A 57,671-nucleotide genomic window follows, 5' to 3' on the forward strand; every position below is an offset into this window, starting at 1 on the left:
GCCGTATGCTGGATATCGCCGGAACAGGTGACTACAAAAAGATGGAAACCGTAGCCAAAGATTTTGTACGCGAGTTGAATAAACGTAAAGAACTTTCATCGGTATTTACATTTTACAGTGCCAGTTTCCCGCAATACATGCTGCATATCGATAACGACCTTGCCCAGCAAAAAGGGGTGAGCATTGATAATGCGATGAATACATTATCCACTTATGTAGGAAGTGATTACGAAACAAGTTTTATTAAATATGATCGTCCGTATAAGGTAATTGTTCAGGCTTTACCGCAATACAGAGCGCTGCCCGAAGATATTTTAAAGCTTTACGTGAAAAATGATAAAGAAGAGATGGTTCCTTTCTCTGCTTTTATGACCATGCAAAAAGTTTATGGCCCATCTGAAATTACACGGCACAACATGCACAATGCGGCTGAAGTTAGCGGTCAGGCAGCACCTGGTTACAGTTCAGGGCAAGCAATTGATGCGATTAAGGAGGTGGCTCAAAAAACATTGCCACGTGGTTATGGCATTGATTGGGCGGGTATCTCTAAAGATGAGGTGTCGCGTGGTAATGAAGCCGTTTACATCTTCCTGATTTGTTTAGGCTTTGTTTACCTGATTTTAGCCGCTCAGTATGAGAGTTTCATCCTGCCGCTGTCGGTAATCTTATCCCTGCCTACAGGTATTTTCGGCGCATTTTTATTTGTAAAACTATTTGGTTTGGAAAATAATATTTACGCCCAGGTAGCGATGGTTATGCTCATCGGATTACTCGGTAAAAATGCGGTATTGATTGTAGAGTTTGCCGCCCAGCGCCAAAGTCAGGGTGTAAGCATTTTAAAAGCCGCTATGGAAGGTGCTGCAATAAGATTCAGACCGATTTTAATGACTTCATTTGCTTTTGTTGCCGGTTTAATTCCGTTAATGATTGCCACTGGTCCTGGTAAAATCGGGAACAGAACGATTGGTACTGCTGCGGCCGGCGGTATGCTTTTAGGTACCGTGTTCGGCGTACTGATTATACCTGGTTTATACTATATTTTTGGTTCAATTGCCGCCCGAAGAAAGCTCATTAAAATTGAAGAAGAACATCCCTTAACTGAAGAAATCGAAGATAATGTTTAGAAAAAATATTTATATATACATTGGTTCAGCGTTGATGTGCATGGCATATTCAGCCTGTAAAGTACCTGAATTTGCCCAACGTGATGAAAATAAAAACGTACCGGTGCGCTTTAACAATTCGCAGGACAGCACAAATACGGCAAACATAAAATGGCGTAGTTTTTTTACGGATCCAAATCTGGTAAGCCTGATTGATACCGCCTTGAAAAACAATCAGGAATTGAATATTACCTTACAAGAGATAGAGATTGCAAAAAACGAAATCAGAGCCAGGAAAGGCGAGCTATTGCCAAGTGTTGGTTACAGGGTTGGTGCGGGATTAGAAAAGGTTGGCCGTTATACGAGTTCAGGCGCGGGCGATGCTTCAACTGATATTACACCAGGTAAAGAGGTACCTGAGGTATTGCCCGATTATGCATTTGGTTTGCAAGCCAACTGGGAAGCAGATATCTGGCACAAACTACGGAATTCGAAAAAGGCAGCTGTGAGCCGTTATCTTTCAACTGTTGAAGGCAGGAATTTCGTAATTACCAATCTGGTTGCCGAAGTTGCGAATGCTTACTACGAATTACTTGCCTACGATAATCAGCTGGCCATTGTAAAGCAGAATATCGCTTTGCAAAGTAACGCACTGGAATTAATGAAAATTCAAAAACAGGCTACGCGTGTAACAGAACTTGCCGTCAGAAAATTTGAGGCGGAAGTATTGAGTTCTAAAAGCCTGGAATTTGATATCCAACAGAACATCACGGAAACTGAAAACAAAATTAACTTTTTGCTGGGTCGTTATCCGCAAACGATTCAAAGAGATAAAGAAAATTTTACAGATTTGGTTCCGCCAACCGTTCAGGCAGGTTTACCCGCTCAATTGCTGGCAAATCGCCCGGACATTAAACAGGCAGAATTTGATTTGGCAGCTGCGAAATTAGATGTTAAAGTAGCCAAGGCACAGTTTTACCCTTCATTAGGTATCTCTGCGACTATCGGTTATCAGGCATTTAATCCATCGTACCTGTTAAGAACACCTGAGTCTTTAGCGTATTCTTTAGCCGGAGATTTGGCTGGTCCGCTGATTAACCGTAACGCTATTAAAGCAGAATATTTAACCGCCAATGCCAAACAATTGCAAGCCGTATTTAATTATGAGAAAACGATTTTGAATGGTTATATCGAAGTTGCCAACCAATTGGCAAACATCAGTAATTTGCAAAAAAGCTATGATTTAAAATCAAAGCAGGTTTTGGCCCTTACACAGTCTATCGATATTTCAAACGATTTGTTTAAGTCTGCAAGAGCTGATTATTTTGAAGTGTTAATGACGCAAAGAGATGCATTACAGTCGAAACTAGAATTAATTGAAACCAAAAAACAACAGCTGAATGCGGTGGTCAACATTTACCATGCATTGGGTGGTGGCTGGAATTGATTTAGATAATGGGGTAGTAAGTATCAAGTAGTAAGTATCAAGTAGTAAGTATCAAGTAGTAAGTATCAAGTATCAAGTATTGAGTATGAGGGATGGCTAAAAAGGCTGTCCCTTTTTTGTGTTAAATAATTAAAATTTATTACCCTGGTGGTGCCCGAAGATACGAATCACGATTAAGCTAATCCTCTTCAATCTCTAATTTCCGGGGCAAAAAAAATGAGCATACAACCGAAGTCGTACGCCCATTTATCTAAATTAACGCTCTCGGGGACTAAGGTATCATTAGTCCGTTTAATCTGCAAGTTTTTTTGTAGAAAACTTTTTCGTTATAAAAAAAAATCCAGTTTTTAACTTATCAAATGGTTATTTCATTTTATATGCAAACAATTAAAGTAAAATAGATGTAACATAAAAGAAGAATTTAAATGAGCGCATAACAAAGAAATTCAGTGGTAATGCTGCTTATGAAGCATTCGTTTATTTACAATACTGTTGCCGTTAAAATAAATTAGCATAGTAACTTTAGTCCATCAAAATAAAAAAATATGAATACAGAAAAAGCCATTCTTGCAGGCGGTTGTTTTTGGGGGGTTGAAGAACTTTTCCGTCATCAGCCAGGTGTAATTTCGACGGTTGTTGGTTATACCGGTGGAGATGTACCAAATGCAACTTACAGAAATCACGGAACGCACGCTGAAGGAATTGAAATAACGTTTGATCCATCAATATTATCGTACAGAAAATTACTTGAATATTTTTTCCAGATCCACAACCCGACAACCCGAAACAGACAGGGTAATGATGTTGGCGCTTCTTATCGTTCGGCGATTTTTTATTTAAATGATGCGCAGAGAGATACCGCAAAGGCATTAATTTCAGAAATGGAAGCTTCCGGCAAATGGCCGGGTCAGATTGTAACCGAGGTTATTCCTGCCGGCGATTTCTGGAATGCGGAGGAAGAACATCAGGATTATCTGCAGAAAAATCCTTACGGATATACCTGTCATTATGAGCGTCCGGAATGGACATTGAAGTAAAAGGGCTCAGAAATCAGTTTTACGCCGCTTATTTGGATGACCAACTAAGTTTTGGTAAGCTTTAAACTTTTCACAATTACAACTGTCAAAACAGTACACACAGCATAAAGCTTGATTTATTGTTTCACTAAACAGTTTGGTTATGAAAAGGATAATAAATGTATTACTCTTATTAATTATGGTCGTTAATTTGAGCGCCTGCGTCGTAAGAACCAGGGCGCCAAGAGCCTATTGGATTCCAGGGCATTACAATGTTGGCCCACATGGTATTCGTCATTGGGTGCCGGGACATTACCGCTAAAATAATTTTCCGGATAGCGTAAAAAAAGCAATGTTGACGATGAATTTTTTAGTTAAAAATTAGATTTGCTTTTATCCGATTAATCAGATAAATTTGATATAGAAAAGCGTAATAGGGGGTAGCATCGTCTATCGTATTAACCGACTTTTTTCTTAACCTTTTTTATAATGTGTTAGGGAGAATCAAAAGCGAAACTAATACAATTCTTATTCGTTAATCTTATTTAAAATTGTGGATTACCGGAATTTAATTAACATCAAAGGCTTTTGGCTAATGATTTTTTTTATAACCTTAACCCACGCCATTTAGCCCATTGCAAAAAAGCAAGGGGCTTTTTTTCTTTTAATGGACACCTAAGATTGATTTTCGTCAAAAATTTTTATTAACATTCGTATTTAGGGTATTTTTTTTAAAAATGTTTGTGTTTATTTTTAGGTAATCTAATGCCTCAACCATGAATACTATAATCGAAAATCAAAAAATTAAGTCTTTTTTTAAGAAAATGGATTTGGAATGGCCTGATAAAATCGAAAGGATTAGTTTCAAAACAGAAGATTTAATATTTGTCCACTTGCAGGATAACATCTCCCCGGTTGAATTTGCGGAAAGTTTGATGCCTAAAGTTAAAGTCTTTGTCGATTTTTCTACACCGATAAAAATTTGCTTTTTAAATACCGAGGGTGAAGGAAATAGTAGCCTGGTTTTTAACTAGGTTGCCAGATACCCTCTAGTTAGTATTTATTTGCACTGACTATCTAACGGTTAGCTTAAAATCGCTTTAAAACCATAATTTTAATTTGCTATTGATTGCAGAGTTTATACTTTTGCCGATGGAAAGCTGGCAGAGTGGTCGAATGCGGCAGTCTTGAAAACTGTTGACTGTAATAGGTCCGGGGGTTCGAATCCCTCGCTTTCCGCAGTTTTTTAAAAAAGAATAAGAAGCCATTTTAGCTAAGCTTACTAATTTTAGAGAAAAATATACGAACTGTCTTTATTCCTAACCAAATAACTGTCGTTGGTAATAACCTGCTTATGTGAATTCATGGTTTTTGTCTCTAAGACCTAACTTAGTAAGCTTAGTACTGTTAGGATACGATAAGTGTTCGTAAGAATAAAAATCATTAAAGCATTAATAAAATTAAACGATTTCCATTCACATATATATCTTAATAACCTTAAATCTAAATGGTTTTTAATAATTTAAGCTTAATAAATTGCTTTTGATTAAGGCGTTAGAAGATATTCCAACGCTTACCGAAACATACTGATGAATCAGTACGATCAGGCTTTCTTTTTTGCTTTTTTCTGGTCGGTATTTTCACCAAGCAGCAAGGTAGCCATCAATTCAAATTTCTCCGGATGAAGATTATATTCCGACTCTATCGTTTGCCATTTCTGTAATTCAACCTTTGCATTTTCTACTTCTGCTGTCAGAAATTCAATTTTATTTTGCAATAATTTGCTGATGTTTTGATTTGCCATATTGCAAAATTAACCGCTTCCCGCCGCATTAATTACGCGCTTCTTCAAAAAAAATGTAAGTGCTTCGTTTCCAGTCTGAAAAAATAAACCCGGATTATGTAACGGATATTTTAACAGATTTAACCAAAACAAAATTGAATAATACTTGTCTTTTTTTAGAACGAAAACTAAAATACATGATAAACACATTCGATTTTTCAAGTTATTTCCAGCCATCAGAATGTTTTAAAGAAAACTCAAATTCGCAGGTTATTCAGGAACACATACCAGATTTAAAAGAAAAAAGGGAGCATTTGTTAAAAGGCCTTTTAGAAGATTTAAATAAAGAGACTGAATTATATGAATAATTTGTTTAGCTTAATTGTTGAGCATTTTGTTTGCCCTGAATAAATTATCTGTCGATTGCAGGATTTTAGCTTTCAATTTAGGATTATAGTTCCGGTGTGTGTTTAAAAAATCCGTAACAACTTTTTTGGCCGCCGTTGTTTGGTAACTTCCAAAAATTGCGGAGAGCCAGGATTGAGGGAAAAAAATATCGCCCGTTTTCTGGATCTCTTCCAAAAGCTCAAGACTTTCAGGTAAATATTTTACAGCTGTTTTTTGTCTTAAAGGATGGTTTAAATAAGAAAGCGCCACGGTAACCCAGGCTTCTTTCTGACGGTTTTTTCGTTCTCGTAAACTGTAAAAAAAGCTATCCCTCTCGGCCTGAACAGCAGAAAGTGCCGGCATTAAAAAGATTAAACGATTCTTCCTGTCGATGTTTGTAATTCGCTTCAATTGCTGGTTTAACACGTTGCCAGCCGTATCAGATTTTACAGCAATAGACAAAGCAAGCCCCGTATAATCTTCATCAATGAGTGTTACACCGTTTGGTGCCTTTTGAGTTTGCCAGATGGTATAGATGTTTTTTGAAGCCTCAGCACTTAAATAAATATTCTGATAGGTATTAAATAAAACTTTCTTGTTATTCGCCGTCGTTTGTAATTCCATTGATTGCCACAGCGTTTTTTCGAGCGCTGCACTCCTGTCCAAACGATTTTTGGCGCTTATAAATGTCCAGTACAAATTGCTGATGTACCCGGTAATTAAGCGCAGATTCATTTCATTTTTCTCAATTGTTAAGCCTTTGGTGAGTAATTCTAAAAGTTCTTCGGGATTTAAAGATTTTCCGGCAAGTGTATTTTCATAGGCATTAATGTATGCTGATGCCCGTTCTAAAGGATTATCTAACTTATAAATGTTTTCCATAGCCGTTTTCTCTATGGGGAACAATCCATATCCGGCGCCATCTGCATTAAATAGAATGAAAGATGGTTTTGCTAAATCTTTAGCTTCAGCTAAAACGATTGCAGCATTTTTTATGTTGACCTGGATGGTCTTGCTGTGGTCTGCATAAAATAGCTTAATGGTGAACGCCTGCGGCCAAACGCCTGGCTTTCCGCTTTCTGGTTTTTGCGATATGGTGAAGTTGCTGATTTTATTTCCGCTATAGCGAAGCCGGTAATTAAACACCGGGCGACCGGGCTGATTAACCCAAACTTGATTCCATTTGTATAAATCTATTTTGCTGTATTTATTCAAAATTACGATCAGCTCATTCCAGTCTGCATTACTGTAGCCATACTTTTTTAAATATTCACGAATGCCTTTCTGAAAATTTTCCTTGCCCATTAATTGCTCCAGTTGGCGCATCATAATCGGGGCTTTATGATATATTATATTGCCATACATGGAGCCGGCATCCTGTAAATTATCCAATTGCTGGCGGATGGGATTTGCACCTGCGGTTCTGTCAACACCGTAGGCCGCAGGGTAATGGTCTTGCAGGAACTTCAGGTCGAAGGTATTTTTTCCCATCAATTGCTCGGTTACTTTATCGGCCATAAAATTTGCAAATACCTCTTTCATCCATACATCATTAAACCACCTCATGGTCACCAAATCGCCGAACCACATGTGTGCCGTTTCGTGGGAGATTAAATTTGAGCGGGAAATAAACTGGTCGCGGGTTGCACCTTCATCTAAAAACAAAGCAGACGACTTGTACTGAACTTCACCCGGGTGTTCCATCCCGCCGAATTGAAAATCGGGGATGGCAACAAAGCCTACCTTTTGAAAAGGGAAGGGAATACCGGTCCATTTTTCTAAGAATTCAATGGCATCGCGATGTGCAATAAAAACTGAATCGACACTTAATTTAATCTTTTTGGCATCGGTTTCCCTGTGAAGAAATTCCATGGGGCGGTTTGCCAGTGTCTGTTTTAACGTGCTGAATTTTCCTGCAGCGAAAGAAATAAGATAGGTTGGTAATTTATCTGAATTGGCAAAATTATAGGTCGTTGCCGATGCATTCGAAACGGAATCTTTTTTTACGCCGTTGGCCAGAACTTTCCAGTCGTTGGGAACGGTTAAGCTAAGCGCAAATTGCGCTTTAAGATCAGGTTGGTCAAAACATGGAAAAACCGTTCTTGCGTGGTCCGGTACAAAAAGTGCGTAAAGGTAATCGGCATTCCGGTTGAGCGATTCATTGCCGGCAATAAATTGTATGTCAATTTTATTTAATCCTTTTAAAAGGTATTTTTTATCGATGATTAAATGTTCCTTCTGAAGGTTTGAAGCAATATTTTTCCCGTTTACGGATATACTCTTAAGGTGCTTTGCATCCTGCTTAAAATCGATTTGAAGTATTGCAGGTATGGTTTTTAAACTGAAGTTAATTTCCTCAGCGGCTGCGATCGCTGCATTTTTATCAGCAGGAATATTAAAATACAGTTTGTATTGTATATTATCGATTATCGCTTTGCGTGATTTTGCCAATGTAAGCGAAACACCGGTTTCTAGTGCTGGATTTATAGCCGTCTGCGCCATTAGTTTTGCACTAAGAAACAGCAATAAAAAGACGATTTTAACAGGTAATTTCATTGTGAATTATAATCTTTTAAGGTGTTAACATTTGCATTATTGTTCCGTATCCCATCCAAATCATGGTGATGACAACGGCACTGCCGGCTATAGTTAGCCATAAGGGTTGCCTGTATTTCGAAATGATTTTAGTTTGGTAAGCTGCTATCAGCATTACGCCTAATGCAATGGGTAAAATTAAGCCATTTATGGCACCAACGGCTAATAAAACCTTAACCGGTTTACCAATGAGCACAAAAATAAAACACGAAACGAGTATAAAAATGATGATTATCACCCTGTTGTGTTTTAAAATAAAAGGATGAAAACTTTTAATAAAGGAAATAGAGGTATAGGCCGAGCCAACAACCGATGAAATCCCGGCAGCCCAGATAACCACGCCGAATACTTTATAACCAAATTCACCACTGGCTAACTTAAATACCGAAGCAGCCGGATTAGCGGGGTCTAAATGCGCACCGGTGCTCACTACGCCTAATGCGGCAATAAATAAAAGCAGTCGCATTACGGATGCCAGACCTATTGCGCTTAATGCACCCTTATTTACGGCCGGAAGATTATCAATGCCGGTTTGCCTGGCATCGAGCAGCCGGTGTGCGCCAGAAAAAGTAATGTAACCGCCTACCGTACCGCCAACAATGGTTAATACAGCCGTGAAACTAAACTGCGTGGGATTTACCGAACGAATGGCTGCTTCGGCCAGTGGCGGATTGCTAATCCATGCGATAAATAATGCAAGGCATATTTTGAGGATACCCATTGTTTTTGCAAAAGCATCCATTGCCTTGCCTGCTTCTTTGTAAATAAAAATTCCGATAGCGATAATTGCACTTATTACGGCGCCTTGTGCTACACTTATCCCAAAGAGAACGTTTAGCCCTAAACCTGCACCTGCAATATTGCCGATGTTAAAAGCCAGGCCACCTAAGAAAACTAAAAATGAAAGAAAGTAACCCAAACCCGGAAATACCTTGTTTGCAATATCCTGGGCAGGCTTATCGGCTACGGCAATTATTCGCCAGATGTTTAATTGTGCAATGGCATCAAGCACTATAGAAAGTAAAATTACAAAGGCAAAGCTGGCACCAAGCTGCTCGGTAAAAACCGCTGTTTGTGTTAAAAAACCTGGTCCGATGGCTGAAGAAGCCATTAAGAAAGCCGCTCCAATTAATACACTCCAATTATATTTTTTCTTCATATAACTGGTGCTTTAATTGAGATACCTTCGGCTTTTAAATTTTCAGCAATTGTTTTTGCGAAATTTACGGCATGTAAACCATCGCCATGCAGGCAAAGTGTTTCTGCTTTTAAAACTACTTTTTGATTATTCGCAGCGATAACGTACTGGTTTTTTACCATCGATAAAACTTGTTCGATAGCTGATGCTTCATCGGCAATCAACGCATTTTCTTCGCTTCTTGGTATGAGCTGACCATTGGATTGATAAGTTCTGTCTGCAAAAACTTCTGAAGCTGTTTTTATTCCCTTAAATTCTGCCGCATTTATCATTTCACTTCCGGCTAATGCATAAAGTATTAACGCCGGGTCGAAATCGTACATTGCCTGAACAATAGCTTTTGCTAATGCTGCATCGGCTGCCGCCATATTATATAAAGCACCATGAGGCTTTACGTGATGGAGTTTTCCACCAGCGGCCTTTACAAAACCGGATAAAGCCCCGATTTGATAAAGTGTAATTTGATACGCTTCTGCGGGCGTTATTTTTATCATCCGTCGCCCGAACCCCTGCAAATCCGGCAAACCCGGGTGCGCTCCGATTGCAACCCCCTTTTTTAGCGCCATACTTACAGTTCGTTGCATGACTTCGGGGTCTCCGGCGTGAAAACCACAGGCAATATTTGCCGACGAGATATAATCCATTAAAATTTCATCATTTGGCATGTCATAATTGCCAAATGCTTCACCCATATCGCAGTTCAGGTCGATGCTTTGCATGAAAAAATATTTTTTGTGTTAAAATCTGCTTGCAACAGCAAGTTTCAAATCAGATAGTTGCTTTTCACGCTCAATATACAGGATTTCTGCCGTATCTCTGCTTATTTCAGTGAATCGGATGCTATCGTTCGGCTTTAGTTGTGCACATAAGGGCAAATCCACAGCTGCTACCTGTCCGATTCTGGGATAGCCGCCCGTGGTTTGGCAATCGGCCATTAATAAAATCACATCACCATTGCCGGTAACCTGAATTGTTCCGGGGCATACTGCAGTGCTTAATAATTCTTCGTTTTTTCTCCGGCTGATTTTATTTCCATATAGCTGGTAGCCCATGCGATTGCTGTTTAAGCCAACTGAAAACTCTTTAGACAGGAAATTAATTATCGATTCACTGTCAAACCAGTTAAACTCACCGGCTGGGAAAATCCGGATTGTTTTTCTATCTGCCGGTAGTAGCCGCGAGCGATTGACGTACCATGATGGCCAGGAAATTTGATTTCCTTTTAAGCTATGCAAAATATGTTGTGAGCGCATAGTTAAATCTTTCCGGCTGCTTAAAAAATCGCCGGATTGAAGATTTCTTCCCTTATAGCCGCCGAAATGACCTGTTAAATAGGTACTCTTACTTCCTAAAATTTCCGGTACATCAAAGCCTCCTGCAATTGCAAGATAAGTTATTGCACCTTCCGGATTGTTTGTCAGCTTTATGGTTGAACCCGATGGAACAAATATTGGCCGCTCCGGAGGGAGTTTTTTACCCTCAGAGATTAAAAATGCACCATCGCCGGCATAGGCAATTAAACTATCAGCTTCAGCTTTGAATTCAGCAGCGGCATAAGTAAATTCTAACGTTGCACTATTGTCATCATTACCGATTGCAATATTTGCTATTCGTGCCGATAAATCGTCCAATACACCGGAGCGTGGAACGGCCTGGGCCTGGTAGTTTTTCCTTCCATTGTCCTGAATGGTTGTTAAAATGCCGGGTTTGGTTATGCTGATTTTCATGGCTTTCCCGCTAACTTATAAAATTCATCCAGACTTATCGATTCGAATTTTACCTCATCGCCGGCTTTTAGCAGTGAAGGTTGTAATCGGCCAGCATCAAATAATTTCGAAGGTGTTTGCCCGATAATTTGCCATCCGCCCGGTGTTTCCAGCGGGTAAATACCGGTCTGTTTACCTGCTATGCCCACAGCTCCGGCTGGTACTACTAATCTTGGTGTCGATTTTCTGGGCGTGGCCAGTTGTTCATCCATTCCGCCCAAATAGGCAAAGCCGGGTACGAAACCGATCATGTAAACTTTATAAACCGCGGTACTGTGTAAAGCAATTATTTCCTGTACACCGAGCTTGGTGAAATTGGATACATTATCTATATCCGGTCCAAAATCTCCGCCATAATACACAGGCAGGATAATTCTGTTTATTGCGGAACTAAAAGCATTTTCTGCAGCGTTTTTTAAGTTGTTTAAATAATTGCTGACTTTTTCAAAACTGCTTGCACCGCGTAGTTCACTGTAAAGAACTGTTAGCAAATCATAATAAACAGTTAAAGTAGAATAGGCCGGCACTGTTGTAATAAATCCCTGAAAAGGCTGATTGTTTAACAATTTGTTAAAGTTGCTGATTTTAGTGGCAATTGACTCGCTAATTTCATTTCCAAAACTGAGCGTTACAGCTTGTTCACTTAAAGCATGGATTTTAAATTCTGGATTTGGAATTGAATTTGACAATGCAGTTAAGTTAGGGTTTCCGGGTTTGAATATATAAAATAGAATTCTTTTTGAAGGGTTAATTATCAACTATTATCTTTAGTCAGTTTTAAAATACGGTAAGCCTCATTAATTTTAAATTTTATTATCAGCTAACTAAAAATTTTATAAATAAACTAAATTATAAATAATTTAAAAACGTTTCTCATGTTTAAAGATCCATTCTCATTTTATGGCCGAATCCGGCGGACAGAATTTGGTTTAACTTATGTTTTCTATTTGATTTGCTATTTCTTCGTAATAATTTTTAGTGAAAAAGGCGTCGAATGGATTGGCGTAATACTGCTCTTACCATTTTATTTAATGGTTTCTCAAGGTGCAAAACGCTGTCATGATTTAGGTAAATCCGGTTGGTGGCAACTGATTCCGTTTTATGGATTAGTTATGTTATTCGGTTCTGGGGATTATGGTCAGAACGAATATGGCGATAATCCTAAAGGGGAGGGTAATGTTTATGAAAATCCGTTTGGTTACGATGTAAAAACCGGTAAAATGATAGAACCTGAATTGCAGGTTTTACCGGTGGAATCGAAAGATATGGAAAATAGCAGTAATCCGCCGGTATCGTAGTGCCAACTACTTATAGCATATTCTGATTACTATACCATTTTGCTGTCGAAAATTATTCCGCTAATGAACAGGAAGTTAACTAAACCTATGTAAAATTCTTATCTGTTTATTTGCTTGCTAAAAATATTAGTATATTTTTGCCGTTGTAATAATAGCGCAGGGATAATTTAATGTTTCCACGCAGTTAATTGAAGATAATTTATGACGGTTACGGTACTAGCAATTACAGAAACTGATTTTGTTCCGGATATTTCACTTGCAAAGATAATGAATGAGCGCCTGAAACAGGCGGCGGCTGAATTACAGGACATTCATTTACAGGCCATGTTATCTGTAGGGCAACCTAAAGATGACCTGGTGATTTACATCAGCTATAATCCAAAATACACCATCAGGTTTCGTGTGGTTAACGATGTGCCCGAAGAGGTTGAAAATTTTGTTGCCTATACCTGTGGCAATCTTGGTTACATTAAATGGAAAACCAATGTTGTAAACGTTTTTAAGGGTAATGAATAGTGATGATACAAATATCAACATTGTTGGAGAGCCGGCACTAAATTTACCGCCACTCTGGCTTCCGGAGAAATATTATAAAGAAAGTGTGTGGCATAGAAACTGGAAAAAAGCTTTTCCGGAAAGTTACAGGGAGCAAAGTTTTTGTTGTCAAACAACAGGTGAATTACATCGTGCGGATGTATTTACACCTTGTGGAACTGCAATAGAGTTTCAGAATTCGCCGATTACGCTTACAGAAATGAAAAGCAGGGAAGCTTTTTATCCGAAAATGATTTGGGTGCTGAATGGTAAGAAATTTAAAGGTTTCCGAATTTTAAAAAACCTGCCTCATCCTGATGACCCAAGACTAAAAGATTATGAATTCCGTAACAGCGACCATTTATCCATGGTGCGGAAAGCCGATGTTTTAAATGGTACAATTATACCACGGGTTCTGAATTTTTATCATCCGGAAATAAAAGGCGTAAGCATCACATCAAATTTTTATCATTTCTGCTGGAAACAACCCCACACCGTTTGGTTTTCTGCGGCAGCCCCAATTGTAGTGGATTTGGGTGGTCATTTTTTGTATAGAATGAAAGTGCGAAAGCAGCTGTCAGGAGATTATCCTTACCTGGAAATGATTAGCCGTAAAACCTTTATTGAAGGTTATTTATGTTTTGGCTGATTATAATGCCAGCTCCATTTCTGCATAGATTTAAAGTATTCAAAACATTTCGGTAATATTTAGTCTTTATTCTTTAAATTTTCAATTTTATGGATAGGTTTAAAGATAAAGTCGCTTTAATAACAGGCAGCAGTCAGGGAATAGGGGCGGCATGTGCGCTGCGTTTGGCAAAAGAAGGTGCAAATATTATTCTTAACGGACACAAATTTGATGAGCGGGGAGAGAAACTTATCTCCGAAATTGAGGCAATGGGCAGAAAGGCAAAATTTATAACGGCCGATATCAGTGATGTTAATGCGGTTATTAAACTCATAAAAGAAGCTGCTCTTACCTTTGGAAGCCTTGATATTTTAGTTAATAATGCCGGATTGGAAATTAAGTCTGATTTTTTAAAAGTAACTGAAAAGGACTACGATACGGTTATGGACACGAACTTAAAAGGTGTTTTTTTTGGTATTCAGGAATTTGCGAAATATTGCAAAAGAAAAAAGCGTAACGGAGTAGTCGTGAACATGAGTTCGGTACATGAAGAGATAATATTTCCACATTTTGCGGCTTATTGTATTAGCAAGGGCGGGTTAAAAATGCTGACCAGAAACTTAGCTACCGAACTGGCACCACTAAATATTCGAATAAACAATGTAGCTCCGGGCGCCATAGCTACACCGATAAACCAGGCGCTTTTAGCTGACAAGAAACAATTGCAAAAAGTCGTCAGAAATATTCCAATGGGGCGGATGGGGAAGGTTGAAGATGTTGCAGGTGTAGTTGCTTTTTTAGCTTCTGATGATGCGGCATATGTTACCGGCTCTACCTATTTTGTTGATGGTGGCTTAACCTACCATTATGAAGAACAGTAATGCGCTAATTTAATAAGCAGTTTGTTTTGATTTTGGCAAACGATCCATATCATAAAAAGAACAAAGGTTAAACATGCCTTCCAACCTTAAAAATACTTATCAATGCTTAACCCGTAAGTTAAATTCAGGTTTTCACGCTGTGTAATGTTAAGCTTGTTATAATTTAATGCCGTGGTTAAGCTAATCCATTTTCTGATTTTTAACCCGACTGTAGTTGCTGAGCGAATAATATAATCGCCTTTTCGGGAATAGGAATTTTGTAAAAAGTGTGTGCCGTCGATAGTAATAATGTCTTTAATCAAGACATGGTACTGTAACCTTAACGAATTTCTCAACGTATTGTAGTTGTTTAATTCAACCAAACTGCTGTTATCAAACAAAACACCATTACTTACATTAACGTAGGCATCTGGTTTATCGATAAAGTTATAAGCAATACCACCACCGGCAAGCAACTGGTTTCTGATTTGAAGCGAGTAGCTGGTATTGTAATTTACCAGTCCCCAGTAATAAAAATGAGGAAAGGTTTTATACAGGTTAAAATTCATGGTGGTGGAAAAATCGTTATTACTCAATGAGTTGTTTTGCTTACCATAAAGCCATGAGGTGTTGCTGTTAAATACCATGCTTTTCTTTTTAACGCCAAAATTTAAGCTATTGTTTAAAAGATAGGCCCGTTCATTGTTTGTCAGGTTAACAGAACCGGATGAAAGTAAAGCAATATGGTAATTTGTGGTATCGTTAAACTGAGCAAAAACATTTAGATAATAAATCATTGTCAAACTCAGGCATATAAATAGCTTCATATTTCATTTAACAGCTATTGTACAGATGATGTTTGAAATTGAATGGCGTTATTTTGAATGTTTCCAAACCGTCATTTGTTTAAAGATAAAATTGAAATGGTTTTTAAAGGGATATTTTTGTGCAGTATAATAATTCTCATCATGGCCGAAAGCATATTAAAAAACATACCTTATTCTGTTCTGGATCTTGCAACTGTTCTGGATGGTTACACAGCTTCAGATACGTTTAAAGCCAGTTTGAAAATTGCGCAACAATCAGACGCTTTGGGTTACACGCGTTATTGGTTTGCCGAACACCATAATATGGCGGGGGTTGCCAGTTCTGCACCACCTGTGCTTATCGGTTATATAGCAGGCGCTACTAAAACAATCAGAGTGGGCTCCGGGGGGATTATGCTGCCAAATCATGCACCTTTAATTGTTGCGGAACAGTTTGGCACATTAGCTTCACTGTATCCGAATCGGATTGATTTGGGCTTGGGCAGGGCACCAGGAACCGATCAGGTTACCGCAATGGCGATTAGGGGTGAAAATTTTAATGCAGTACATAATTTTCCGAGAGATATAGACAGACTTCAGCAACTATTTTCGGCTGATAACCATACATCTAACGTTCGGGCTATCCCGGGCGAAGGATTAGAAATTCCAATATGGATTTTAGGTTCGAGTACCGATAGCGCAAGGCTTGCCGCCGAAAAAGGCTTACCTTATGCTTTCGCCAGTCATTTTGCCCCTGCTTATTTTGAACAGGCCATTTTAATATACCGCAACAACTTTAAACCTTCCCGATTTTTGAGTGAGCCATATGTTATGGCTTGCGTAAATGTAGTTGCAGCAGATACCGATGAACAAGCTGAAATATTGGCAAGCTCAGTTAAAAAAATGTTTTTAGGTGTGATAACCGGACGAAGAGAAAAATTAAAACCACCTGTAGAAAATATCAATGCACACTGGAATCAAATGGAGCAAGAAGCTGTAGCGCAAATGTTATATTATTCCTTTATTGGCAGCGCAGAAACGATAAAAACAAATTTAGCTGATTTTGTTTCAAAATATGGGGTTAATGAGGTTATGAGCACCTCACATATTTACGACCAAACCGCTAAACTTTATTCCAACAGGCTTTTTGCTGAGATTTTTAAATAAATATTATTTTAATTGGGCAGTAAAATTGTTTAATTGACTTAACTGATTTTGTGCAAAAGCCTTTAAAGCGGTATCAGTTGACTGCGCTAATTTCCCGTAAAGCGAAATCAATTGGTTAATGTCGTTCCCCAGATAATTCAGGTAAGCTTTGTTAAAATCAGATCCTTTGAGTTTTGAAAGGCTTAAAATTGATTGCATAACTTCAGGTTTCACTGAAGATTTCCCACTTATTCCAGTGTTACCTGCTTCGCCTGTGCCAGGTTCATTTCTGCTGGTATCCCTCATGTTTTCCGGCGCTGAATCTATACGTCCATCCGGGCGCATACCGCCCTGAGGTTTGGTCATCGGCATGGCGATGTCTTTTTGCTTAGCAAAAGTCCTAAGTTTTGCGTTACTTTTAATAAAATAATCGCTAAGATTTTTGGCTAAGCCTTTCGTTTTTGCATTTGCATTTTTTACAGCTAAGCCTGATAACTCCAGTTGTTTAGTATTGATGACATAAGCTGACGATATCAACACAGCCGTAGAATCGGTATTTTGCTTCAAGTTTGATTTTTCAAACATAAAATTTGAAGGACTTTTCGCATCAACTTTAACTGTAAAACTTAGTATCCCAACACCTAAAACGTATAAAATTTGATTTTTCATTTTGTTTATTTTACCTGTTAGATAAACCCGCTTTACAATGTAAAAGTTTTGGAATGTTGAATCCGGATACCTTTTATACTAAATTAGATAAGATAAAAACATATCGTTAATGAAATTATGAGTAACTGATCTATATATGAACTGAATGCAAATTTGTATTTATACAAATTTTTTGTCTGTACTTTTGAATGAAATTCAATCAAATTATTGTATATTATGTACTATAATCATTACATTGACTTATCTTAATATATTTGAAAAGTGATTTAAAAGAAAAATATTTTTTTATTAAGCGAGATTATCCTTTTTTAACATAAATTATAATTTTTTAGTCAATTTTAGACTATTTCCTGGCCCTTTTGTTGTTTCCGATGTGCTTTTCTTTTTTCAATCACAATTTTGCTAATGTTAATTAGTTAGCTAAGAAACAATTAGCAGTAAATTTCGTTTACATATGGAAAGTCATATTTTCAAAAAAAACTTAATTTGTATTATGTATAATACAAATTAAGTTGGCAATAATTATTATTATTACGACATATTATGGACAAATATTTTTATGCTTAGAAAAGGTACCATCACATCATTAGAGGAAGACGGTTCGGGAATAATTACAGATGAAAATGAACAGGAAATCTGTTTTAAATTAGAAAAAAGCATGTTAGAAAACTTAACGGGGACCCCTGTAAGTTTTGAAATAGAATTAACTGATGAGGGTTTAATTGCCGTAGATGTGCAATTAAATATCAAATGTATTCTTTGATATTACGACTTTACTTATAACATTTTAGAATATTAAACATATGATCAAAATCCGGATTATTGACATTTACAAAGTCAGGCATATTTAATTTATTTAATTGCAGAAAAGCAAGTAAATCTTTAATGGTTTGGTTCATATGTTCAATGTTGCCTGTATGTTTTAAGGTGTTTATTTTTAATAACCTGAGTGATATTTCCACCATTTGTAATTCATGCTTCTTTGAGATGATTAAACCTTTTTCCAGCTCTTTTAAAGCATTTTCATAATTTTTAGTATGGTTAAGGAAATTTCCTTTAACCAAAATATAAGATGCTTTAATAAAAGGGGTACAATAGGTATTATCTTCGCCGATTAATTTATCCATATATCGAATAAGCCTTTGCGCTTTTTTGTGCTGATTAAGTTTAATGTTTGTTTGTGCAGCAATAACTAGTAAGAAAGAAGAGAATATCGATGAGCGTAAATAAAATATTTTAGGATATTTTTTTAAAATGGCAAAGAGAAAACGATTGCATGCTTCGTAGTTTTTACTTGAAAACAATACGATAAGTACCATGCGGTAAATGATAACCTCCACACTTGTAAGGCTTTCATTTTTTTGCGGGGCGGATTCGGCAATTTGCTGGCAAAGTTTTAAAATATTATCATTAAGTATTTTGCTGTTATTATTCTTATCGTTAAGTACATTAGAAAGAAATAAAATTAAATCATAAGGATTTAAGAGGAACAGATCTTGTAATCTTTTGTGGTTTCTCTTTAAAAGATTCATGTTTTCTGTTAAACCACTTTTATCAAGCGACATTACACAAATACTGCATTCCATCACATTTAATATGATTTGTATATCTTCATTAAATACCTTTTCAGAAATTTTCTTTATCGTCTCTTTATAGTTTTTACTGATCATTCGCCCCATAATCATAATGTCTATAAAGTGCATATTGATGGTTTGTGCGTTAAAAAGAGCATCTTTTTTCTCAAGTTCTAATAAAGCGGCATCACATATAAAATCAAATGCATCGTTCTTTTCTTCATTATTGAAAGGCAGTTTGAAAATTTCTTTTAATGCTTGTATTTCATTTCTGTTAATACAGAAACGGATGCTCCACTTCAGCATTAAAGTTCTCAAATCAGCCCAGTCGGCATAAACTGTTAAAATCTCTCTGAAGAAAGCCGTGTCGGGTTTAAAATTAAATTTTTCAGTAAGCTGAAAGAAAAGGAAATAAGTATAAATATCATCGCTAAGAAAACGAACAATTTCGGTTGGCGTTGATGTAGTTAACCTTTTTTCCTCTATCAGAATTCCAGAGTATACAAGTTCCCGGTAGGCTTCAGGATAGTTTATGATGTAGTCTAAAATTTTTTCTTTAGATACCCTGTAATGTAGATTTCCTTTGGAAATGGTATTGCTTATTTTTTTTAGGATAAAGATTTTTTCTGTACTGTTCTTAGACAGGAAAATTTTACTTTCTAAAAAATAAATAGTTAACTCCAGGCAAAGAATATAATCATTCAGCCTGATTTTATTGTTTTCTTGTTTAAGCCTATAGTAAACCTGTAGCCAAAAAGGGGTTTGAAATTGTTTAATCAAACCATCATGTAGATCATCATCTTTAATAACACTATTTTCAATCTGGGAAAGTGTATAAAAAATTTCTTCTTTATTTAGTGGCGGAACATTCGTATTATGGTCATAATCGAAAAATAAACCTTTATACCAGGCGTTTGTTAAAAATGCTGAACCTGAAATCGATGGCTGGATATTTACCCAATTATTCACTCTTAAGCCCAATACAATTTTAACAAAATCATTTTCTTCAATACTGTAGAGAAAATCTGTCAAAATTTTTAAATTATAACTTCCGGATAAAAACTGGTCAATCCCATCAACAATCAGTACGAAACGGCCTTTACATTCCCTCGGATTTTTCTTAAAATAATTTATCAGTTCGCTAACACCATAAAACTTAAATTCTTTATGAAACCAGTCTTTTAAGGATAAATCATTCTGAATGATATCATAAATTGTCCCCGAATTAATTAATAAAACGATGTCTTTTTTATAAAGTGCGTTTTCGCTGTAGAAAAAATGCTCTACAAAATGGGCGAGTAGAATAGACTTTCCTTGTCCGGGTTGTGCGCTTATCGTTGTGAATTGATAATTATTTTTTAGAAAATAATCAAAATCTGAATACAAAAAACTTCTGTTTGCCGTCGCCTCAAATGGGATACCTGAACTGTTCTTACTTGCAATTAAAGAGGCATCTGTTATCACCTGGCATCTGATTTTAAGATCCGACCAGATGTCATTTACATGTTCGGTCTGGCTTGTTTTATCCTTACAGAAAGATTCCCAGTCTGGATAGCCGATGTATTGCGACAGGCTGTTGAGTGTAAATAAGGAAAATTTATGGTGTGTTTGAGCAAATCCAAAAAATCGTTTAACTGTGGTTTCGCTGATATAATTTTTGGTTTCCTTAAATATAGATTCAGAAATCGTCTTACAATTTGCCGGATCGATGTTTCGCAAGCCGGATTTTATAAGAACGAATTTCCTTAGCTGAGAGATTAATTCGTTTGTGTTCATATTGGAGGATGATATGCTAATGTCATCAAAATTTCGCAATAGCAGAAATCATTTCGGTAACAATATTTCTATGAACAAAATGAACGGGCTGAATCACAAAATAATGAACGGCAATGGATAAATCCTATTAGATATGGGCGACGTAGATTTGAAAATGAACTGACAAATTCCTCCAATGGGATACCAATTCCAATTTTAAAAATTAACCCTGATAACGCCAGACATGATGAAAAACTCTACCCCTCAATCCTTTTTAAGGAAAATTTTTCTTATCCCACTAATCACAATTGTCTCATTATTAACGCTTCTAAAATCAGAATCGTATAGCCAAACAAAAATTTATGCTAACGCTTTAGGCGTCACGTCTAATGTAGATAATGCTTCTAACGCTTTAACACCAAGCGAAACAACGTTTGCAACGGTGAGATCGTCAGGCGGTACTGCACTTAGCTTAGGTGCTTATACAGGTGAGCTGGAACTCAAATTTCCGGCTACCCTTCCGGCTGGAACAACATCATTTATCAGGATTGATGCCGATCCAACCTTGTTAAATCAATTACTTGGCGGAAATTTGGGTGGATTGCTTTCCGGGGTAGTTGGGGGAGTTGCTTTAGGTAACCATTCAATAGAGGCCGGAGCAAGAAATTCCAGTGGAACAACCGTTTTAAGTGGTTCGAGTACGGGTGCCTTCACCACACCAAATTTAAGACTTGTAACAGATGCCAACGGCTATTTCTACATGGCATTAAGGCCAAGCCAAGATTATGACAGGGTTTACATCCGTGATGTAACGAGCGCTTTATTATTAGGAACCTTAAATAATACCAAAGTTTACCACGCTTTTTATACCAATGGAATTGATGTTTGTGCACCCGCTTTTGCTACCGATTTTGAAGGCAATGGCTTAACCGTTGATGTTTTGGGTTTAGGTAAAGCAGGTGTAACTAATCCGAATTTCGCAATCGATGCAAGCACAACGAATTATTCCGAACTAAGTTTGGGGGCTTTAGGTGTAGCAGGGTCCATCAGTCAGAATTTTTACTTCAATACACCATCAAATGCAGGAGATGATTTTAATTTAAGGTTTAGCGTCTCTTCAGCGTTATTAACCGCGGGTGTTTTAAATAGCCTTACAGTTACAGCTTACAATGGTAATAACCAGGTATACACCCAATCTGCAGCAAATGTGCTCAGCTTAGATTTGCTAACCTTATTGGGTGGCGGACAACCGGTAACCGCTGCATTTTCTCCCGGCGTTCCTTTTGATAGGGTTAAGGTTACGCTTTCATCCCTGTTAAATGCCAATTTAACACAAACGGTTTTAATTTATGGATTAACAAAATCGGCAGGACGGCCAACGTTTACGCTACCTGCTACAAATAACGTGACCACTTGTTATAATACTACTGCAGGCTTAACGGCCACCACATCAAATACAAACGAATTGCGCTGGTATGATGTAATTCAGGGTGGAACTGTATTGGCCACAACAGCATATAACGGAACATTTACAACGCCTGCGTTAACTGCGAATAAGGTATATTATGTAGCGGCCAGAAGAATTGGATGTACGGAAGAATCTGTTAGAGTACCGGTTTCAATTACAGTAAATCCTGCCATTGTATTTAATTCAACCACATTAATTAACGCTTCAAACGGATTTGCTTATGCAAAACAAATTGATGCAGCTACAGGTGGCACACCGGCTTTTACCTATGCGTTAACGAATGGAAGCAGCCTGCCGGCCGGTTTAAGTTTATCGTCGTCGGGGTTAATTTCAGGAACCCCTACAGTAACGGGTAGTTTTACTTTTTCTATTACAGCTACGGATAGCAAGGGCTGTTCTTCAACTGCGGGTTATACGTTGGTTGTTACACCTGGATTAGCTTTAGCACCAGGCACCTTACCAAACGGCACAACCGGGGTTCTATATCCAACTCAGGTTATTCCACCGGCAACCGGTGGTACAGGTCCTTATGTATATTCAGCTGTAAATCTGCCTCCGGGATTAACCTTCAATGCAAATACAAGAGAAATAACCGGAACACCAATGCAGACCGGAATTTACGCGATTCCGGTTACGGTTACAGATGCAACAGGAAATAGTGTGACGGCCAGTTATACCATTAAAATTACTGACCCTTTAACCTTACCTTCAGCTACTTTGGCTAATGGTACCACCGGCCAGGCTTACCCGACTCAGGTAATTCCTTCGGCTGCAGGCGGCAGTACACCCTATGTGTATGTAGCAACAAATCTTCCTCCGGGCTTAAGTTTTAATCCGTCGACGAGGGAAATTACCGGCACACCAACTACAGCAGGAACGTATACAATTCCGGTTACCGCTACAGATGCTGACGGAAGGACCGTAAGCACTAATTATACTATTATTGTAACCGATCCGCTATTGCTTCCATCTGCAACACTTGCCGGTGGAACAGCCGGTACAGTTTACCCAACCCAGGTTATTCCATCAGCAACTGGTGGTGTTGGGCCTTATACATATGTTGCAACAAGTATTCCTGCAGGCTTAACATTTAATGCCACAACCCGGGAGATTACCGGAACACCAACGCAGGCAGGTAATTATACAATTTCTGTTACGGTTACGGATAGCCAGGGCAGAACGGCTTCTAATACTTACGCTTTAAGTGTTACAGGTGTACTATCTTTGCCAAGCGCAAGTTTGCCTAATGGAACTGTGGGCGTTGCTTATCCTACACAAACCTTGCCCGGCGTTTCAGGTGGTACCCCACCTTATACTTATTTAGCCACTAATTTACCTCCCGGACTTAGTTTTAATACAGCAACAAGAGAAATAACAGGCACTCCAACATCAGGAGGAACCTTTGTGGTTTCCGTTACCGGAACAGATGCTGATAACAATAAAGTTAGCACCGATTATACAATAGTAGTAAATGTTAATCAACCGGTGGTTGCAAATGCATCTGTTTGCGCAGGAAGTTCAGCGACTTTAAGTGTAAGTAATTTACAAGCCGGAGTTACCTATAACTGGTATGGTCCTACAGGTAATACAGCACTTGCGACAAACAATTCAGGCGTTTTTACCACACCTGCTATAAATTCATCAACTACTTTTTATGTTGAAGCCGTTTCGGGTACTGCAGTTAGTGCAAAAACAGCTGTAAATATTTCCGTAAATCCTGCTGCAAATCCGGCAGTGGTAACCACCAATAATCAGGTTGTTAATTCAGGTCAAAGCACGACCTTAACAGCTACTGCCGACGCAGGCAATACGATAAAATGGTATGCTGCAGCTACTGGAGGTACAGAATTGGCTACAGGTTCAAACTTCACAACGCCGGCATTATCAACAACAACGACCTATTATGTAGAAACTACAAATGCAAATGGCTGTACAAGTAACGGCAGGGTTGCTGTAACGGTTACGGTTATAAACGGAGGTGGTGGTACAGCTTGTAATGCGGCAAACGCGCAAAATACAGGTATAACAGGTATATGTTTGTTATGTAACGTTAACGGACCTGGAAATTCTACCGATGCAAATCCAAATAATTATACACGAATCAGCCTGGCAGTAGGGGCAACAGCTACAGGTTTTCAACAACTTATATTTAATTCTGCAGGAACAGCAACAGACAGTGTTCGTTTAGACCTTGGTTTACCTACAGGATTATTGGACCTATCGGTTTTAAACAATATTACCGTTAATCTGATGAATGGTGCCGCTATAGTTGGCAGTTATCAATTAAGTTCTTCAGTATTAAAACTTGCTGTTTTAGGTGGCAGCCGGTTTACAGCGACGTTTCCGGCAGGTGCCGTTTACGACAGGGTAGAACTTCGTTTCGGAGGTTTAGTATCAGCAGTAAGCAGTTTAGATATTTATGGCGCAACTATAGTTTATCCTAACCCTACACTTACAAGTGGTTCACAAACAATTTGTTCAGGGAACACGGCAACACTTTCTGCAACTGCAAATGGTGGAACGAATTTAAAGTGGTTTGATGCTGCTACAGGAGGTAACCTGCTTGCAAGCGGTGCAACATTTACAACACCGGCATTAACCGCAACAACAACTTACTACATAGAAGTTGCTAACGGAACCTGCGCGAACACAAACAGGGTACCGGTTACCGTAACCGTTACACCAGTTGTAACACTACCTGTTTTAGCACCTGTTGCCAATGTCTGTTCAGGTTCAACTGCGACCTTATCTGTAAGTAATCCTGATCCGGCACTCACTTACAACTGGTATACCGCATCTACCGGTGGTACTGCAGTATTTACAGGAAGTACTTTTGTAACACCAGCTTTAACTGCTAATACAACTTATTATTTAGAAGCTGCAAATGGAAATTGTGTAAGCAGCAGTAGAGTTGCAGCATCAATAACGGTAAATCCAAGACCATTGATTCCGACTGTAGCCCCTTCTTCTTTAACTGTTAATTCAGGACAAACTGTTACCTTAACTGCGAGTTCATCAGAAACCGGCGTTACATTTAAATGGTACGATTCGGCCGCATCAACAACACCTATATATACAGGTGCAACGTTTGTAACGCCTCCTATAACGACAACGACCAGTTATTATGTTGAATCCGTTTCCGCTTCAGGATGTGCATCAGCAAACAGGGTACAAATTACCATAACCGTAAATGGTACCGGTACACCGGTTACAGTGCCTTGTGAAGCTGCAGCGACACAAATAAATGGCGTAACCGGGGTTGCTTTACTTGCCGGTGTGTTTAATCCGGGTTTGGCTATAGATAATGATGCACAAACAGCGTCTTCATTGGTTATGCCGGTTGGCGCCTTAAACGCATCCGTATACCAACGATTATATTTTGGAAGTTTATCAAATGTTGGTGATACCCTAAAGGTTTTAATTTCATTTCCTCAAAGTCTGGCTTCTGTCGGCGTTTTAAATAATATTGCTGTTACATCTTATAACGGCGCAAATTCGAATAACGATGCGGTCTTTTTGAATAACAATTTACTTAACATAACACTTTTAAACGGCAATACTCAGGCCCTGATAACTTTAATTCCGACTGTTCCTTTTGATGGGGCGCAATTAACATTAAATTCCGGGGTATTAGGTGCCTTAACCTCCGTTAATTTAAACTACATGCAACGTGCGTTGCTTGCACCTCAGGTTGTATCCTCAAATGTTTCGGGTTGTGCCGGCTTAACAGCGGTTTTACAAGTTCAGAATCCTGTTACAGGCGTTACATACAGATGGTTTGATGCATCGCAAAATGCACTAACCGACGGACCGACTTTCACAACACCGGCATTAACAACTGATACAAAATTCTATGTTGCAGTGGTTTCGGCATCAGGATGTGTAAGCGCGAAAACGGTTGTTAACGTAACCGTTCAACCTGTACCTGGTTTGCCGGAATTATTATCGCCAACAGTAAGTGCATGTGCCGGAAGTGCCATTGTTTTACAGGTGAAAAATCCGGTAAATGGTATAACCTATAAATGGTACGATGCAAATGGAATTAGTGCCGGTCCGGATGGAACGACTTTAACAGTAACACCGATAGCGAGCACGACTTACACCGTAGAAGCCGTAAACAGTTGTGGAACAGCCTCTGCAAGAGCTACTGCAACGGTAAATATCGGCGCTACACCTCAGGCACCGGTGATAACACCATCTTCAGCAACTATTGTATCTGGTACAAGTGCTAGATTAATTGCAACAACATCAAATGTTGGTGCGACAATTAACTGGTACAGCGATGCTGGTACGACAAATCTTGTATACACCGGTACATCATTTACCACACCTGTATTAACCGCAACCACAACATACTATGTAAACACGACGGTTACCGGTTGTGGTGTAAGTGCCCCTGTACCTGTTACGGTTACGGTAATACCTCCAACTCCGGGTACTGCGCCTTGTGGTATTGCAACAACTACACTTACAGTCGGAGTTAACGGTATAAATATTGGTGCCGGCGTATTTAATCAAGTCGCTGCTGTTGATAATGATGTTAACACCGGATCCACTTTATTTATCCCGGCAGGAATAGCGGGTACCTCTGTTTATCACCGTTTAGGTTTTTCTGGCGGTTTATCGAACGTTGGCGATACTTTAAGGGTTAAAATTTCATCTCCCGGCAGTTTATTGTCTGCTGCAGTATTACCAAATTTAACTTTAACAACCTATAACGGCGGTGTAAGCAACGCTGATGCGGTAACGTTAAACAGCCAATTAATTCAACTTGATTTAGCGACCAACGGTAGTGAAGCAACATTCACATTCATTCCTACAAAACAATTCGATGGTGTAGAATTGGGTTTAAGTTCTGGTTTGGTTGGCGCATTAACATATATTGATTTTAATTACGCACAAAGATCGATAGCCAAGCCTGAAGTAAGTGCAACTACTGCAACGGCCTGTCAGGGTTCAACTGCTTTATTAAGTGTTAATAATCCTAAACCAAATACGACTTATAAGTGGTATCAGGGTGCTGTTTACCAGGCAGGAAAAGATGGTGTTACTTTTTTAACCGATCCGACTTTGGCGGTTGGCAGTTACGACTTTTTTGTAACGGCAACAGGCGGTAACGGATGCGAGAGTACCCCTGTAAAAGTTGTGGTTACCATCTCCGCGCCACCGGCAGGACCTACACCATCTCCAGGTAATCCGGCTTCTACTTGTTTGAATACTCCTGCTACGCTAAGCATTCAGCCGGTTTCAGGCATCATATACAATTGGTATGATGCAGCGGTTTCAGGAAACTTACTGGTTAGTAACAGCAGCAGTTTTACAACGCCTGCTAATCTGACCGCCGGTACCTATACCTACTATGTAGAGGCTGCTTCAATTTCAGGATGTACAAATGCGACCAGAACACCGATTACCCTTAAAATAAATCAAGATGCTGTTCCGTCTGATATTTTAATATCAGGAAACACATCATTGTGTAATTCTGGTACAACTGTTTTAACAGCAAGCAGTACAACAGTTACCAGCCCGGTATTTACCTGGTTTAGCGATGCCGCACTAACGAATCAGGTTTTTGTTGGCGCAACTTTTACAACACCGCAAATTACTTCAGCTACAACCTATTATGTAACGGTTAGCGGAACCAATCGTTGTGTAAACAAGCCTGGAAATGCAGCAACTGCTACAATTACGATTAACCCGGTAGCCGTGGCTTCTGATATTAACGTTTCAGGAATAAGTACGATTTGCGCAGGTTCGGCCGCTACGCTTACTGCGAGCTCTGTAATACCTAATGCGATATTCACCTGGTACAGCGATGCTAACTTAGCAACAGTTGTATTTACAGGGCCGTCGTTTACAACACCGGCTTTATCAGCAGATGTTACTTATTATGTAACAGTTAAAGGCGACGGTAAATGTGAGAACACACCTTCAACAGCTAAAGCTGTTTTAATTAACATTAATCCTTTATCAACTGCAGGAGATATAAATGTTACCGGGCTAAATGTAATTTGTAAAAACTCAGCAGCCGTTTTATCTGCTTCGTCAGCTACGGTAACCAATCCGGTATTTACCTGGTATAATGATGCCGCATTAACAAGTATTGCATATGTAGGTTCATCGTTTACAACCCCTTCTTTAAGTGCAACGACAACCTATTATGTTACTGTTAAAGGAGATAATAATTGTGCGAATGCTGCGGCTAATGCTAAAATTGTGACTGTAACCGTTAAAGATTATGCTACTGCAGCAGATATAACCCTAAACAATGTAAATATCTGTTCCGGTAATTCGGCTACTTTAATGGCTTCCAGCTTAACGGTAACACAACCGGTATTTACCTGGTACAGCGATGCCTCATTAACAGTTCCGGTGTATACGGGGCCAACATATAATGTTTCTGTAACCAGCACCACTAATTTTTATGTAACCGTTAAAGGAACAAATAAATGTGAAAACGCAGCTGCTGATGCTAAAGTTGTTACGGTTAATGTAAATCCTCTAGCAACAGCTACAGATATTATTGTTGCCGGAAATACAGCTGTTTGTACTGGTTCTTCAACCACATTTACGGCAAGTTCAACAACTGTTGTTAATCCTGTATTTACCTGGTATAGCGATGCTGCGCTAACTAATATTTCCTTTGTCGGCGCTGTATATACTACACCAGCCCTCAGTTCAAATACTACCTATTATGTTACGGTAAAAGGGGATAATAAATGTGAAAATGCGCCGTCTACAGCAAGAGTGGTTCAGGTAACCATTAATGCCACACCTGCCAGTCCGGTTATCTCATCGACTGGAACAACAATTTGTTCAGGCAACGCGACAACACTTAATATTCAAAATCCTCAGGCAGGCGTAACTTATGAGTGGTACAATTCGGCGAGCGGAGGCAGCCTGTTAACAACAGGAACTTCATTTACAACACCGGTATTAACAGCAAGTACCAATTATTATGTTCAGGTCATTGGTGCAGGCGGCTGTACCAGTTCAGCGGGTAGAACAATGGTTACGGTAACCGTAAACCCTCAGCCTGTGGTCCCTACAGTTGCAAGTAATAACTTAAATGCATGTTTAGGTAGTGCTGCATCTTTAACTGTTACCAATGTTCAGCCAAACTTAACATATAACTGGTATACGACGGCCACCGGCGGAACAATTGCAGGTACCGGCGCAACATTTACAACACCGTCATTAACAAACAATATAACTTTTTATGTAGAGGCTGTATCCGGTTCGTGTATTTCGAATAACCGAACTCCGGTAAACATTACTGTTTTACCATTACCTGATGCACCAGGCCTGGTAAGTGCCGTAAATGGCCTAATCTGTTCAAGTAGTACAGCTGTACTGAATGTTACTTCACCGGATGCGAGTTTAACCTACAGGTGGTACAATACAAGTTCGGGTGGTACGGTATTGGGTCAGGGTACCAGCTTTACAACACCATCGCTAACCGCGACAACTATATTTTATGTAGAAAGCGTAAGTGCATCAGGTTGTAGCAGTGCAACGAGAACGCCGGTGACAATTACGGTTGCACCTGTATTGACGGCTCCTGTTGTCAGGGTACAAAGCACAACGCCTAACAGTGTAACATTTACATGGAATGCTGTTTCAGGCGCAAGTGGTTATGAGGTATCAACAGATAACGGATTAAGCTGGCAAGCCCCATCCAACGGCTCTGCATCAACCAGTCATTTGATAACCGGTCTGAAACCGGGTCAGGCGGTGGTGATTCTTGTTAGGGCTACCGGACAAATTGGTTGTCAAACCAGTGCAAATTCTACAGCAATAACCGGAAACGCAGAGAATCCGATAGGAAATGAAATCTTTATTCCGAATGTGTTTAGTCCTAATAACGATGGTAAGAATGATATCTTCCTGGTTTACGGAACAGCCATTGCCTCGGTTAATATGAATATTTATACCCAATGGGGGCAGTTAATTTATCAGGTGAACTCAACCACGACCGGTTGGGATGGAACTTATAAAGGTATTGCACAACCAAACGGCGTTTACGTATACGTAATTGAGGTTGGATTAACAGATGGCACTAAGGTTATGAAAAAAGGAACCATAACCCTAATCAGATAATTAACAGATAAAATTTATAGCTATAAACTACATCCCATGAACATTCTATCACCTCTTAAAATATATGTTGCAATGCTTTTAAGCATTGCAACATTGAATCTGAAAGCGCAAACAGACCCTCATTTCTCTCAATATTATGCTTATCCCTTATGGTTAAATCCGGCATTAACAGGCGTTATTGATGGCGATTACCGGGCTTCAGTTAATTTTAAGCAACAATGGGGTGCAATTTCGAATGCTTATTTAACCGGTGGTGCCTCTTTCGATGTGGCACCCACTAAGAACTTTGCTTTCGGGGCTACAATTTTAAACCAGAATGCCGGAGAACTTAATTTCAATTACCTGACGGCTTTGGTTTCTGGTTCTTACCGGTTAAGGTTTGGTGCGACAGGATTGCAGATGGTCAGTTTTGGTTTGCAGGCCGGGTTTGTAAACCGAAGTTTCGATTTATCGCAGGGCAGGTTTGGCAACCAGTTTAACCCGGTTGAAGGTTATAATGGTGGTACTTCGAGCGGCGAAAGTTTTTCATCAACTTCCTCGTTTGTGCCTGATATTAATGCCGGGATAATGTATTTTGATGGTAATCCTAATCAAAATGTAAATGTATTTCTTGGTGCAAGTGCTGCACATTTAAACAGGCCTATAGAACGTTTCACTGACAACAGTACACGTACGCCGATTCGTTTTACCGCACACGGCGGTGCCAGAATAAGGGCTTCGGAAATGGTCGATATTGTACCAAATGCCCTGGTTATGTATCAGGGAAATACTGACGAGATTTCGGTTGGCGCTTACGCACAGCTAATGGTTAATAACCAATCTAATATTTTATTTGGTGGTAATTACCGCGTTAAAGATGCCTCTATTGCTTTTGTCGGTTTGCAATTTAAAAACATGGTTTTCGGTTTAAGCTATGATGTAAATACCTCCACATTGAGGAGGGCATCAAATAGCGGTGGTGGTTTAGAACTATCCATCTCGCTTATTGGCCGGAACGGCATAATCGGTCCTAACTTTTTCTGTCCACGTTTATAATTATTTTTTATGAAAAAATTAATCCTCTTTCTGATTGTTGCTTCCGTTACAACAGCAAAAGCGCAGTATGTTGTTAATTATAAGAAGGTTGCTGATGCGTATTTTCAAAGTAAAGATTATTATGCAGCCTCAACATTTTATAAAAAGGCCTTAAAAATTACCTCTGATAGCACACAGGTGGTTTTGCCTTATGGAAAAGATAAAAAACAAAACAGCGATGAAAAGCTAATAGAAGATTATGAAGGTTCGCTGTATAACCTTGCAGAATCGAGCAGGATGTACCGCGATTTTTCTGAAGCCGAGAAATATTATGAAGTAGCAAGTACCTTCGGTAATCCAAAATACAGAAAAGCATTGTTTTACTATGCAGAAAGCTTAAGGGCAAATAAAAAGTTTCCCCAGGCCATTAATGCATTCGAACAGTTTATTGCTAAAAATAAAACTGATGAGCTGGTTAAAGCCGCAAACCTGGAAATCCTGTCATGCAAATTTGCGATTAAGGAAATGCGTTTTCCAAAATTGGTACAAATTAAAAAAATGCCGGGAGGCATAAATGGTTTAGGATCGAACTATGCACCTGTAGAAGAAGGTGGTGATTTTTACTTTACTTCTTCGAGACCTGTTTCAGTTACCGGAAAACCGGAAATAATAAAGGAAGTAAAAGGCGAAACGCCAATTGCTACAAAGGCAAATCCATTTATCAATAGCTTGTATAAAGCAAAATCCGGTTTGCAGGAAGCCGAAGTGAGCATAAAAAAAGTAGATATCAACCTGCCGAAAGATATGGAGTTTGCTGCGGCCAGCTTTAACCCGGAGGGCACGGTTGTTTATTTTACCGCTTGGAAGGAAAATGAAAAATATGCAATATACACTTCAACCAAAACCGGCGATAAGTGGTCAGTTCCGCAATCAGTAGGCCTGCAAATTAACAGCAGGGATTTTAATTCCGCTCAGCCGTTTGTTACCGATGATGGAAAATTCCTCATATTTTCGTCAGATCGCGTGGGTGGTTATGGTAAATACGACTTGTGGTTTGCGCCCATCAGAAATGATGGTTCTATCGGGCAGGTTGTAAATCTTGGTCCGGAAATTAATACAGAAGCCGATGAAAAGGCACCCTATTATAATACGGTTACAAAAAAACTGATATTTAGTACAGATGGCAGGATTGGTTTTGGGGGCATGGATTTTTTTGAATCGGAAGGAGATTTAATTAATTGGACTGCACCAAAAAATATGGGCTATCCGTTTAACTCATCAAAAGATGATATTTATTTTACAGCAATAAACAGTGATGGGAGCAAAGGCTATATCAGTTCGGACAGAGAATCTTCTTGCTGCCTTGAAATTTTTGAAATAAAAAGGGAATACATTTCTGTTTCAGGAATCATTACCGATTGTAAAACTAAGAAACCATTGGATGGTGTTTTAGTGAAAATGGCTGATCCGGAAATGGAACATACATTCGTTACTACTGCTACAGGTAAGTATGAATTTAAAATGGATAGCAGAAAGCCGGTAAAATTAAATATGACGAAAGATAATTATTTCGCTTTAAATAAAAATTACAGTTATGAAGAAATTGCCAAAGCAGATACCTTAATGTATGCTGATTATTGCATCAATTCTTTCAAAATAAACGTGCCAATTGTTTTGGATAATATTTATTATGAATTTAACAGTGCAGAACTAACTGAACCGTCCAAAAAAGTACTCGATGCCCTTGTTGTTATTATGGACGATAATCCGGAAATGGAAATAGAGCTCGGTTCACATACCGATAATATCGGAACAGATGCTTATAATCAGGAATTATCTGAAAGAAGGGCTAAATCTTGTGTAGATTACCTGGTCAGTAAAAATATTGCACAAAACAGAATGACGTTTAAAGGTTATGGCGAAAGTACTCCGGTAGCGCCTAATAAGTTTAAAAATGGAAAAGATAACCCTGATGGAAGGGCAAAGAACAGACGAACAGAGTTTAAGGTAACTAAAAAATAAAGTAGTTGTTACATTAGTTTATTGAAGGCGGGAGATTAATGCTCCTGCCTTTTTTAGTTATGGATATATCGGGCTACCCGGTAAGCAAAATCATTTAAATCAAATGGTTTGTTTATGAAATCTTCTGCAGTACATTTCGATTTAACATGGTTTAAGTGGTTATTGGCCGACATCATCATAACCGGGATATCGTAGGTTTTGGCGTTTTGTTTTAACGCTGTGCAGATATCAATTCCATTTCCATCTGGTAACATAATATCTAAAATAATCATATCTGGTTTATGATTACTCATCTGTAACCAAAAATCTTTAGTGTTTGGACACGCTTTAACCTCATAAAGTTCTTCAGTTAATAAAAATTCGATAACATCTCTGATTGCAGGATTATCTTCAAGGATATAAATGCACTTTTTCATAAGCTTTATTTTATATACCATTACATAACCCTATTGAAGATGAGATGTTTAAAGGAGTTGTCCACAATGTAAAAGTTGTTAACTTCTGCGTTATAATTTACCCGGAATTTTACCATGAACATCATGATAATTACAGGTGTATGTTAATATTCCTTAATAACTAGATAATCCCCTTAAATTTTAAACCTGTAAAAATTATTTCTTTGTTATAATTACTAACCAGATACTTAACACATTACATTCGAGGTCAAATCTCTTACTGTATCAATTGCCGGAGCTTTTCCGGTATAACTATAATTAATATATCCGGTAGGTTAAAAATAGCAACTAAGCTAAGCAAGAATTGGATATGAAATTTGAAAAGGAAGTAGCCAATGAAATCCTGATAAGGGTTAGGGAAGGAGATAGTACAGCGTTTCAAATCGTTTATAACCATTACAGTTTAAGGTTATACAATTTTGCCTATCGTTTTCTTAAAAGCAAAGAATTGAGCGAAGAAATTGTACAGGAAACGTTTATAACTTTATGGACAACGCGTGAGCGGCTTGATGAAAAGTACAAAATGGGTTCTTACCTGATTACAGTTGCAAAACGGCTTGCATTAAACGTGCTCAGGCACCAATACATTTCTGATAATGCTTTTGAGAAAATTAGTAAAGTTGCTGTAAAGTCTAATAACGATACAGAAAATTATGTTTTCTATAATGACCTTTCAAACTATGCGGAGCTTATGGTGAAAAAGCTGCCGGATAAACAACAGGAAGCGTTCCGGTTAAGCAGGTTTCACGGGCTTTCGCATGAGCAGATAGCCAAAAAAATGCAGGTTTCTGAAAACACCATTAAAAATCATATAGCTGCTGCCCTGAAAACCCTCAGACTCCGTTTGAAGGATGCAAACATCTTTTTGTTAATAGTATACCACTTCATCTGCCAGTTTTAATGTAAGGGCGGGGTTTCCGGAGGTCGTTATTATCTTGCTTAATAGTGAATCTTAAAGTAATAGATTTTACTGGGTTTTATGCATCAGGATTTCCGCCTGCGCGGAAAAGACGGCCTGATGGAAAGGCGTGGTAATTGGGAACTTTATCATCCCTCAAATCGTCATTCTCGCGCATGCGGGAATCTTATTTGTAATATAAGTTTTCATGTTATGGTCTGTAAGCCAAAGACCATGGAGCGGGTTTTACCCGATATTTTGCATTAGGATTTCCGCCGGCGCAGAAAAGACGGCTTGACGGAAAAGCGTAGTAATTGGGGACTTTATCATCCCTCAAATCGTCATTCTCGCGCATGCGGGAATCTTATTTGAAATATAAGTTTCCATGTTATGGTGTGTAAGCCAAAAACCATGGAGTGGGTTTTACCTGCTATTTTGGATTAGGATTTCCGCCTGCGCGGAAAAGACGGCTTGCTGGAAAGGCGTGGTAATCGGGGACTTTATCATCCCTCAAATCGTCATTCTCGCGCATGCAGGAATCTTATTTGTAATATAAATTTTTCCTGTTATGGTGTGTAAGCCAAAGACCATGGAGTTGGGTTTACCCGGTATTTTGCATTAAGATTTCCGCTTTGGTGGAAAAGACGGCTTGCTGGAAAAGCGTGATAATCGGGGACTTCGTCGTATTGTATTTCCCATGCAGATAGGAACTTTAACACCATTAAAAATAAATTTTAGAACGCACTAGTACCTGAGCCTTTCTGAAGTGTATTCAATATATAAACTAACCAAATTAACCATGCCAGACGATTTCTGAAATCCGGAAAAATAACCTGGCCATTATCTATTTCTTGTGAACAAAGCCTACATATATAAACTTTTAAGAAAGTTTGTTGAAAAAGATCTGAGCGACGAAGAGTTTCTTGAATTAAAAGAAATTCTGGCAGACCATAAATTCGAGCCATTAATACTTGAGCTGATGGAAAGTGAATGGGAAACCTTTACGCCGGTCATTAATTTATCGCCAGCCCGTTCGGAATATCTATATAATCAAATTATTACCGATAAGCGTTTCACCCAATTGCAAAATGATAAAAAGAGTCGGTTCCGTATGCTGACCAAAAGAATCGCTGTTGCAGCCTGTACGGTTTTGGCTGTCTTTGCTTTATCGATAGTAGCCTATAAATACAATCAAATAAATACACCCACTTATGTATTATATAAGGCCCCTTTAGGCGAGCGCATTTTAAGGCTATTACCTGATGGTTCAAAAGTATGGCTGAATGCCGGTACAACGATTCGCATTATTAAAGATTTTAAAGGAAAAACCCGGGAAGTTTTTTTAGAAGGTGAGGCTTTCTTTGATGTAATACATGATCAAAAACCATTTGTTATCCATACCGGAACCTTAACCACGCAGGTTTTAGGCACGGCGTTCAATGTATCTGCCTATCCGGAAAAAAACATCAGCGTTGTTGTGTTACGCGGGAAAGTCGGCGTAAAAGATACCCGCCATTTAATTGGTTTTGTTAAACCCAATGAGGAACTGGAATATGATGTGCTCACAAAAGCTTCAAAATCGCTCCAGGTAAATGCTGCATTGTATTCTTCCTGGACTAAAGGCGAGCTCGAATTCAATGATGTCAATATGGAAGAAGCCGCCGAAATCCTTTCCAGGTGGTATAATGTAAAAATTGCTTTTAAAGATGAAGGTATAAAAACAAGCCGTTTTGTAGCATCATTTCCGGCAAACACCTCTTTAACACAGGTGATAAACATTATCAGTAAACTAAACAAATTCAAGTACGAAGTTAATAAGAACATCATCTACCTATCCAGACAAGGAAATAATTAATAGTCTAACCAAACTAACCAAACAAAACCATGAGCTATATCTACGCAAAACCAAAATAGGCCAAAAAGAAAGCCACCATGATTGCATTCATGATGGCTTCAAATTTAGAATCTGAAGCTTCGTAACCATCAGATTCAATGAATCTTAAAAAACAGTTCAGCTTATTAAAAATCAAGGTAAATATATGATAATTTTTACTAGAAGTCCCTTTATGCCCCTACGGGTATTAACCAGATATGTTTTATATTTTATGAGATGCACCGCTTTAATTACAGCCGCTATATTAGTAAGCATTAGTCTTATAATGGCTAATCCGATTAATGCACAGGGAATTAACGACGTGCAGGTTAAGATTACTAATTTTAAAGGTAATTTAGAATCTGCTATAAAAATAATTGAAAACCAGACAAAGTTTCGTTTTGCCTATAAAGCAGAAGAAACCGGCGTTTACCAATCCGTAAATATACAGGCAGGTGCCCGATCGCTCGCTAAAACACTTGATATTTTACTCCTTAAAACAAAACTTAAATACACAGTTGAAGGAAATTATATCCTCATTTCACCAAAGGATGAGCCGCCCAAAGCGGTAAAAAAAGTATCGGAAGATATTACCGTAACAGGTATAGTTAAAGACCAGACCGGCATTCTGATTGGTGTAACGGTTTATTTAAAAGGTGATACCAAACGTGCGGTACAAACAAACGAAACCGGCCGCTACACAATAAAAGTCCCTGCAAATGGAATATTGGTTTTTAGCATGGTTGGATTCGAAAGCCGCGAAATACAAATTAACGGTGAGGGTGTTATTAATATAGAACTTACACCTATAGATAACAAGCTCAATGAGATAACGGTAGTTGCCTACGGAACGCAAAAAAAATCGAGTATGGTAAGTTCCATTACAACGATTAGTCCGAAAGAGCTTAAGGTACCATCCAGTAATTTAACAACAGCCCTGGCCGGAAGGCTGGCGGGCGTTATTGCTTATCAGCGGTCGGGAGAGCCCGGACAAGATAATGCCGCTTTCTTTATTCGTGGCGTAACTACCTTCGGCTATAAGAAAGATCCTTTGATTATGATCGATGGGATAGAAGTAAGTGCGACTGATTTGGCCCGTTTACAGCCCGATGATATCTCCAGCTTTTCCATTATGAAAGATGCAACAGCGACCTCGCTTTATGGCGCCAGGGGTGCCAATGGTGTAATACTGGTTACCACCAAATCCGGAAAAGAAGGTCCGGCCAGGATAGCCGTTCGTTTCGAAAACTCCATTTCATCCAATACCCAAAAAGTAGATTTAGCCAACCCGATAACCTATATGCAGCTGGAAAATGAAGCTGTATTGACCAGAAATCCACTTGGTATACTGCCTTATTCTCAAAATAAGATAGATAATACTATAGCAGGCTTAAATCCTTATGTATATCCGGCCAATAACTGGACCGACCAGCTGATTAAAAACACAACCAATAACCAGCGCCTGAATTTTAATGCGAATGGCGGAGGAACGGTAGCCCGGTATTACATTGCAGGTACAGTTAATCAGGATAATGGTATATTAAAAGTTGACCAAAGAAACAATTTCAACAGTAATATTAACCTTAAATCTTACCAGTTACGTTCAAATGTGAACATCAACATGACCAAAACCAGTGAGGTTATTGTTCGCTTATCAGGTAGTTTTGATGATTATAAAGGTCCGATAGATGGCGGAAGCGGTGTATACTCAAAGATTTTAAGAGCCAACCCGGTTTTATTTCCGGCCTATTATCCTTCAGAAATGATGCCTAAAACCAATCATATTCTTTTCGGAAATGAGCGAATCAACGGTACAAACTACATTAATCCTTATGCAGATATGGTTAAAGGTTATAAAGACTACTCCAGATCTACCTTAAATGCACAATTCGAGTTTAAGCAGGATTTTAAATTTATCACGCCGGGACTTAGTGCCAGGGGAATGTTCAACACTTCACGGTATTCATTCTTTGATATTTTACGCAACTACAACCCTTATTTTTATAGCGCTTCCGGATACAACAGGCTAACCAATAACTATGGCTTAACCAGTTTAAATGAAACAACAGCAACCGAATACCTTAATTATAGTGAAGGACTAAAAGATATCAACAGTTCAACATACATCGAAGCTGCTGTTAATTATAATAAAACCATTGCCGAGAAAAATGAAATAGCAGGGTTGCTTGTTTATCAGCGAAGGAATCAGATTTTTGCTAACCAGGGTTCGCTTCAAAAATCTTTACCTTACCGTAATCAGGGTGTATCGGGCAGGTTCACTTATGGCTATGATAACCGTTACCTCGCTGAATTAAGTTTTGGTTACAATGGCTCGGAAAGGTTTTATAAAACGGAGCGTTACGGACTTTTTCCTGCCGCAGGTATCGGCTGGTTTGTTTCCAATGAAAAATTCTGGAAACCCTATGAAAAGATTATAAACAAACTTAAGCTAAAAGGAACCTACGGAATTGTTGGAAATGACGCAATTGGTAGTGCCGATGATCGTTTTTTCTACCTTTCTGAAGTTAATATTAACGATCCGAATAAAGGATTTAATTTTGGTGAAAACTTTAACACCTATCGCCCGGGCGTAACCGTTACCCGTTACGATAACCGCGACATCACATGGGAAACTGCCCGCAAATTAAATTTAGGCTTTGAATTAGGTTTATTCAACAGCCTGGAAATTCAGGCGGATTATTTTACCGAAAACCGGAATAATATCTTAATGGACAGGGCATCGATCCCTACAACCATGGGTTTATCAGCAATTCCCCGTGCAAATGTAGGTAAGGCAAAAGCAGGCGGTTTTGATGTATCCGCAGATTATAACAAGACTTTTAACAGCGGGTATTGGTTGCAGTTACGTGGTAATTTTACCTATGCACACAGTGAATTTACCGCTTATGAAGAACCACAATACAATGAAACTTATAAAAGCAGGGTTGGTAAATCACTTAATCAGCGGTTTGGCCTCATTGCCGAACGTTTATTTGTAGACCAGGCCGAAGTTAACAATTCACCCGTGCAAACTTACGGCGATTATGGTGCAGGCGATATTAAATTTCGTGACGTAAATGGGGATGGCCGGATTACAGATCTCGATCAGGTAGCCTTAGGTAATCCTGAAGTTCCTGAAATTATTTATGGTATGGGTTTCTCTACCGGTTACAAAGGCTTTGATGTTTCTGCCTTTCTGCAAGGCTCGGCCCGCTCTTCTTTCTGGATTGATGCACAGGCAACCGCCCCGTTTGTAAATTATTACACGGCTGATGAAGTTGCCGGAAGGTCGCCGATAACCGGTGTGCCACAAAATGCACTTCTTCAGGCTTATGCAGATAGCCATTGGTCTGACGACAATAAAGACCTGTATGCTTTATGGCCGCGTTTAAGTACGACTGTAAACCGCAACAACGCCCAAACCAGCAGCTGGTTTATGAGAAATGGTGCTTTCCTCAGGTTAAAGTCAGTTGAAATCGGTTATTCATTACCCAAGCAATTAAGCTCAAAACTGCACATTGCCAGCGCAAGGATTTACGTGAGCGGTACCAACCTGGCCACTTTAAGCGGCTTTAAATTATGGGATATTGAAATGGGTGGAAATGGCTTGGGCTATCCCATCCAACGGGTGTATAATATGGGAATACAAGTTGGCTTATAATTATAAAACGATGAGAAATTTAAAAATATATTATATCATAACCTTTTGCATCCTCTTAACAGGCTGTAAAAAAGATTACCTGGATGTAGTTCCGGATAATGTTGCCACGATCGAAAATTCATTTACGAGTAGAAATGAGGCAGAAAAGTATCTGTATACCTGTTATTCATACTTGCCGCAGGAGAGCGACATCAATGCCAATCCGGCGTTTTTGGCCGGAGATGAGTTTTGGACCTATTGGCCCATCCCTTCCGGAAATCCGCTGCCAAGCAATCCACAACAAATTGCCCGTGGTAACCAGAACATCAGTAGTCCTTATTTAAACTTCTGGGATGGGTCCGCTGGCGGGAAACCTTTATGGAGGGCCATAAGGGATTGCAATATCTTCCTCGAAAATATCGCCAAAGTACCGGATTTAGACCCCTCTTTAAAAGACAGGTGGATAGGTGAAGTAAAGTTTCTAAAAGCTTATTATCATTTTTATTTATTGAGGGCCTATGGTCCGATACCTATTGTGGAAAAGAATCTTCCGATTTCGGCTTCAATAGATGAAGTAAAAGTGATGCGGCAGCCGGTTGATAAGGTGGTCAACTTTATAGTCGGTTTACTGGATTCTGCAGCCTTGAATTTACCGCCAAGCATTCAGAACAGGGCGTCAGAACTGGGAAGAATTACTAAACCTGCTGCATTAGCCATTAAAGCCAAGGTATTGGTTACCGCTGCCAGTCCGCTTTTCAACGGTAATTCTGATTTCGCACAACTTAGAAACGGCGATGGCACAACATTATTCAACGCCACAAAAGATGTAGAAAAATGGAAAAGGGCTGCTGCAGCGTGTAAAGAGGCAATTGCGGCATCAGAGAGTGCCGGCGTTGCTTTATATGAATTTAATGAACTGGTAAATGTTTCGCCCCGTATCAAATTAGAAATGAACATCAGAAACAGTATGGCTGATCAGTGGAGCAATGAACTGATTTGGGGTTTTTCTAACGGCGCAGGTTCGTTCATACAAGGTTGGGCCATGCCAAAACTCGATCCGAACAAGCTGGCCAACGATTCATTTAAAGGCGAACTCGCCCCGACAATCCGCACAGCTGAACTTTTTTATACCGATAAGGGCGTTCCAATTACAGAAGATAAAACATGGGATTATGTCAACCGGAATAACCTTCGCACCGCAACAACTGCCGATCAGGATTATCTTCAGAACGGATATACAACAGTAGGCCTTCATTTTAACCGGGAACCGCGTTTCTATGCCGATATGGGCTTTGATGGTTCCATCTGGTACATGCAGAACGGTACCTGGAAAGTTCAGGCCAAATCCGGGCAGGCTCAATCCAGGAAAGGCGCCAATGGGTATTCGATAACGGGTTATTTCGCCAAAAAACTGGTTAACTGGAAATTTGTAATCCAGCAGGATTATGGATTTACACAACAGGTTTATGCCTGGCCAATGATTCGTTTAGCAGATGTTTATTTAATGTATGCGGAAGCTTTAAACGAGGCAAATGGCCCGTCAAGTGAAGCTTATACCTATATCAACAAAGTTCGTAAAAGAGCAGGACTTGCTTCTGTTGAAGAATCCTGGACAAACTATTCCAACAATCCCGGTAAATACCTCACACAGGATGGGCTTAGGGAAATCATCCAGCAGGAGACATCAATAGAGTTTGCTTTCGAAGGCCATAATTTCTGGGATCTCCGAAGGTGGAAGAAAGCATCGGAGGTGCTCAACAACCAGGTATACGGATGGGATATCGATCAGGCAGATGCCATTAACTACTATCGGAGAAAACCGCTTTTTAGTCAGAAATTTGTAGCCCCAAGGGATTATTTCTGGCCAATCAGCGAGGGAAGTCTTATCGTAAACAGAAACCTGGTTCAAAATATCGGTTGGTAATTTAAAATAGAAATATGAAAACGTTTAAAATATTTTTCAGTATATGCTTATTAAGCATTGTTTTATTGAGCTGCAAAGAAGATGTGTTAAAGCCGGTTGAAAAAGATTCGGATAGCCCTGCTCCGGTTACAAATGTGAAAGTAGAAAGCCGCCCGGGTATTGTAAAGCTTACTTATGCCTTACCTAAAGATCCCGATTTGTTATATGTTCAGGCAGAATACACCAATAAATATGGGGAAGTTATTAAAAATAAAGCTTCTTATTATTCAGATTCTCTTGTTATTGATGGGTTTGCAGATTCAGCAATTCATAAAATGAATGTATATGCAGTAGACCGAAGCGAGAACAAATCTACCCCGGTTACCATTGATGTAAAAGCCATGTCGCCTCCGATTTTTGGCATAAAAACCAGCCTCGTGTTGCAGGAGGATTTTGGCGGTATAAATGTAAGTTATTCAAATCCGGCTGAAGCCAATATTGCGATTGTGGTTACTTATAAGGATTCATTAGGATTTTTCGTGCCAAACGAAACCATTTATACCAAGCTGAAACAAGGAACTTTTACTTCAAGAGGTTTGCCGCCTAAGTCAACCATTTTCGGTGTGTACATCCGTGACCGTTGGAACAATCGTTCGGATACGGTATTTAAAACACTGACGCCGATTTTTGAGCGGGAACTGGATAAATCAAAATTTAAAACGGTAACCTTTCCAACTGATATTGGCGGTTATGGCAATGGATTGGTGGTTTCCAATATGTGGGATAAAATTATTTCACCGGATTATGCCATGTGGCACTCCAGGGGAGATGCAGGCATGCCGATGCATGTCAGTTTTGATTTGGGGGTTGTAGCCAAACTCAGCCGCTTTGTTTTGTGGCAAAGAAACGGAAATTACATATTTAATCATGGTAATCCGAAACGCTACGAGGTATGGGGTTCTGAAAACCCGCCTGCAGACGGAAGTTACAATAACTGGGTTTTATTAAAATCCTGTATTTCTGTAAAACCATCCGGACAGCCGGCCGGCATAAATAGTAATGATGATGTGGTTGCGGCAGCCCGAGGAGAAGAGTTTAACGTTCCGCTTAATGCACCAAAGGTAAGGTACATCAGGATAAAAATACTGGAAAACTGGGTTGGTGGTTTGCAGGCGCATATCGCTGAAATGAGTTTCTTCGGAAACGACAAATAGATTTATTTAAAAATCCCGGCTTAAACCGGATAATTTAATAAAAATGAAAATAGAGATAAAAAATACCCAATGGCTTATTTTAGGTATATGCAGTATGGTAATGTCGGCCTGTACCAAAATGGATGCTTATAAAGACTTTGGGGGCGGAAAAGAAATCCTGTATGCCGGCAAACCTGATTCGGCTATTGCTTTTTCCGGTAAAAACAGGTTAAAGTTATCATGGCTGCGTGCCTCTGATCCGAAAGTGGTTAAAACCCGTATTTTCTGGAATAATCATAAAGATTCTGTAGAAGTTGCTTGGTCTGCTACAACATCCAAAAGAATAAGCACAATCATTAATTTGGCTGAAGGTAATTATAACTTCGAATTGTATAACTACGATGCTGCAGGCAATCATTCTGTAGTCAGCAGGTGTTCCGGATCGGTTTATGGAGAGGTTTTTCAAAAATCTTTATTTAACCGGAACCTCGATAATTTTTATGCAAAACAGTTTAACCTGCCCTATAATGCTGCACTGAGCTGGAGCAGTTCTGACGCAAAATCAGTTGGGGTAGAGGTCACCTATAAAACCAGCTCAGGTGCTGATAAACGGGTAATTAGTGAGGCAAAATCAAATGTTACTTATCTGCCCGATTACGATTTAACGAGTCCGGTAAGTTACAGAACGATGTTTTTACCCGATTCTGCTGCGATAGATACTTTTTTTACCGCTGCCGTAATAAAATCGCCCGCTACACTTCTTCCAGGGCAGATTCACCTTAAAAATGCAGGATATCCATTTAAGGCTGCTAAAACGGTTGGTCGTTGGGGAACACTTGCAGACTGGACCACGAATGATGCCGCAAAAAACCACGATGGGCCAGTTGGCGGACTTGATAATTTAAATACCAGCGTAGAGAATTTTATATCTTTTGAGTTTTGGGGAACACCGGCAATCAATAATGGTAAAATATCGCAGACCGGTTCATTGCCGGCCGGCGCTTACCGCTTGGTGGTCACCATATCCAACATCAACAATAACCTGGAAGATGCTTATATCAGCATTGCAAAAGGAACAGAACTGCCGGATGTAGCGAATGTAAGCAGTTCACTTGCTAGGCTTAAGTTAACCAATAACCAAATGAATAATAAAGATTTTACTTTATCCTTTACTTTGACACAGCAGGAAACCTTAACCTTGGGTATGGTTTGCACAATGAAAAATGTTAACGAGAGCAGTTTAAGAATAAGAAAGTTTGTGTTATATAAAGATTAACGCCATTAAAACAGGTTCAAAATATTGAAGTTAATGGTTAGAGTTAGTGCTCGTGGGTGGTGGAAACATCACCCATTTTTTATTATATAGATAGGTATTGTCCGGATTTGTCTGGAATTGTCCTGATTTGTCTGGTAAAACATAGGATTGTTCGGGTGTTGTTCGGGGTTTGTTGCTCTAGTAGTGCTTTAAAGGCCATTTTCCCGAAGGAGACTCGAAGCAAAGTAGAAGAAGATGGCTGCGAATCCGCAGGCCAAATCATTTAAATATTGAATAACGCATGTTTTAAGATTCCTGCCTGCGCGAGAATGACAACTTATGCTTTAGCTCATTTTCGGAAATCTTCAAAATTAGCGGGAGCATAAAATAATTATCTGAAAATATAGTTCCCGCTGATTTTCGCAAATGCCGCAGATATTATAAGTTTATTAAGTTGAAGTCAGACCTTCTGTGCACTGATATGCTTTAGTTGTTGTTTCATAAATACTTAAAAGTTAGTATTTTATCAATAAAATTAATTGTGTTAATTAGTTTTTAATCCAATCTGATAATATTCTTTTACTGTTCTCGTGAATAACCAAAGCGAACAGGCAAGATAAATTTATTATCTAATTAATCACCTTTTTATGGCACGTTTTAATTTAGAAGATCTAATACAGCGAGAAAAAGCAGATTTAGACAAACTCAAAGTCGCAATTGAAATATATCAATCTGAAGATAAATATGAATTTGAACGAAGAAAATTTAAAACCGAGAATCTTCGTTTTTTTGCCATTGCTTTTTTAACTGCTGTAATTTCTTTAGGCTCTTCATATTTTATCGAATCGTTTAAGCAGCGTAATACAATCAGCCAGGATATAAAAAAAGAATTTGTAGAATTAAAAAAGAATTACTTAACAGAAAAAGATAGAAATAAGCAAAATGAACTCGCATGTGCCTTAGCTAATTTTGAAAATGTTTTGCAGGATAAGACAATCGAAAAAGCGCAACTGAATTTTAAAAAAATATGTTCCAATATTTCGGATATTCAGCAACAAACTGAAACCATAGCTAATACGGATACTTCCTCTGCGGCAGTTAAAACAGCACTTTCAAAACTTAGTGATTATGATAGTGAATTACAATCATTGAAGCAAAAAACCAGAATAGCATCTGTAGCTGACAAATCCAAAATTTTAAATGAAATAGCAAAAGTAAATAGCAATATAAACGCTGTTGTAAATTCGGTACCTGAATTGGAAAAAGCCGTAAAATCGTCAGAAAATATAGAAAAGAATGTAAAGCAAATTGAAACTATTACAACGGATATCAAGGATAAACAAATTCAAAATGAAGCAACTTCTGAAAAAAGTTCTGTTTTATGGTTTAAAGAAGGTTATTTTTTACAGTTTAAGGAATTTCGCATTCTTTTACAATATTTAGATAAGGATCTTGGTATACAGGTTCAAATATGTAAAACTAAATCCACAAGAGCTTGTGAAAATCCGCTCCTAACTAAAGCCTGGGTTAAATTTGGGTCACCATTACAATTCTCTGATGGAGATCAATCTTACCGTATAAATCTGGAAGCAATTGCGCATGCGGGTAAAAATCCATTTAATCTGGCAGCTTATGTTACATTTGAAACTTTAAAACAAAAAGATTAGAGAACATTTAAATATCCTCTAGCTCCTCTAGCGCAAGCGTCTCGCTTGTGCTGTTAGCGGATATTTTTTTGAATATTAGTCACAAGCGGGACGCTTGCGCCAGACTTGGGGTAAATACGAATTCTCTTTTTGAACTAAGCGGAATTGGCGTAGGTTTAGTCGGTAATGGTGATGTGTGGTATGATTTTTTAAACGGGCAGGTTTACTATACGGTTCAGGGAAAATTGAGATTCTATCTGACTCAAAATAAAGACAAATTTTTTGAATTTAAATATCAAAAAGGTTCAGGTGCGCCAAACTTTAACCAGGGAGATCAATATGGATTGGCATTAACGATAACATTTTGATTAGGAAAACCCTCACTGACACATGAGTGTCAGGTGTGAATAATTAAGCAATGAATATATGTCTCATCCTGAAATGAGTTTACAGATAGTCTTATACGTCTATAACTTTACCGTTTTGGATAAGACCCTAGTTTAGGAATGATAGATGACAATCAATTTAAATTTTCCTAGCTTGACCCTTTTACCTGTAAAAATGCCCCATAAGTATCTACACTTTGGAGCATTTTTATAATTAAGGTCCTTATTTATTTATGGTAATATAAAAATAGGAAGGCTATCATTTGAAAACCAGAATGCTTGAGTGCATCCAGATTTATAAGCATTGTAGTGTTCTGTATAATTAGGATATTGCGATATTAAGCCATCAATATATGCTAGTTTTTCATTCAAATAACTGACATTTGCCTGCCTTATCTGGAAGCTGCTGCCGCTAGTTGATTTTACTGTTATATAGCATTTACTATTTGGGCAAGTCGCTGCAGTACTTTCTGTTAAATCAGTTCCTCCATATTCATCTATTTTATAATATGCTATGACTGGGTTGTAAATTATTGTATTCTTAAAAAGATCTTTCGTTTCAAGAAGGACTTCTTTTATTCCTTTCGCCAAACCGCATCCGGTTGACATCGGATCGTTCGCTAAACAATAGTTATCATAATAATATTCTGCCGTTACTGCATCACCAGAAACAGGTTTAGGAGGTGGAGGTGTGCCTGATGACTCACAAACATCACCAATTCCATTGCCGTTTACATCTTCTTGTCCAGGATTATAATTGTTAGGGCAATTATCTGACGCATCTGAAAAGCCGTCACAATCTGCGTCGTCTATATATGGACATGGGGTACCATCTGCGCGAAGATTTTTCGAGCCTTTAAAAGTTTGAATGTCTGGTTCAATTGTTTGTCGGTCACAGCTTAGAATGACAATCATTGTTAGGGCAATCAAGCCAAAAAGTTTAGTTCTTTTCATAGTTAGTAATTTATTGGTTCTTATCTATTTGTAAGTTATTCAAATAATTGATAAAAACATAATAATTCTTTGTGAGGCCATTATATAATGATGTTTCGGTAGACAGTTTGAATTACGGTAAAAGAAATCTGAGTTTGCAATTATTCTACTGGTGAATTATGCAAAGCCATGTACATTTGATTTTTTAAAGCAAATGATAATAATCCTGATAAAATACAGTAAATAATCAAAGAACATAACTCTAAAGCATTGGGAAAAGCAATTAGTTGAAGTAAATGCATACGCGATACGCGTGTGCCAGTGAGGCGTTAGCGAGGGGCAGACATACTCAAAAAATTCCTAAAGGTTAATTATTAACCAGGTTACCAGCCTGGTTCTTTGTTTTTAAATTATTGCCATTTCCTCCTCTAGCGCAAGCGTCTCGCTTGTGCTGTTAGCGGTTTTTTGAATATTAGTCACAAGCGAGACGCTTGCGCCAGACTTGGGTTGCAATATTATAAATATAATGATATGTTGCCAGTGATTAAGCGACTATGTTTTAGCCAATATTTGAATCTTTTAACGTATAGATCACCAATACGTAATCATTCTTTTTTCTACGCTGATGTAGCCATTATTTAGCGTTATGGTTTCAACAATACAATTGTTTTTTGAGTCAAGAATTCTTTTAACATGACTGGCTTGGATCGTTGGCTTTGGGTATAATCTTTCTTCACCATCCTTTCGCCCATATCTATCAAATTTATTACTGTATATACTGGTGGTGTCACCCTTTCCATTTTGCAAGATGACAGTTTCTATATTATTTGATATTGCTATTTTAGTTCTGCTATTTGTTTTATTGTTTTTACTATCGAATGAAGTTGATACAACCGTATTACCATTTCTATATTGATAGGTTTCTTTATGTAATAAAGTTCCGTTTTCAGTGGCTTCTGCTTCAGATAGCTTTCCCTTTTTGTTATAACTATAAATTATTGATCGTTTTTTTTCTTGATTGTGCCTCCAGCTTTCCTCGTAAATCAATTTACTTTTTTTATTGTATTTTTTATAGGTTTCACCAATAATGGTACCCTTATCGTCCAGAAAACTTAACTTAATCATATTTCCGTGTTTGTCATAATCATATTTAAAACACATAAAGTTTATTCCAACCGATTTTAGCGTTACTAATCGACCCTTTTTATCATATTGTTCAATCGTCTGATAGTTTGATTTTTTCAATTCTCCAATACCAGAGTAAGAATCGATCAGAATTTCTTTTGGTCTACCAAAGTATTTTTCATGCCCTTTCAAAGGTTCAACTGATTTGCATGACAAGAAAATTAGCGTAATAAAGGTAACGTAGAGCGTATTTTTCATAAAAATGTTGGTTAACAACCAAGATAATGCCTTGATTTTACATTATCAAATGCAATAGTTATCAAAATACAGCAGGTCTTTTGTAGATAATACAATGGATTAAAAAGTCATTAACCAAAAAAGGCTCCTAGTATTACTGAAAGCCTTTAAAGTACCTACTCTAGCGCAAGCGTCCCGCTTGTGCTGTTATCGGATAGTTTTTTGGATATTAGTCACAAGCGCGACGCTTGCGCCAGACTTGGATAAAACCAAAAAAGGCTTCCAGTATAACTGAAAGCCTTTAAAAAGTACCCCGGAAGGGACTCGAACCCCTGACCCTCGGTTTAGAAAACCGACGCTCTATCCAGCTGAGCTACCGAGGCCCATTTTTTTAATGTCTGCAAATATAGAAGTTCTAATCAATAAGGAGAAATAAATTTTAAATATTTATGCCTCTATTGCAGTATAAATAGACTTTATCCCTTAACTGTTTATAAACGAATTAATTACTTAAATACTTTCTGAACTTTATCCTCAACTTAAGTCGCATTAAAATTTCATTTTAAGCTTTCCTATAAAAATCAACTTGTTAGTTGGACGATTGGATTTGTTTATCCGGTTGGTTAACTGGCCTTCAATTAATCCAGATTAACATTTATAAATAATTTAGATGGTTATTTGTTTTATTATTTGATTTATATAAAAATAAATTTAGATTTGTCTAAAAATAAGTTTAGATAAATATGAATAATTATAAGCGGCTAATTTTTACGGTTATATTTTTGGCAATTTCAAACCTCGTTTTGGCGCAGCAGATCTCGCTTAAGGGCAAAGTCACTTCCGGTGGGGTATCTAAGGAGAATATTAACATTAAGGTATTAAGGTTAAATAAATCAGTTAAAACCAATTCAACCGGTGATTATGCTTTTGAGCAATTGCCTGCCGGCGATTATGAAATTGTTTTCTCCGCGGTTGGTTACCTCGCTAAAAAGCAAAAAATATCCATTAAAGATACCGTGCAAAATTTAGATATAGATATAGAACAGCTGGCTTCAAATTTAAACGACGTGGTCATTACGGGCGTAAACCGGGCAACTGCATTAAGAAAAAGTCCGGTGCCTATAGCGGTACTCACCAAAAAAACAATGGATCAAAACGTAAATACCAATTTAATAGAGGCCATAGTTAAAGGCGTTCCCGGGGTTTCGGCAGTAACCACAGGACCGAATGTATCGAAACCGTTTATCCGGGGACTGGGTTACAACCGGGTATTAACTTTATATGATGGTTTACGGCAGGAAGGGCAGCAGTGGGGCGATGAACATGGAATTGAAGTGGATGAATACGGCATCAGCAGGGCAGAAGTGGTTAAAGGTCCGGCAAGTTTAACTTACGGTTCTGATGCGCTGGCCGGGGTAATCAATATGATTCCTTACAGTCCTAATTTTGAAAATGGTCGACTGAAAGGTGATTTCACCTCAAACTACCAGAGCAATAATGGCATGATAGGTTCTTCTATAGGCCTTGCGTACATCAAAAACGACTGGAAATATAGTTTCAGGGCAACCGGAAAAACTGCTCATAATTATTACAATCCGGTAGATGCTTATGTATTTGGTACCGCCTTCAGGGAATATAATTTCTCTGCCAGTGCAAGGGTAGATAAAAAATGGGGCTATTCCAAAACCGCTTTAACCTATTATGATAACTTGATGGAAATTCCGGACGGTAGCCGCGATTCATTAAGCAGAAGGTTTACGAGGCAGGTATTAGACGCAGGCGATGACATCAAAAACAGGCCGATCGTACCGGAAAATGAATTAACAAGTTATTCAATAAATCCTTTACACCAGCACATCCAGCATTATCGTTTTTATAACACGAGTCAGTTTAAGTTTGGAAGCAGCGATTTGAACTTCCTCATTGGTGCACAGCAAAGTGTGCGGCGGGAGTTTAACCACCCAACGGTTCCTGAACAGGCCGGACTTTACGTGGTTTTGAATACCCTGAATTACGATTTAAAATACAATTTGCCTGATTTTGCAGGTATTGAAAGTACGCTGGGTATCAATGGGATGTTCCAGGGAAACCGAAGCAAGTCCGCAACAGATTTCCCGATTCCTGATTACAACCTTTTTGATGTAGGTGCCTTCTATTTTGCGAAGAAGTCTTTTGGAAAAGTAGATATCTCGGGAGGTATCCGATTGGATAGGCGACACATCAGCTGGAAAAATTTCTATGTTGGTACCGATGCGCAAACGGGTTTTGGTAAACAGGTTGATTCAAATTCCCCGGATGCCGAGCTCCAGTTTCCGGCATTTAATAAAAACTATTATGGCTTATCGGGCAGCTTAGGTTTAACATATAACTTATCAGAAAAGCTCTTGGTTAAGGCCAATATTGCCCGGGGTTACCGGGCGCCAAACATTACCGAAATTGGTTCAAACGGATTAGATCCCGGTGCGCATATTGTTTATTTGGGCAACAGATCCTTTAAACCGGAATTTAACTTGCAGCAGGACATCGGTATTATTGCCTACCTGAAAGATGCAGAGCTCAGTCTGGAAGTCTTTAACAATAACATTCAAAACTACATTTATCAATCGAGGTTAACCGATGCAAATGGGGATCCGGTCGTTATTGTTCCCGGGAATTTAACCTACCAGTACCAGCAATCAAAAGCTAGGTTGTATGGTGCAGAACTGAGTGTAAATGTACATCCCGCACAGTTGAAATGGTTAAGCTTTAACAATAGCCTGGCTTACGTAGTAGGTTTAAATAAAAATCAGGCTTTGCTGCAACAACACGGCAGGGCAGCAAAATATTTACCATTCATTCCACCGCTACAGGTGCGTTCGGAAATCAAACTGACGGCTCAAAAAACAAACGGAATTTTTGATAAACCTTATATCAAATTTGATGGCGTTTTTGTGGCGAACCAGAATCGTTTTTACGCTTTAGATGACACAGAAAGTTTTACCGCAGGTTATGCTTTATTTAATGCGGGTTTAGGCTCGGGAATTAAATCGAAATCGGGTAAAACGGTAATGGATATTTTTATACAGTGCGATAATATTTTTAACAAAGCTTACCAGTCTCACCTTAACCGCTTAAAGTATTTTGAATATTATACGGCATCGCCAAATGGCAGATCAGGCATTTATAATATGGGTAGAAATTTAAGTTTTAAAGTTATTGTACCAATCTAGTTGGATGTGGAAGATGGATAATGTGAGATGTTGGACGGGTGATGGATACTAGCGCTAATGGATTTGTGGGATGGATGGTGTAGGGTAAAGGAAAGTTTAGGGATATATGTGATTTAATTTCGGTTTTGCATATGATTTATTGTTTTTCTCCTTTACTTTTACATCATCCATCTTACATCATCCATCTTACATTATCCACCCACTTATGGCTTCAGTTAGCGAACAACGTTTAAAAATTTTAAGGCAATCGATAGGAAAAGTGATCGATTCTTCACCCTCAAATTATATGAACTGGCTTGCTCCGGTATTGATTAAGGCCGAAAATGGCCTGCTGGTTTGCAGTTATATCATTCGTAAAGAAATGACCAATCCCTATCAAATTTTGCATGGTGGCGTTACCGCCGGAATTATCGACGATTTAATCGGAGCGACCGTTTACACCATGGGACTCGAAAGCCGTTTTACAACCGTAAGTAACTACATAGATTATTTTGTACCTGCAAAAGAGGGAGATGAAATCATCGCTGAAACAGCGGTGGTTAAACAGGGGAGAACCATAATAAATTTGCAGTGTGAAGTATTTTTACCGGCAAAAAAACGTTTAATAGCAAAAGGCTATTCCAATATGTTAAGCATAGGTTAAGTCTTTTAGATGGACTATCGGAAAATTTGTTGATTTAATTAAATTAAAAAAACATTCTCGTTATCCTGGTGTTTTAACTTTACCAAAAATATAATGAGCCATGTTAGAAAATTATTCCACCCTGCAGTTTATTGTTAGAGGCAAAATTTTTAATGGATTTTGTATGAAAATACAAGATGATTTTCATGAAACTTATGCTGTTGTTTTAGATGGTTACCATTCATTTTGCATCTGGATGGATAACAAAACTGAAAAATGGTGTGCTTCTAAAAATGTAGCCATTGATCCGGATGCTATTGATGAAATTATCAACAGAATCGCTTTACCAGCCTGATTTAAAGTTTTTTATTCAATTTGTTTGTCTTTGCGAGAAGTAATGACGAAATAATCTTTTATATTTAAAACCCAACACCCCTGGTTTGAAGTCCACAGACCGGAACCGAAGATTCCCGTCTGTCTGCCTGCGGTAGTTAGGCGTGAGAAATCAAGATTTTTGTAAACAAACCATCAGCGGGAATTATCGAAATCTGCGGAAAAATTTTCAACATAACAATAGACATAAGATTCCCGCCTGGAAACAACGAAAATTTTGCCCTGAAATAAAATTAACCAAAAAACATATAGCACAATGCGATTGACGTAATAATGCCAACCAAATCTGCTAACAACATTGCGCCCACCGCATACCTGGTATTTTTAACACTTACCGCACCAAAATAAACGGCAATTACATAAAAAGTAGTGTCTGATGAGCCTTGAAGTATGCTCGATAATCTTCCGGCAAAAGAATCTGCGCCGTAGGTTGTCATGGTGTCAATCATCATTCCCCGGGCGCCACTGCCGCTCAAGGGTTTAATTAAAGCCGTTGGTATTCCGTCAATAAATCTCGAATCTAAATTGAAATACGTGCAGACGCTTTTCATGGCATCAATGATAATGGTGAACGTTCCGCTGGTACGCAACAGACTGATGGCAATTAACATCCCAACCAGATAGGGAATAATCCGGATTGCGGTGTCAAATCCACCCTTGGCACCTTCTACAAAGCCTTCAAAAACATTTATCTTTTTATATAAGCCGCCAAGAACAATCAGGAAGAAAATCAGCAGCAACAATCCATTACTTAAAACACCCGAAAAGGATTGAAGACCCGTAAGGCTCAAGGTGTTTAAATATAACACCAGGCTGGCAATTACTGCCGATAAGCCTAAAACCCATGCTAAAATTACAGGCTGGAAAATATTGATCTTCTGCTTAAAAGAAACAATAAACATGGCAGCCATGGTGGCCACAAAAGTCGCAATCATGCAAGGAATAAAAATATCAGTAGGGTTGGCTGAATGTAATGATGCCCTTACCGCAATAATACTCACCGGAATTAAGGTTAAACCGGAGGCATGTAAGCAAAGAAACATAATTTGTGCATTCGAGGCAGTTTCTTTATTTGGGTTAAGTTCCTGTAAACTTTCCATTGCTTTCAGACCAAATGGGGTCGCCGCATTATCCAGCCCTAATAAATTAGCAGAAAAATTCATAACCATATGTCCTGTTGCAGGATGGCCTTTCGGGATATCGGGGAATAATTTAGAGAAAAAAGGACCGATAATTCTTGATAATAAACGAATGCCGCCTGCTTTTTCCGCAATGCTCATAAAGCCCATAAATAATGCCATTACACCGATTAGTTTTAAACAGATGTTTACGGCCGTCCAGCAGGTTTCGATAACACCATCAATTTTTAAAGGATTTGCAGCATCATCAGCCTTGCCAATAATCATCCAGTTAAAAATATCCGTTTGCCCGAAAAAGAAACATTTAATACTGGCCACAACAATTGCCACAATAATAAATGCCGACCAGATTCTACTTAATGCCATTTAGGTTTTTCGTTTAGTTTTCAGGGTGTAAAATAGCTTTTTTGCTTCAGAAATAAAAGAAGTCGGAAGTTCGTAATCCGAAGCCTAAAGTTTGCATGGAGAACCAAGTTAACGAAGCATTGATTGATGGTCAATAGCTGATGGTTAATAGTTTGGGTTATTACAGTGTTCGTTATCCGATAGTTGTCGGATGTGAACTGAAGCGGTGGATAGTATGCTAGTGTGAAGCAAACTTTTTTCAAAGGAAAAAGCCTACAGCTTTCATAATTTTGCTATGTACTTTGTGACCTCTGACTATTAGAAGCATGGCGGTAAAGATTGCCACGTCGTTACTCCTTGCATCCGATAACTGTCGGATGACAAGTGATCGTATCCAACGCCTCGGTCTGTATCCTCACAGAATGAAATAAAGTAAAGTAACAAAGATTATTTCATTGGCAGGAAAGCCGCCTTGTAATGACGACTTTTAGGGACTGGATTTACAAATATTACAGGTCGGCAATCATGGCTATTAACCATCAGCTATAAAAAAAGCCCATAGCTATCTTAATTTCGCTATGGACTTTTTATTTCTTGTCTCCGGACTATCTAGGGTTTATCATCAGTCAATTCAAAGCCCCATGTTTTTCCTTTTTCAGTTGCCGGTACACCGCTGGTCATCCAGGCCGGTGCTTTAGCGCCTTTTAAGTAATAGTCAAAAAACTGTTGTTCACGAATTTGAATATCCTTACGGTTCTGGCGCTGAACTAAATTATGTGCTTCACCATTGTAGTTTAACAGCCAAACCGGCTTGCCTAAACGGCGTAAACCGGTAAACATCTCAATACCCTGGTACCATGGCACGGCACCATCCGCATCATTTGCCATAACTACAACCGGTGTATTTACCTTAGGAAACATAAAAAGAGGAGAGTTCTCAATATACAATTCTGGTTTTTCCCATAGCGTAGCACCAATACGACTTTGTGTTTTTTCATATTGAAACTGGCGATTCATACCACTTTCCCAGCGAATACCGCCGTAAGCTGAAGTCATGTTGGCAACGGGTGCACCAGCCCATGCAGCGGCATACATATTGTTTTGGGTAATCAGATACGCCACCTGGTAACCGCCCCAACTTTGGCCCTGAATACCAATTTTGCTGCCATCAACCCAGCTGTTTTTCTTTAAACTTTCTACACCTGAATTAATAAATTCAACAGCTGATTGGCCCGGGTAACCTGTTGTATAAGTAATATCCGGTGCGAAAACCAAATAGCCGTTACTTACGAAGAACGAAATATTTAAACGTGATGGCGTAGGTGCAGGGGCCTGGTAGGTATACAAGCCATCAGATAATTTTTCGTAGAAATAAACAATCATTGGATATTTCTTATTAGGGTCGAAGTTTTCAGGTTTATATAAAATACCTTCCGACTGGTAACCTTTTGGTGTTGTCCATTTCACCAGTTCTGCAGTTCCCCAGTTGTAACTTGCCTGCTGTGGATTTGTACTGGTTAATTTATTTTCTGTTTTGAAATCGGTTGTTACATAAACATCAGGTGAAGCGACATAATTTCCTTTGTCGAAAATGTAAACATCAGCATCTTTTGCTTTCAGTAAATTTGAATATTTGGTTTTACCCATCACCACTAAATCAGGGTTTTTAACTGTTCCTGCATTCTTACGATAGAAACCATTTTCTTTAGTAATGTTATTAAATCCATCTAACCAAACCAATTCATTTGCTTTAACAAATTTAGTATCGGCACCACGCTCGAAACGGTTATCTTGCTGGGTCCTTTCGTAACGGAGTGTAATTTTATTATCACGACCGAAATTATTGGTAATGTTTTTTGCAGGTGATTTTCCATCTGGTGAAAACGACCAGATATCGTACCTGTCGTAAATTAATACAGCTTTATCGTCTTCCGTCCATGTTGCTATACCATAAGCCTTTGGTGTATCCGGAACATCATTTTCCTCATCGGCAAACTTAACGTTCATGCCGTTGTTCAGTTGGGTCACCTTACCATTAGCCACATTATAAGTGAACCAGTTTGATGTATTCTCATCAAAATAAATTACATAATTTCCGGCAGGAGAGGCAGAAGCGTTCCCGTTTAATTTTTCAATAATTTTTTTGCGCTGACCGGTTTTTGTATCAACCAGGTAATAATCTTTTAAGGTAGAACCACTCCATTGAGATTCAATCCTGCGGCCAAAGTCGGTTGATGCCAAAACAAAGTTTGCATCGCCATCGCTAACCATATTTGCATCAGGAAGACTTAAATCGGTTAACGGAATTACCTTGGGATCGCTGCTGTAAACGTCGATTACGGAAAGGAAACTTTTTTTGCTGTCTCTTTCTGCATTTTTAAGCTGCATAGGTTGCAGGTAGTCATCTTTATAGTTCCAAACATCAACTTTGGCCACTTCAAAATCTACAATTGTAGTGTCTTTTGGTTTTTTGACAGGCGCAATGCCGAAGAATAATTTCTTACCATCTTTACTAAAAGAAACCCTGCCATCGCCGCTTACCGACCATTTTGAAGGTAAACCAGGCATATCATAATCTACAATGATTTGAGCAGTATCTAAGGTTAAAGAGTTATAGTAAACATTGTAGTTTTTGATTTCTTTCTTTTCAGGATCCTGTTCGCCCACAAAAGCTAAATGTTCGCTTTCCTCATCAAAAGTAAAACCTTTGAAACTTCCTTTTCCGTTTATCAAGGTTTTCAATGTACCTTTTTCTGTATTTAAAAGATAAACGCCCTGAGGTGCTGTTTTGTCTTTTTTTGTACCGCTGCATGCAAAAACCAATTGTTTACCATCTTTACTGAAAGCATAATCAGTAACATATTTATAGGTTTTATCAATACCTGTTAAAAGGTTTTTAACAATAAGATCAGTTCCTTCTTCTTTTTTTGGACTGCCGGCAGGTTCATCATCTGCAAAGTCTGTTTCACTATCTTTTTTTGGAGCGGTTACCGACGCTTTTTTAGCAGTATCTAATTTATCCAGTTGATATGCCAGATAACCAAAGCCTGTTTCAGGCATTTTAAACGATTTTACCCGGGCTACTTTAGCAATAGTATTGCTTGTTAAATTGGCGATGCCCAAAGTATCTTTCGGCATTGCATCTGGCTTTGTTTTTTTAATTTTTGCCTGACGTAAATCCTTATAAAAAGGCTTTATAAGAAATGCAGCAAATTTAGAATCGTTGCTGAACTGACCTGATGAAGCCCGT

42 protein-coding genes and 2 tRNA genes (2 of these 44 only partly in view) are annotated in these 57,671 nt (G+C 38.6%); 27 read left to right on the top strand and 17 right to left on the bottom strand.

The genetic code is table 11. The annotated features are described in order from the left end of the window. From O0931_RS04765 to O0931_RS04790, 6 genes are all read left to right on the top strand, one after another. A protein-coding gene (locus O0931_RS04765; RefSeq protein ID WP_269414407.1) for an efflux RND transporter permease subunit crosses the window boundary here: on the top strand, positions 1-1,124 show its 3' end. 2,047 nt of this gene lie to the left of the window's left edge; the window shows 1,124 of its 3,171 coding nt (coding positions 2,048-3,171); its start codon lies off the left edge, out of view; its stop codon occupies positions 1,122-1,124. Continuing rightward, entirely contained in the window at positions 1,117-2,550 is a 1,434-nt protein-coding gene (locus tag O0931_RS04770) for a TolC family protein (protein ID WP_269414408.1), read from the top strand. The genes O0931_RS04765 and O0931_RS04770 overlap by 8 nt, the downstream gene beginning before the upstream one ends. A gap of 545 nt (positions 2,551-3,095) precedes the next feature. Then, the gene (msrA, locus tag O0931_RS04775) at positions 3,096-3,587 is read left to right on the top strand and encodes a peptide-methionine (S)-S-oxide reductase MsrA (protein ID WP_269414409.1); all 492 of its coding nucleotides are present in this window, start codon (positions 3,096-3,098) and stop codon (positions 3,585-3,587) included. Between the two features lie 142 nt (positions 3,588-3,729). Next, positions 3,730-3,888, top strand: coding sequence for a lipoprotein (locus tag O0931_RS04780; RefSeq protein WP_269414410.1), 159 nt, complete (start codon positions 3,730-3,732; stop codon positions 3,886-3,888). A 454-nt stretch (positions 3,889-4,342) separates the two neighbouring features. Then, a complete protein-coding gene (locus O0931_RS04785) occupies positions 4,343-4,600 on the top strand; it encodes a hypothetical protein (RefSeq protein ID WP_269414411.1) in 258 nt (85 codons plus the stop codon). A 120-nt stretch (positions 4,601-4,720) separates the two neighbouring features. Next, positions 4,721-4,805 (top strand) — tRNA-Ser (locus O0931_RS04790). 364 nt (positions 4,806-5,169) lie between these two features. Here O0931_RS04790 and O0931_RS04795 read toward each other — a convergent pair. Next, positions 5,170-5,370 (bottom strand): hypothetical protein, encoded by a 201-nt coding sequence (locus O0931_RS04795; protein ID WP_269414412.1) that lies wholly within the window; start codon positions 5,368-5,370, stop codon positions 5,170-5,172. A 176-nt stretch (positions 5,371-5,546) separates the two neighbouring features. Between O0931_RS04795 and O0931_RS04800 the strand changes: the two genes are divergently transcribed. Next, positions 5,547-5,717: a hypothetical protein gene (locus O0931_RS04800; protein WP_269414413.1), complete on the top strand. Its 171-nt coding sequence runs from the start codon at positions 5,547-5,549 to the stop codon at positions 5,715-5,717. Between the two features lie 10 nt (positions 5,718-5,727). Here the strand turns inward: O0931_RS04800 and O0931_RS04805 are convergent, their stop codons facing one another. From O0931_RS04805 to pxpB, 5 genes are read right to left on the bottom strand one after another with little or no spacing between them, the layout of a single operon-like run. After that, positions 5,728-8,292, bottom strand: a complete 2,565-nt coding sequence (locus tag O0931_RS04805; RefSeq protein WP_269414414.1) for a M1 family metallopeptidase — start codon at positions 8,290-8,292, stop codon at positions 5,728-5,730. Positions 8,293-8,308: 16 nt separating this feature from the next. After that, a complete protein-coding gene (locus O0931_RS04810) occupies positions 8,309-9,490 on the bottom strand; it encodes an NRAMP family divalent metal transporter (RefSeq protein WP_269414415.1) in 1,182 nt (393 codons plus the stop codon). Further along, the gene (locus O0931_RS04815; protein WP_269414416.1) at positions 9,487-10,248 is read right to left on the bottom strand and encodes a 5-oxoprolinase subunit PxpA; all 762 of its coding nucleotides are present in this window, start codon (positions 10,246-10,248) and stop codon (positions 9,487-9,489) included. Before O0931_RS04815 ends, O0931_RS04810 begins: the two co-directional genes overlap by 4 nt. Before the next feature lie 18 nt (positions 10,249-10,266). Continuing rightward, a complete protein-coding gene (locus tag O0931_RS04820) occupies positions 10,267-11,256 on the bottom strand; it encodes a 5-oxoprolinase subunit C family protein (RefSeq protein ID WP_269414417.1) in 990 nt (329 codons plus the stop codon). Beyond that, positions 11,253-11,984, bottom strand: a complete 732-nt coding sequence (gene pxpB / locus O0931_RS04825) for a 5-oxoprolinase subunit PxpB (RefSeq protein WP_269414418.1) — start codon at positions 11,982-11,984, stop codon at positions 11,253-11,255. Before pxpB ends, O0931_RS04820 begins: the two co-directional genes overlap by 4 nt. Before the next feature lie 186 nt (positions 11,985-12,170). Between pxpB and O0931_RS04830 the strand changes: the two genes are divergently transcribed. The 4 genes from O0931_RS04830 (at position 12,171) to O0931_RS04845 (ending at position 14,636) form a co-directional block, all read left to right on the top strand. Beyond that, the gene (locus O0931_RS04830) at positions 12,171-12,593 is read left to right on the top strand and encodes a DUF805 domain-containing protein (protein ID WP_269414419.1); all 423 of its coding nucleotides are present in this window, start codon (positions 12,171-12,173) and stop codon (positions 12,591-12,593) included. Positions 12,594-12,794: 201 nt separating this feature from the next. After that, positions 12,795-13,109: a hypothetical protein gene (locus tag O0931_RS04835; RefSeq protein ID WP_269414420.1), complete on the top strand. Its 315-nt coding sequence runs from the start codon at positions 12,795-12,797 to the stop codon at positions 13,107-13,109. Continuing rightward, a complete protein-coding gene (locus tag O0931_RS04840; RefSeq protein ID WP_269414421.1) occupies positions 13,102-13,776 on the top strand; it encodes a competence protein CoiA family protein in 675 nt (224 codons plus the stop codon). The genes O0931_RS04835 and O0931_RS04840 overlap by 8 nt, the downstream gene beginning before the upstream one ends. An 89-nt stretch (positions 13,777-13,865) precedes the next feature. Beyond that, positions 13,866-14,636 (top strand): SDR family NAD(P)-dependent oxidoreductase, encoded by a 771-nt coding sequence (locus O0931_RS04845; RefSeq protein ID WP_269414422.1) that lies wholly within the window; start codon positions 13,866-13,868, stop codon positions 14,634-14,636. Positions 14,637-14,722: 86 nt separating this feature from the next. Here O0931_RS04845 and O0931_RS04850 read toward each other — a convergent pair whose 3' ends face one another. Further along, on the bottom strand, positions 14,723-15,442 hold the full coding sequence (locus O0931_RS04850; RefSeq protein ID WP_269414423.1) for a DUF481 domain-containing protein: 720 nt from the start codon (positions 15,440-15,442) through the stop codon (positions 14,723-14,725). Between the two features lie 141 nt (positions 15,443-15,583). On the opposite strand from O0931_RS04850, the gene O0931_RS04855 reads away from it, so the two are divergent. Then, positions 15,584-16,588, top strand: a complete 1,005-nt coding sequence (locus O0931_RS04855; RefSeq protein ID WP_269414424.1) for an LLM class flavin-dependent oxidoreductase — start codon at positions 15,584-15,586, stop codon at positions 16,586-16,588. Positions 16,589-16,591: 3 nt separating this feature from the next. Here the strand turns inward: O0931_RS04855 and O0931_RS04860 are convergent, their stop codons facing one another. After that, positions 16,592-17,236, bottom strand: coding sequence for a DUF4142 domain-containing protein (locus tag O0931_RS04860; protein WP_269414425.1), 645 nt, complete (start codon positions 17,234-17,236; stop codon positions 16,592-16,594). A 559-nt stretch (positions 17,237-17,795) separates the two neighbouring features. On the opposite strand from O0931_RS04860, the gene O0931_RS04865 reads away from it, so the two are divergent. After that, positions 17,796-17,999 (top strand): hypothetical protein, encoded by a 204-nt coding sequence (locus tag O0931_RS04865; RefSeq protein ID WP_269414426.1) that lies wholly within the window; start codon positions 17,796-17,798, stop codon positions 17,997-17,999. A gap of 10 nt (positions 18,000-18,009) precedes the next feature. On the opposite strand, the gene O0931_RS04870 is transcribed toward O0931_RS04865, so the two are convergent. Next, on the bottom strand, positions 18,010-20,586 hold the full coding sequence (locus tag O0931_RS04870; protein WP_269414427.1) for a hypothetical protein: 2,577 nt from the start codon (positions 20,584-20,586) through the stop codon (positions 18,010-18,012). 223 nt (positions 20,587-20,809) lie between these two features. Here O0931_RS04870 and O0931_RS04875 point away from each other — a divergent pair, with 223 nt between their 5' ends. Genes O0931_RS04875 through O0931_RS04885 form a run of 3 tightly spaced genes read left to right on the top strand, consistent with a single transcriptional unit; the run spans position 20,810 to position 33,169 of the window. Beyond that, positions 20,810-30,133: an Ig-like domain-containing protein gene (locus tag O0931_RS04875; RefSeq protein ID WP_269414428.1), complete on the top strand. Its 9,324-nt coding sequence runs from the start codon at positions 20,810-20,812 to the stop codon at positions 30,131-30,133. 36 nt (positions 30,134-30,169) lie between these two features. Next, a complete protein-coding gene (locus tag O0931_RS04880) occupies positions 30,170-31,168 on the top strand; it encodes a PorP/SprF family type IX secretion system membrane protein (protein ID WP_269414429.1) in 999 nt (332 codons plus the stop codon). A gap of 9 nt (positions 31,169-31,177) precedes the next feature. Then, positions 31,178-33,169 carry an OmpA family protein gene (locus tag O0931_RS04885; RefSeq protein WP_269414430.1) on the top strand — a complete coding sequence of 664 codons (1,992 nt, stop codon included), beginning with the start codon at positions 31,178-31,180 and terminating at the stop codon, positions 33,167-33,169. A 53-nt stretch (positions 33,170-33,222) separates the two neighbouring features. Here O0931_RS04885 and O0931_RS04890 read toward each other — a convergent pair whose 3' ends face one another. Next, the gene (locus tag O0931_RS04890) at positions 33,223-33,585 is read right to left on the bottom strand and encodes a response regulator transcription factor (protein ID WP_269414431.1); all 363 of its coding nucleotides are present in this window, start codon (positions 33,583-33,585) and stop codon (positions 33,223-33,225) included. 349 nt (positions 33,586-33,934) lie between these two features. Here O0931_RS04890 and O0931_RS04895 point away from each other — a divergent pair, with 349 nt between their 5' ends. After that, a complete protein-coding gene (locus O0931_RS04895) occupies positions 33,935-34,525 on the top strand; it encodes an RNA polymerase sigma factor (RefSeq protein WP_269414432.1) in 591 nt (196 codons plus the stop codon). Between the two features lie 208 nt (positions 34,526-34,733). Here the strand turns inward: O0931_RS04895 and O0931_RS04900 are convergent, their stop codons facing one another. After that, positions 34,734-34,877, bottom strand: a complete 144-nt coding sequence (locus O0931_RS04900; RefSeq protein WP_269414433.1) for a hypothetical protein — start codon at positions 34,875-34,877, stop codon at positions 34,734-34,736. Between the two features lie 211 nt (positions 34,878-35,088). Further along, entirely contained in the window at positions 35,089-35,244 is a 156-nt protein-coding gene (locus O0931_RS04905) for a hypothetical protein (protein ID WP_269414434.1), read from the bottom strand. A 131-nt stretch (positions 35,245-35,375) separates the two neighbouring features. Between O0931_RS04905 and O0931_RS04910 the strand changes: the two genes are divergently transcribed. From O0931_RS04910 to O0931_RS04940, 7 genes are all read left to right on the top strand, one after another. Further along, complete coding sequence (locus tag O0931_RS04910; RefSeq protein ID WP_269414435.1) at positions 35,376-36,377, top strand: FecR family protein; 1,002 nt, start codon at positions 35,376-35,378, stop codon at positions 36,375-36,377. Between the two features lie 304 nt (positions 36,378-36,681). Beyond that, positions 36,682-40,056, top strand: coding sequence for a TonB-dependent receptor (locus O0931_RS04915; RefSeq protein WP_269414436.1), 3,375 nt, complete (start codon positions 36,682-36,684; stop codon positions 40,054-40,056). Between the two features lie 10 nt (positions 40,057-40,066). Further along, on the top strand, positions 40,067-41,959 hold the full coding sequence (locus O0931_RS04920) for a RagB/SusD family nutrient uptake outer membrane protein (RefSeq protein WP_269414437.1): 1,893 nt from the start codon (positions 40,067-40,069) through the stop codon (positions 41,957-41,959). A gap of 14 nt (positions 41,960-41,973) precedes the next feature. Then, complete coding sequence (locus O0931_RS04925; protein WP_269414438.1) at positions 41,974-43,152, top strand: DUF5000 domain-containing lipoprotein; 1,179 nt, start codon at positions 41,974-41,976, stop codon at positions 43,150-43,152. Positions 43,153-43,195: 43 nt separating this feature from the next. Beyond that, positions 43,196-44,407, top strand: a complete 1,212-nt coding sequence (locus tag O0931_RS04930) for a DUF4998 domain-containing protein (RefSeq protein ID WP_269414439.1) — start codon at positions 43,196-43,198, stop codon at positions 44,405-44,407. Positions 44,408-45,033: 626 nt separating this feature from the next. Beyond that, the gene (locus O0931_RS04935) at positions 45,034-46,053 is read left to right on the top strand and encodes a hypothetical protein (protein ID WP_269414440.1); all 1,020 of its coding nucleotides are present in this window, start codon (positions 45,034-45,036) and stop codon (positions 46,051-46,053) included. Between the two features lie 68 nt (positions 46,054-46,121). After that, positions 46,122-46,400: a hypothetical protein gene (locus O0931_RS04940; protein WP_269414441.1), complete on the top strand. Its 279-nt coding sequence runs from the start codon at positions 46,122-46,124 to the stop codon at positions 46,398-46,400. 249 nt (positions 46,401-46,649) lie between these two features. On the opposite strand, the gene O0931_RS04945 is transcribed toward O0931_RS04940, so the two are convergent. The 3 genes from O0931_RS04945 to O0931_RS04955 form a co-directional block, all read right to left on the bottom strand. Further along, positions 46,650-47,372, bottom strand: a complete 723-nt coding sequence (locus O0931_RS04945) for a hypothetical protein (protein ID WP_269414442.1) — start codon at positions 47,370-47,372, stop codon at positions 46,650-46,652. 570 nt (positions 47,373-47,942) lie between these two features. Then, the gene (locus tag O0931_RS04950; protein ID WP_269414443.1) at positions 47,943-48,734 is read right to left on the bottom strand and encodes a hypothetical protein; all 792 of its coding nucleotides are present in this window, start codon (positions 48,732-48,734) and stop codon (positions 47,943-47,945) included. A 288-nt stretch (positions 48,735-49,022) separates the two neighbouring features. After that, positions 49,023-49,096, bottom strand: a tRNA-Arg gene (locus O0931_RS04955). A 360-nt stretch (positions 49,097-49,456) separates the two neighbouring features. Here O0931_RS04955 and O0931_RS04960 point away from each other — a divergent pair. The 3 genes from O0931_RS04960 to O0931_RS04970 all read left to right on the top strand — a co-directional run bounded on the left by O0931_RS04960 (position 49,457) and on the right by O0931_RS04970 (position 52,899). After that, complete coding sequence (locus tag O0931_RS04960) at positions 49,457-51,922, top strand: TonB-dependent receptor (protein WP_269414444.1); 2,466 nt, start codon at positions 49,457-49,459, stop codon at positions 51,920-51,922. A 205-nt stretch (positions 51,923-52,127) separates the two neighbouring features. Beyond that, the gene (locus O0931_RS04965; RefSeq protein WP_269414445.1) at positions 52,128-52,565 is read left to right on the top strand and encodes a PaaI family thioesterase; all 438 of its coding nucleotides are present in this window, start codon (positions 52,128-52,130) and stop codon (positions 52,563-52,565) included. 163 nt (positions 52,566-52,728) lie between these two features. Next, the gene (locus tag O0931_RS04970) at positions 52,729-52,899 is read left to right on the top strand and encodes a hypothetical protein (RefSeq protein WP_269414446.1); all 171 of its coding nucleotides are present in this window, start codon (positions 52,729-52,731) and stop codon (positions 52,897-52,899) included. Between the two features lie 271 nt (positions 52,900-53,170). On the opposite strand, the gene O0931_RS04975 is transcribed toward O0931_RS04970, so the two are convergent. Both O0931_RS04975 and O0931_RS04980 read right to left on the bottom strand, forming a co-directional pair. Next, complete coding sequence (locus tag O0931_RS04975) at positions 53,171-54,442, bottom strand: nucleoside recognition domain-containing protein (RefSeq protein WP_269414447.1); 1,272 nt, start codon at positions 54,440-54,442, stop codon at positions 53,171-53,173. Positions 54,443-55,030: 588 nt separating this feature from the next. Then, positions 55,031-57,671: the 3' portion of a S9 family peptidase gene (locus O0931_RS04980; protein ID WP_269414448.1), read on the bottom strand. The gene runs 218 nt beyond the window's last position; 2,641 of the gene's 2,859 nt are visible here — the last part of the coding sequence; the start codon falls outside the window, past its right edge — the gene reads right to left on this strand; it ends in the stop codon at positions 55,031-55,033.

The organism is Pedobacter rhodius, from assembly GCF_027213645.1.
Taxonomy (GTDB): domain Bacteria; phylum Bacteroidota; class Bacteroidia; order Sphingobacteriales; family Sphingobacteriaceae; genus Pedobacter; species Pedobacter rhodius.

Bases quoted from the DNA above. Each gene is read 5' to 3' on its own strand.
- O0931_RS04925 (WP_269414438.1), top strand. From the start codon at position 41,974: ATGAAAACGTTTAAAATATTTTTCAGTATATGCTTATTAAGCATTGTT.
- O0931_RS04770 (WP_269414408.1), top strand. From the start codon at position 1,117: ATGTTTAGAAAAAATATTTATATATACATTGGTTCAGCGTTGATGTGC.
- O0931_RS04800 (WP_269414413.1), top strand. From the start codon at position 5,547: ATGATAAACACATTCGATTTTTCAAGTTATTTCCAGCCATCAGAATGT.
- O0931_RS04875 (WP_269414428.1), top strand. From the start codon at position 20,810: ATGATGAAAAACTCTACCCCTCAATCCTTTTTAAGGAAAATTTTTCTT.
- O0931_RS04855 (WP_269414424.1), top strand. From the start codon at position 15,584: ATGGCCGAAAGCATATTAAAAAACATACCTTATTCTGTTCTGGATCTT.
- O0931_RS04865 (WP_269414426.1), top strand. From the start codon at position 17,796: ATGCTTAGAAAAGGTACCATCACATCATTAGAGGAAGACGGTTCGGGA.
- O0931_RS04930 (WP_269414439.1), top strand. From the start codon at position 43,196: ATGAAAATAGAGATAAAAAATACCCAATGGCTTATTTTAGGTATATGC.
- O0931_RS04795 (WP_269414412.1), bottom strand. From the start codon at position 5,370: ATGGCAAATCAAAACATCAGCAAATTATTGCAAAATAAAATTGAATTT.
- O0931_RS04815 (WP_269414416.1), bottom strand. From the start codon at position 10,248: ATGCAAAGCATCGACCTGAACTGCGATATGGGTGAAGCATTTGGCAAT.
- O0931_RS04810 (WP_269414415.1), bottom strand. From the start codon at position 9,490: ATGAAGAAAAAATATAATTGGAGTGTATTAATTGGAGCGGCTTTCTTA.
- O0931_RS04845 (WP_269414422.1), top strand. From the start codon at position 13,866: ATGGATAGGTTTAAAGATAAAGTCGCTTTAATAACAGGCAGCAGTCAG.
- O0931_RS04905 (WP_269414434.1), bottom strand. From the start codon at position 35,244: ATGGTGTTAAAGTTCCTATCTGCATGGGAAATACAATACGACGAAGTC.
- O0931_RS04890 (WP_269414431.1), bottom strand. From the start codon at position 33,585: ATGAAAAAGTGCATTTATATCCTTGAAGATAATCCTGCAATCAGAGAT.
- O0931_RS04860 (WP_269414425.1), bottom strand. From the start codon at position 17,236: ATGAAAAATCAAATTTTATACGTTTTAGGTGTTGGGATACTAAGTTTT.
- O0931_RS04840 (WP_269414421.1), top strand. From the start codon at position 13,102: ATGAATAGTGATGATACAAATATCAACATTGTTGGAGAGCCGGCACTA.
- O0931_RS04885 (WP_269414430.1), top strand. From the start codon at position 31,178: ATGAAAAAATTAATCCTCTTTCTGATTGTTGCTTCCGTTACAACAGCA.
- O0931_RS04900 (WP_269414433.1), bottom strand. From the start codon at position 34,877: ATGCGCGAGAATGACGATTTGAGGGATGATAAAGTCCCCAATTACTAC.
- O0931_RS04950 (WP_269414443.1), bottom strand. From the start codon at position 48,734: ATGAAAAATACGCTCTACGTTACCTTTATTACGCTAATTTTCTTGTCA.
- O0931_RS04780 (WP_269414410.1), top strand. From the start codon at position 3,730: ATGAAAAGGATAATAAATGTATTACTCTTATTAATTATGGTCGTTAAT.
- O0931_RS04920 (WP_269414437.1), top strand. From the start codon at position 40,067: ATGAGAAATTTAAAAATATATTATATCATAACCTTTTGCATCCTCTTA.
- O0931_RS04870 (WP_269414427.1), bottom strand. From the start codon at position 20,586: ATGAACACAAACGAATTAATCTCTCAGCTAAGGAAATTCGTTCTTATA.
- O0931_RS04965 (WP_269414445.1), top strand. From the start codon at position 52,128: ATGGCTTCAGTTAGCGAACAACGTTTAAAAATTTTAAGGCAATCGATA.
- O0931_RS04915 (WP_269414436.1), top strand. From the start codon at position 36,682: ATGGCTAATCCGATTAATGCACAGGGAATTAACGACGTGCAGGTTAAG.
- O0931_RS04805 (WP_269414414.1), bottom strand. From the start codon at position 8,292: ATGAAATTACCTGTTAAAATCGTCTTTTTATTGCTGTTTCTTAGTGCA.
- O0931_RS04785 (WP_269414411.1), top strand. From the start codon at position 4,343: ATGAATACTATAATCGAAAATCAAAAAATTAAGTCTTTTTTTAAGAAA.
- O0931_RS04945 (WP_269414442.1), bottom strand. From the start codon at position 47,372: ATGAAAAGAACTAAACTTTTTGGCTTGATTGCCCTAACAATGATTGTC.
- O0931_RS04895 (WP_269414432.1), top strand. From the start codon at position 33,935: ATGAAATTTGAAAAGGAAGTAGCCAATGAAATCCTGATAAGGGTTAGG.
- O0931_RS04935 (WP_269414440.1), top strand. From the start codon at position 45,034: ATGGCACGTTTTAATTTAGAAGATCTAATACAGCGAGAAAAAGCAGAT.
- O0931_RS04970 (WP_269414446.1), top strand. From the start codon at position 52,729: ATGAAAATACAAGATGATTTTCATGAAACTTATGCTGTTGTTTTAGAT.
- O0931_RS04820 (WP_269414417.1), bottom strand. From the start codon at position 11,256: ATGAAAATCAGCATAACCAAACCCGGCATTTTAACAACCATTCAGGAC.
- msrA (WP_269414409.1), top strand. From the start codon at position 3,096: ATGAATACAGAAAAAGCCATTCTTGCAGGCGGTTGTTTTTGGGGGGTT.
- O0931_RS04830 (WP_269414419.1), top strand. From the start codon at position 12,171: ATGTTTAAAGATCCATTCTCATTTTATGGCCGAATCCGGCGGACAGAA.
- O0931_RS04880 (WP_269414429.1), top strand. From the start codon at position 30,170: ATGAACATTCTATCACCTCTTAAAATATATGTTGCAATGCTTTTAAGC.
- O0931_RS04960 (WP_269414444.1), top strand. From the start codon at position 49,457: ATGAATAATTATAAGCGGCTAATTTTTACGGTTATATTTTTGGCAATT.
- O0931_RS04975 (WP_269414447.1), bottom strand. From the start codon at position 54,442: ATGGCATTAAGTAGAATCTGGTCGGCATTTATTATTGTGGCAATTGTT.
- O0931_RS04835 (WP_269414420.1), top strand. From the start codon at position 12,795: ATGACGGTTACGGTACTAGCAATTACAGAAACTGATTTTGTTCCGGAT.
- O0931_RS04850 (WP_269414423.1), bottom strand. From the start codon at position 15,442: ATGAAGCTATTTATATGCCTGAGTTTGACAATGATTTATTATCTAAAT.